General features: G+C 62.3%; 47 protein-coding genes and 3 pseudogenes (1 of these 50 running past the window's edge). 20 read left to right on the top strand and 30 right to left on the bottom strand.

Annotated elements, in window-relative coordinates:
• Positions 1-120 precede the first annotated feature (120 nt).
• Positions 121-1284 (top strand): GGDEF domain-containing protein, encoded by a 1164-nt coding sequence (locus J8I87_RS02400; protein ID WP_209929844.1) that lies wholly within the window; start codon positions 121-123, stop codon positions 1282-1284.
• On the opposite strand, the gene J8I87_RS02395 is transcribed toward J8I87_RS02400, so the two are convergent.
• Entirely contained in the window at positions 1259-2560 is a 1302-nt protein-coding gene (locus J8I87_RS02395) for an MFS transporter (protein WP_209929843.1), read from the bottom strand. The two genes, J8I87_RS02400 and J8I87_RS02395, sit on opposite strands and share 26 nt — an antisense overlap.
• A 304-nt stretch (positions 2561-2864) precedes the next feature.
• Here J8I87_RS02395 and J8I87_RS02390 point away from each other — a divergent pair, with 304 nt between their 5' ends.
• Positions 2865-3986, top strand: a complete 1122-nt coding sequence (locus J8I87_RS02390; protein WP_209929842.1) for a Gfo/Idh/MocA family protein — start codon at positions 2865-2867, stop codon at positions 3984-3986.
• 21 nt (positions 3987-4007) lie between these two features.
• Here the strand turns inward: J8I87_RS02390 and J8I87_RS02385 are convergent, their stop codons facing one another.
• Positions 4008-4919 carry a LysR family transcriptional regulator gene (locus J8I87_RS02385; protein WP_209929841.1) on the bottom strand — a complete coding sequence of 304 codons (912 nt, stop codon included), beginning with the start codon at positions 4917-4919 and terminating at the stop codon, positions 4008-4010.
• A 183-nt stretch (positions 4920-5102) separates the two neighbouring features.
• Between J8I87_RS02385 and J8I87_RS02380 the strand changes: the two genes are divergently transcribed.
• Positions 5103-5681 (top strand): NnrU family protein, encoded by a 579-nt coding sequence (locus J8I87_RS02380; RefSeq protein ID WP_209929840.1) that lies wholly within the window; start codon positions 5103-5105, stop codon positions 5679-5681.
• Positions 5682-5716: 35 nt separating this feature from the next.
• On the opposite strand, the gene J8I87_RS02375 is transcribed toward J8I87_RS02380, so the two are convergent.
• The 3 genes and pseudogenes from J8I87_RS02375 to J8I87_RS44425 form a co-directional block, all read right to left on the bottom strand.
• The gene (locus J8I87_RS02375; RefSeq protein WP_209929839.1) at positions 5717-6037 is read right to left on the bottom strand and encodes a hypothetical protein; all 321 of its coding nucleotides are present in this window, start codon (positions 6035-6037) and stop codon (positions 5717-5719) included.
• Between the two features lie 136 nt (positions 6038-6173).
• A complete protein-coding gene (gene corA / locus J8I87_RS02370) occupies positions 6174-7151 on the bottom strand; it encodes a magnesium/cobalt transporter CorA (protein ID WP_209929838.1) in 978 nt (325 codons plus the stop codon).
• Between the two features lie 156 nt (positions 7152-7307).
• Positions 7308-7641: pseudogene (locus tag J8I87_RS44425) on the bottom strand (LysR substrate-binding domain-containing protein); the annotation flags it as partial.
• On the opposite strand from J8I87_RS44425, the gene J8I87_RS02365 reads away from it, so the two are divergent.
• On the top strand, positions 7594-7809 hold the full coding sequence (locus J8I87_RS02365; RefSeq protein ID WP_209929970.1) for a hypothetical protein: 216 nt from the start codon (positions 7594-7596) through the stop codon (positions 7807-7809). The pseudogene J8I87_RS44425 and the gene J8I87_RS02365 sit on opposite strands and share 48 nt — an antisense overlap.
• Before the next feature lie 28 nt (positions 7810-7837).
• Here the strand turns inward: J8I87_RS02365 and J8I87_RS02360 are convergent, their stop codons facing one another.
• The gene (locus tag J8I87_RS02360; RefSeq protein ID WP_209929837.1) at positions 7838-9169 is read right to left on the bottom strand and encodes a PLP-dependent aminotransferase family protein; all 1332 of its coding nucleotides are present in this window, start codon (positions 9167-9169) and stop codon (positions 7838-7840) included.
• A gap of 90 nt (positions 9170-9259) precedes the next feature.
• On the opposite strand from J8I87_RS02360, the gene J8I87_RS02355 reads away from it, so the two are divergent.
• Complete coding sequence (locus tag J8I87_RS02355; protein ID WP_209929836.1) at positions 9260-9874, top strand: DJ-1/PfpI family protein; 615 nt, start codon at positions 9260-9262, stop codon at positions 9872-9874.
• Positions 9875-9967: 93 nt separating this feature from the next.
• On the opposite strand, the gene J8I87_RS02350 is transcribed toward J8I87_RS02355, so the two are convergent.
• The 5 genes from J8I87_RS02350 to J8I87_RS02330 all read right to left on the bottom strand — a co-directional run bounded on the left by J8I87_RS02350 (position 9968) and on the right by J8I87_RS02330 (position 15234).
• Positions 9968-10474, bottom strand: coding sequence for a GNAT family N-acetyltransferase (locus J8I87_RS02350; protein WP_209929835.1), 507 nt, complete (start codon positions 10472-10474; stop codon positions 9968-9970).
• A gap of 57 nt (positions 10475-10531) precedes the next feature.
• Positions 10532-11392 (bottom strand): AraC family transcriptional regulator, encoded by an 861-nt coding sequence (locus J8I87_RS02345; RefSeq protein ID WP_209929834.1) that lies wholly within the window; start codon positions 11390-11392, stop codon positions 10532-10534.
• A 60-nt stretch (positions 11393-11452) separates the two neighbouring features.
• A complete protein-coding gene (locus tag J8I87_RS02340) occupies positions 11453-12358 on the bottom strand; it encodes a LysR family transcriptional regulator (RefSeq protein ID WP_209929959.1) in 906 nt (301 codons plus the stop codon).
• Between the two features lie 123 nt (positions 12359-12481).
• Positions 12482-14554, bottom strand: coding sequence for a pyridoxamine 5'-phosphate oxidase family protein (locus J8I87_RS02335; protein ID WP_209929833.1), 2073 nt, complete (start codon positions 14552-14554; stop codon positions 12482-12484).
• 62 nt (positions 14555-14616) lie between these two features.
• Positions 14617-15234, bottom strand: coding sequence for a glutathione S-transferase family protein (locus tag J8I87_RS02330; protein ID WP_209929832.1), 618 nt, complete (start codon positions 15232-15234; stop codon positions 14617-14619).
• Positions 15235-16361: 1127 nt separating this feature from the next.
• Between J8I87_RS02330 and J8I87_RS02325 the strand changes: the two genes are divergently transcribed.
• A complete protein-coding gene (locus J8I87_RS02325; protein WP_209929831.1) occupies positions 16362-18647 on the top strand; it encodes a hypothetical protein in 2286 nt (761 codons plus the stop codon).
• 172 nt (positions 18648-18819) lie between these two features.
• Here J8I87_RS02325 and J8I87_RS02320 read toward each other — a convergent pair whose 3' ends face one another.
• From J8I87_RS02320 to J8I87_RS02305, 4 genes are all read right to left on the bottom strand, one after another.
• Positions 18820-19572: an Asp/Glu racemase gene (locus J8I87_RS02320; protein ID WP_280923046.1), complete on the bottom strand. Its 753-nt coding sequence runs from the start codon at positions 19570-19572 to the stop codon at positions 18820-18822.
• A gap of 26 nt (positions 19573-19598) precedes the next feature.
• Positions 19599-20918, bottom strand: a complete 1320-nt coding sequence (locus tag J8I87_RS02315; protein WP_245253650.1) for an MFS transporter — start codon at positions 20916-20918, stop codon at positions 19599-19601.
• A 284-nt stretch (positions 20919-21202) separates the two neighbouring features.
• Positions 21203-22087 carry a LysR family transcriptional regulator gene (locus J8I87_RS02310; protein WP_209929830.1) on the bottom strand — a complete coding sequence of 295 codons (885 nt, stop codon included), beginning with the start codon at positions 22085-22087 and terminating at the stop codon, positions 21203-21205.
• Between the two features lie 42 nt (positions 22088-22129).
• The gene (locus tag J8I87_RS02305; RefSeq protein WP_209929829.1) at positions 22130-23095 is read right to left on the bottom strand and encodes a D-2-hydroxyacid dehydrogenase family protein; all 966 of its coding nucleotides are present in this window, start codon (positions 23093-23095) and stop codon (positions 22130-22132) included.
• A 246-nt stretch (positions 23096-23341) separates the two neighbouring features.
• On the opposite strand from J8I87_RS02305, the gene J8I87_RS02300 reads away from it, so the two are divergent.
• Positions 23342-24301, top strand: coding sequence for an isopenicillin N synthase family oxygenase (locus J8I87_RS02300; RefSeq protein ID WP_209929828.1), 960 nt, complete (start codon positions 23342-23344; stop codon positions 24299-24301).
• 77 nt (positions 24302-24378) lie between these two features.
• Here J8I87_RS02300 and J8I87_RS02295 read toward each other — a convergent pair whose 3' ends face one another.
• From J8I87_RS02295 to J8I87_RS02285, 3 genes are all read right to left on the bottom strand, one after another.
• Positions 24379-24912, bottom strand: a complete 534-nt coding sequence (locus J8I87_RS02295; RefSeq protein ID WP_209929827.1) for a cytochrome b — start codon at positions 24910-24912, stop codon at positions 24379-24381.
• Positions 24909-25970 carry a catalase family peroxidase gene (locus tag J8I87_RS02290; protein ID WP_209929826.1) on the bottom strand — a complete coding sequence of 354 codons (1062 nt, stop codon included), beginning with the start codon at positions 25968-25970 and terminating at the stop codon, positions 24909-24911. The genes J8I87_RS02295 and J8I87_RS02290 overlap by 4 nt, the downstream gene beginning before the upstream one ends.
• A 190-nt stretch (positions 25971-26160) precedes the next feature.
• Complete coding sequence (locus tag J8I87_RS02285; RefSeq protein WP_209929825.1) at positions 26161-26481, bottom strand: hypothetical protein; 321 nt, start codon at positions 26479-26481, stop codon at positions 26161-26163.
• 295 nt (positions 26482-26776) lie between these two features.
• Here J8I87_RS02285 and J8I87_RS02280 point away from each other — a divergent pair.
• Positions 26777-27051, top strand: a pseudogene (locus J8I87_RS02280) (carbohydrate ABC transporter permease); the annotation flags it as partial.
• A 176-nt stretch (positions 27052-27227) separates the two neighbouring features.
• Here the strand turns inward: J8I87_RS02280 and J8I87_RS02275 are convergent.
• Entirely contained in the window at positions 27228-28184 is a 957-nt protein-coding gene (locus tag J8I87_RS02275; protein ID WP_209929824.1) for a serine hydrolase, read from the bottom strand.
• Positions 28185-28366: 182 nt separating this feature from the next.
• On the opposite strand from J8I87_RS02275, the gene J8I87_RS02270 reads away from it, so the two are divergent.
• Both J8I87_RS02270 and J8I87_RS02265 read left to right on the top strand, forming a co-directional pair.
• The gene (locus tag J8I87_RS02270; RefSeq protein WP_209929823.1) at positions 28367-29164 is read left to right on the top strand and encodes a substrate-binding domain-containing protein; all 798 of its coding nucleotides are present in this window, start codon (positions 28367-28369) and stop codon (positions 29162-29164) included.
• 407 nt (positions 29165-29571) lie between these two features.
• On the top strand, positions 29572-29955 hold the full coding sequence (locus J8I87_RS02265) for a nuclear transport factor 2 family protein (RefSeq protein ID WP_209929822.1): 384 nt from the start codon (positions 29572-29574) through the stop codon (positions 29953-29955).
• A 385-nt stretch (positions 29956-30340) separates the two neighbouring features.
• On the opposite strand, the gene J8I87_RS02260 is transcribed toward J8I87_RS02265, so the two are convergent.
• A complete protein-coding gene (locus J8I87_RS02260) occupies positions 30341-34060 on the bottom strand; it encodes an AAA family ATPase (protein ID WP_313063659.1) in 3720 nt (1239 codons plus the stop codon).
• 503 nt (positions 34061-34563) lie between these two features.
• On the opposite strand from J8I87_RS02260, the gene J8I87_RS02255 reads away from it, so the two are divergent.
• On the top strand, positions 34564-35505 hold the full coding sequence (locus J8I87_RS02255; protein ID WP_209929821.1) for a hypothetical protein: 942 nt from the start codon (positions 34564-34566) through the stop codon (positions 35503-35505).
• 142 nt (positions 35506-35647) lie between these two features.
• On the opposite strand, the gene J8I87_RS02250 is transcribed toward J8I87_RS02255, so the two are convergent.
• Positions 35648-36820, bottom strand: a complete 1173-nt coding sequence (locus tag J8I87_RS02250; protein WP_209929820.1) for an MFS transporter — start codon at positions 36818-36820, stop codon at positions 35648-35650.
• Between the two features lie 362 nt (positions 36821-37182).
• Between J8I87_RS02250 and J8I87_RS02245 the strand changes: the two genes are divergently transcribed.
• Entirely contained in the window at positions 37183-37476 is a 294-nt protein-coding gene (locus J8I87_RS02245) for a hypothetical protein (RefSeq protein ID WP_209929819.1), read from the top strand.
• Between the two features lie 1365 nt (positions 37477-38841).
• The gene (locus J8I87_RS02240) at positions 38842-39186 is read left to right on the top strand and encodes a hypothetical protein (RefSeq protein ID WP_209929818.1); all 345 of its coding nucleotides are present in this window, start codon (positions 38842-38844) and stop codon (positions 39184-39186) included.
• Between the two features lie 242 nt (positions 39187-39428).
• Here the strand turns inward: J8I87_RS02240 and J8I87_RS02235 are convergent, their stop codons facing one another.
• Positions 39429-42038 carry a PAS domain-containing protein gene (locus J8I87_RS02235; protein WP_209929817.1) on the bottom strand — a complete coding sequence of 870 codons (2610 nt, stop codon included), beginning with the start codon at positions 42036-42038 and terminating at the stop codon, positions 39429-39431.
• Between the two features lie 392 nt (positions 42039-42430).
• On the opposite strand from J8I87_RS02235, the gene J8I87_RS02230 reads away from it, so the two are divergent.
• The gene (locus J8I87_RS02230; RefSeq protein ID WP_209929816.1) at positions 42431-43414 is read left to right on the top strand and encodes a response regulator receiver protein; all 984 of its coding nucleotides are present in this window, start codon (positions 42431-42433) and stop codon (positions 43412-43414) included.
• A gap of 33 nt (positions 43415-43447) precedes the next feature.
• On the opposite strand, the gene J8I87_RS02225 is transcribed toward J8I87_RS02230, so the two are convergent.
• Positions 43448-45094 (bottom strand): 3-(methylthio)propionyl-CoA ligase, encoded by a 1647-nt coding sequence (locus tag J8I87_RS02225; protein WP_209929815.1) that lies wholly within the window; start codon positions 45092-45094, stop codon positions 43448-43450.
• A gap of 482 nt (positions 45095-45576) precedes the next feature.
• On the opposite strand from J8I87_RS02225, the pseudogene J8I87_RS44415 reads away from it, so the two are divergent.
• A pseudogene (locus J8I87_RS44415) lies at positions 45577-45784 on the top strand (diguanylate cyclase domain-containing protein); the annotation flags it as partial.
• Between the two features lie 68 nt (positions 45785-45852).
• On the opposite strand, the gene J8I87_RS02220 reads toward J8I87_RS44415, so the two are convergent.
• A complete protein-coding gene (locus J8I87_RS02220) occupies positions 45853-46290 on the bottom strand; it encodes an ester cyclase (RefSeq protein ID WP_209929814.1) in 438 nt (145 codons plus the stop codon).
• A 331-nt stretch (positions 46291-46621) separates the two neighbouring features.
• Here J8I87_RS02220 and J8I87_RS02215 point away from each other — a divergent pair, with 331 nt between their 5' ends.
• Positions 46622-46975: a BON domain-containing protein gene (locus tag J8I87_RS02215; protein ID WP_209929813.1), complete on the top strand. Its 354-nt coding sequence runs from the start codon at positions 46622-46624 to the stop codon at positions 46973-46975.
• A 116-nt stretch (positions 46976-47091) separates the two neighbouring features.
• Here J8I87_RS02215 and J8I87_RS02210 read toward each other — a convergent pair whose 3' ends face one another.
• Positions 47092-47625 (bottom strand): hypothetical protein, encoded by a 534-nt coding sequence (locus J8I87_RS02210; protein ID WP_245253662.1) that lies wholly within the window; start codon positions 47623-47625, stop codon positions 47092-47094.
• A gap of 78 nt (positions 47626-47703) precedes the next feature.
• Here J8I87_RS02210 and J8I87_RS02205 point away from each other — a divergent pair, with 78 nt between their 5' ends.
• Complete coding sequence (locus J8I87_RS02205) at positions 47704-48111, top strand: ester cyclase (protein ID WP_209929812.1); 408 nt, start codon at positions 47704-47706, stop codon at positions 48109-48111.
• A gap of 461 nt (positions 48112-48572) precedes the next feature.
• Here the strand turns inward: J8I87_RS02205 and J8I87_RS02200 are convergent, their stop codons facing one another.
• Both J8I87_RS02200 and J8I87_RS02195 read right to left on the bottom strand, forming a co-directional pair.
• The gene (locus tag J8I87_RS02200; RefSeq protein ID WP_209929811.1) at positions 48573-49067 is read right to left on the bottom strand and encodes a DUF421 domain-containing protein; all 495 of its coding nucleotides are present in this window, start codon (positions 49065-49067) and stop codon (positions 48573-48575) included.
• Positions 49068-49089: 22 nt separating this feature from the next.
• Positions 49090-49734 carry a ParB-like protein gene (locus J8I87_RS02195; RefSeq protein ID WP_209929810.1) on the bottom strand — a complete coding sequence of 215 codons (645 nt, stop codon included), beginning with the start codon at positions 49732-49734 and terminating at the stop codon, positions 49090-49092.
• Positions 49735-50194: 460 nt separating this feature from the next.
• Between J8I87_RS02195 and J8I87_RS02190 the strand changes: the two genes are divergently transcribed.
• A complete protein-coding gene (locus tag J8I87_RS02190) occupies positions 50195-51970 on the top strand; it encodes a SulP family inorganic anion transporter (protein ID WP_209929809.1) in 1776 nt (591 codons plus the stop codon).
• 342 nt (positions 51971-52312) lie between these two features.
• On the opposite strand, the gene J8I87_RS02185 is transcribed toward J8I87_RS02190, so the two are convergent.
• Entirely contained in the window at positions 52313-52546 is a 234-nt protein-coding gene (locus J8I87_RS02185; RefSeq protein ID WP_209929808.1) for a DUF2795 domain-containing protein, read from the bottom strand.
• A gap of 203 nt (positions 52547-52749) precedes the next feature.
• Between J8I87_RS02185 and J8I87_RS02180 the strand changes: the two genes are divergently transcribed.
• Both J8I87_RS02180 and J8I87_RS02175 read left to right on the top strand, forming a co-directional pair.
• Entirely contained in the window at positions 52750-53319 is a 570-nt protein-coding gene (locus J8I87_RS02180; protein ID WP_209929807.1) for a hemerythrin domain-containing protein, read from the top strand.
• A gap of 3 nt (positions 53320-53322) precedes the next feature.
• Positions 53323-55251 carry a potassium transporter Kup gene (locus tag J8I87_RS02175; RefSeq protein ID WP_209929806.1) on the top strand — a complete coding sequence of 643 codons (1929 nt, stop codon included), beginning with the start codon at positions 53323-53325 and terminating at the stop codon, positions 55249-55251.
• A gap of 3 nt (positions 55252-55254) precedes the next feature.
• On the opposite strand, the gene J8I87_RS02170 is transcribed toward J8I87_RS02175, so the two are convergent.
• Both J8I87_RS02170 and J8I87_RS02165 read right to left on the bottom strand, forming a co-directional pair.
• Positions 55255-55851: a hypothetical protein gene (locus tag J8I87_RS02170; protein ID WP_209929805.1), complete on the bottom strand. Its 597-nt coding sequence runs from the start codon at positions 55849-55851 to the stop codon at positions 55255-55257.
• A gap of 284 nt (positions 55852-56135) precedes the next feature.
• A protein-coding gene (locus J8I87_RS02165) for a CheR family methyltransferase (RefSeq protein ID WP_209929804.1) crosses the window boundary here: on the bottom strand, positions 56136-57538 show its end. The gene runs 2680 nt beyond the window's last position; only the last 1403 of its 4083 coding nucleotides appear in the window; its start codon lies off the right edge, out of view — the gene reads right to left on this strand; its stop codon occupies positions 56136-56138.

Here is a 57538-nt window from a genome sequence, read left to right as displayed (position 1 = left end):
GCCGCGCGCCGTGCGGTATATTGCGAGCCTGATCTGCACGCGCACCTGAGACGGGCAAGGCCGTCGCCGTCGGCGAGACTGGCGATGACACTCACGTCGCGAGCCCGTTTTGGGAGCACTATGCCAGCCTTCGATCTTCGCACTGTCATTCTGATGTCGTCAGTCATGCCCGGACTGATGGCGCTCGTGATGTTTTCGCTGGGGCGCGGATTTCCCGCCAATATTCGCGGCGTCGGGCATTGGGCGTCGGGCGCGCTGGTCGTGTCGGCGTCGGCGATCCTGCTTGCGCTGCGCGGCGGCGTCCCCGACTGGCTTTCCATCGTGGCGGCCAATCTCGGCATGATCCTGGGCACGGGGCTGTGGCTTATCGGCAGCCAGTTGTTCTTTGCACAGCGCCCGTCGCGGCGCTTCGTTTCGCTGCTGCTCGGCGCGGGCGTGATCGCGATGAGCTGGATGACATGGGCGCAGCCGACCGTGGGCGGACGTACGGTGTGCATGTCCGCGATCCTGGCGTTGACGTACGGCGCCGACGGTATCGTGATGCTGCGCTTCGGCAGGGAAAGCAACACGGCCATCTTCGTCGGTGCGATGCTGCTGGCGCAGGCGCTCGTGACGGCGGCCCGCGGCGTCTCGATGTTCGTTCCCGCCTGGGCGAGCACCGGGCTGTTCTCCGCGGACCTCGTGCAAAAGGTCTATTTGACGACGGGCGCGCTGATGTCACTGACGGTGACGGTCGGCTTGCTGTTCGTCGCGATGGACCGGCTTCGCAACCAGCTCGAACAGCAGTCGTTCATGGACCCGCTGACGGGCCTGCTGAATCGCCGCGCGTTTCTCAGCGCGCATCATCAGGAACGCGAGAAGGCGATGCGCACGGGCGGGCTGCTTTCTTTACTGCTGATCGATCTCGACCACTTCAAGCAGGTGAACGACACATACGGCCATGCGACAGGCGACCGTATCCTGATCGACTTCGCGCGGCGCGTGGCCGACATGTTGCCCGCGCAGGGTCATTTCGCCCGTTGGGGCGGCGAGGAGTTTGCCGTGCTGCTGCCCCGCCTGCGCCCCGATGAGGCGAGGGAGCAGGCCGATCGCATCCGGCAGCGGCTCGCGCAGAAGGAGGACGCGTCGCTGCCTGCGTACACGTGCAGTATCGGCGTCGCCTGCATGGCGGGCGCCGATGCAACCATCGAGCAACTGGCGAGAGACGCCGACGAAGCGCTCTACGGCGCGAAGCGCGCCGGCCGCAATTGCGTGCTGGTCAGCGATCACGTAATCCTTCTCTAGCCGGATAGGTGTGACCTCGCGGACCTTCGCATGTCGGCGCACGCCGCGTGCGTTGACCCCGCCAGGCCGCGCTGCCGGAAGCTTGCAGTCTGCCGCGCGCCAGCACGGCCAGCGTGAGCGCGACGGATGCGAACTCGAACAGCGCGGCGACGACGCCAAGATCGGCGATGGTTCGATGCGCGATCGTCAGCCCGCCGATCCCCGCGCCGACCGAAAAGCCGATATACATGAACGACGCATTCAACGACAAAACGATCGACGCGACGTTGACGCCCGCGAGTTGAATCAGCCGCGCCTGTTGCGCGGGATAGAAACCCCAGTGGCAGAACGCCCAGACCATCAGCGCGACCAGTGTGGGCCAGAATGCCTGCACTGGCGAAAGATGCGCATAGAACGAGAGACTGACGAAGGCGAGTCCGATGATCGCGACACTCGGCACGATGACGAGGGGCGGGCCCAGCCGGTCGCTCAAACCGCCGCCAAAGAACACGCCGATTCCCGCCGAGATGCCCCAGACGAACATGACCACGCTGATCCGTGCTTCGTGCAGTCCCGTCAGATGCGTGACGAGGGCGGACATGTAGGTGTAGACGGTATAGGCGCCCGTCGCCCACAGCGTCGTGGCGGCGAGCGTCGCGAGCACGGCCGGGCGCGCGGCGACGGCGAGGCGCTCGCGCAGCGTGGCCGTGGGAATGCCGTCGCCGATGGCGCGCGGCACGCCCGCAAGGATGCCTGCCGCCGCTATCGCGGCAAGCACGGCGACACCCGCGAAGGTCATGCGCCAGCCGGCGTGTTGGCCGATCATCGATCCGAGCGGCACACCCAACGCAAGCGCAATCGTAATGCCGGAGTTGACGACGGCGATCGCCCGCCCGCGCCGCGCAGGCTCGACGATCGCGCCTGCAAGCGCGTTCGCTCCCGGGACGAACACGCCCGCCGACAACGCGAGCAGCACACGCGCCGCCATCAGCCACCCGTAGTTGGGCGCGACAAACGCGAGCAGATTCGACAGCGCGAAGATGCCGACGCTCGAAAGCAGCAATGTGCGGCGATTCAGGCCACCCGTCGCCGCCGTGAGCAACGGCGAGCTCACGCCATAGGCGAGTGCGAAAGCGGTCACGAGTTGTCCCGCCTGTTCGATCGTGACGCCGAGATCGGACGCGAGGCCGGGCAGCAGCGGGGAGATCATGAAGCCTTCTGTGCCGATTGCAAAAGCGCCCACGGCAAGCAGATAAATGGGCGTGGGTATGCCACCCACGTAACGGAGGGTTTTCATTCCTGATTCCTTCGGATGAAGACAACGGACAGATTCAGCGGACAGACTCAGCGGACAGATTCAGCGGACATCTCGCGATGCATGCATCCTGATGCAAAGCGGCACGCCTGGTTCATCGGCTTTGTCGTGGCATTTCCGACCAGACTGTCCGCATTCGCGGGACACGGCGACCGTACGCCGCGTAGCGGTCGCGGTTGGCATTGCGGAACGGGAGTCTCAGGTGCGCGGACGGCAAGCGCACAAGTCGCGGCCTTCGCGCTGCTTATAGTTCGTCTATCTCGTCACTTGCCGAAGAGGGTGAATCATGTCCGCAGTTCAATCAAACCAGTCAGTAGAGCCGATTCGCGTCGGTCTTGTCGGCATCGGCAACTGGGCTCTCCATGGCCATGTCCGCGTGCTGAAGATGCTGCCGCAATACCGGCTGCGCGCGCTCTGGAGCACACGAGCCGACGCCGCGCACGCGGCTGCCGATGCGCACGGAATCGAAGAAGTCGTCGGCAGTCTGGATGATCTCGTCGATCATCCCGAGGTCGATCTCGTCGTCGTGCTGAACACGGCACCGCAACATGCGCAGACGGTGCGCAAGGCGATTGCGGCAGGCAAGCATGTGTACTGCGAGTGGCCGCTGAGTGTATCGACGCAAACGTCGCAGGAACTCGTCGAAATGGCGCAGCGCGCGGGTGTGCGTCATATCGTCGGACTGCAGCGCAGGCTCGCGCCGCACAACCGTTATCTGCGCGATCTCGTGCAAAGCGGCTTTGTCGGCAAGCTCCGTTCGGTGCGCATCCACGTCAGCATGGATGCGTTCGGCGCGCAGCGCTCGCAGGCGCTGCGCTGGACCGTGCCCGCCGAAAACTTCTCCAGCGCCATTGCGATCTACGCTGGACACTTTCTCGACATGCTGTTTGCGTCCGTCGGCTGGCCGCAGCGCATTTCGGCGTTGGCGCTGAACCAGATCAAGACCGTGACGATACGCGAGACGGGTGAAGTCCTGCCTTCGGCGGCCCCCGACCAGCTCATGTTCATCGGGCGCATGGCCGGCGACGCCGCGCTTTGCGTCCATGTCGAAGCGGGCAAACTCAACGGACGCGGCGTGCGGATCGACATCACGGGCGATGCGGGCGATCTGCGTATCACGAACGCGTCGGCGTTCGGCGATGTCGGCGACGACTATGTGATCGAAGGCGCGTGCGGTCAGGATATGCCGATGCAAAAACTCGCTATCCCGCTGCAATACGACCGGTTGCCTGCATCGAATCTGCCGTCCGCCGTTCTCGAACTCGCTGAGCTGTACGTCGCGTACGCCGGCGATTTGCGCACGGGTTCATCCGATGCGCCGACTTTCGCGGACGCCGTGCGTCTGCACCGGCTGATCGATGCGGCAATGCGTTCGACAGAGGAAGGCCGCGAAATCGCGCTGAACTGAGCGACGGGTTCTTGTTTTGTTTCAGCCGGCCGTCGTGCGCTCTTCGCTTGCTTCGGGGAACAGGTGTTTTGCCATGTAGTCGACGAACACGCGAATCTTCGGCGAAAGATGCCGCCCCGACGGCCACACTGCGCGAAACACCTTGCGATCGGTTGCGTAGGCGGGCAGCACCGCGACCAGCCGGCCATCGGCGAGCTGGCGTCTGACGAGGAAGTTCGGCAAGTAGGCCAGTCCTTGCCCGTCCACCGCGAGTTCGATCAGCGGCTCGACCGTATTGACGGTCAGGCGGGGCGGCAAGTCCATTTCGAGCACGCTGTCGCCGTCGCGCAGCAGCCACCGGTCGACCTTGCCCGTCGACGGATAGCGGTGCAAGAGGCACGCGTGCTGATGCAGGTCGTCCGGCACGCGCGGCACGCCGCGACGCGACAGATACGTCGGCGAGGCGACGATGAGCGGCGTGTAGTGCCCGAGCGCGCGCGTCACCAGCCGCGAATCGGTGGCCTCGCCCGTGCGCAGCACGACATCGAAGCCTTCGTCGATCACATTGACGATGCGGTCCGAGAAGTCAAGTTCGAGCCGGATATCCGGGTACTCGCGAATGAACGACCCGAGCACGGGCAGCAGCAGGCTCTCCACGAGCGGCAGGCTCACGCGCAATTGCCCCTTTGGCGACGATGCGGCGGACAGTTCGGCTTCCGCCGCTTCGAGCTCCTCGACGACGCGCAGGCAACGGCTGAGAAACAGTTGCCCCTCGGGCGTGAGCGTGACGCTGCGCGTGCTGCGATGAAAGAGGCGCACGCCCAGACGTTGCTCGAGCCGCGATATGGCCTTGCCGACCGCCGATGACGAGATTCCCATCTGCCTTCCGACTTCGCTGAAATTGCGAAGCTCCGCGGCTTTGACGAAAGCATCGACGGAACCGAGTCTGTCCATGTTGCGCGCGCTCTTGCAGGGGGTATCGCGCGGACTATAGCATGCGCTGTCACGGCGGCGCGCCTTGTGCGCCGCTGCTTTGCTGCGATGGCACGACTATCGCAGTCGAACCGGGTTGGTGCATCCGGCGTAATGCGCGACAATCGCGGCTACTCTGTCGACGTCTGCCGCGAGGAGCACGCCATGTCGGTATTGATACTGGGTTTACTGCTATTCCTTGGTCAACATTCGATCCGCATCTTCGCAGAAGACTGGCGCAAGGCGCGGATCGAAAAGATGGGCGAGAAGGGCTGGAAATCGGCGTATTCAGTCGTGTCGATAATCGGGTTGGTGCTGGTCATCTGGGGCTATGGAATCGCGCGGCGCGAGCCCGTCGTCCTATGGTCGCCGCCTGCATGGGCGCCGCATCTCGCCGCCGTCCTCACGCTCGTTGCTTTCATCCTCTTTCCTGCTGCGCATGCGCCGGGCAATCACTTCAAGGCGCTCGTCAAGCATCCGATGGTGATCGGCGTCGCGTTATGGGCATTCGCCCACCTGCTGGCGAACGGGACGCTGAACGCGGTCGTGCTGTTCGGCGCATTCCTCGTTTGGGCGCTGGTTGATTTCGCTGCTGCGCGGCGGCGGGATCGTGCCGAGGGCGTTGTCTATCCCAGCGGAACCCTGTCACGCGATGTGATGCCCGTGGTTGCGGGCGTCATCGCGTGGATCGTGTTCGCATTCTTCCTGCACGGATGGCTGATCGGCGTGAAGCCGATGGGTTGAAGGCTGAAGGCTGAAGGCTCGCTGAAGGCGCAGTGTCAGGCGAAGCGATGGCTGAGCGCGTCGGCTTGCGCGTCGCCCGAGGTTCGGGACTGGCCCGCATTGACGGCGGGAACGGAAGACCGCGTTCGTTGATGAACGACCGAAACGGGATCGAGGATATTGGCCGCCTGATACAGGCAGATCCACTCTGCATGCTCGGGTTCCAGCGGGTCTTGTTCCAGCAGCCAGTTCGTGTCGCAGACGCGGCAACAGTACTGCTGCAGGATGACGGGCCGACGCCCGAGCGGGCGCAACTTCGTTGGACTGCGTGTTGCCAGCAGCCCCGCGTGAGGCTGGGCGGCATCGCCGAGTTGCATTCTTTCGCACGCTTCACAGGACATGGCGAGTCGGTGGGGGCGCTGCAGAATGACTGACTATAACACCGCATCGGACGACGTGCGGCGCACGGGGCGCGAAAGACAAAATGCCGCTGGCGCGCGCCGTGCAATGCCGTCAGATCCACTTCGCCTTTCGAAACCAGCGCAACAGAAACAGGTCGATCACGACGATCACCGACATGACGATCGGGTACCCATATTGCGAGTGCAGTTCCGGCATGTGCTCGAAGTTCATGCCGTAAATGCCCGCGATCAACGTGGGCACGGCGAACAGCGCGGCGAACGAACCGAGGCGCTTGGTGACCTCGCTCTCGGCCAGCGCGATCATGCCCAGGTTGACCTGGATGGCCGTGATGACCATTTCGCGGCGCCCTTCGATCGCGCCGACGATCCGTTCCAGATGGAAATAGACGTCCTTGAAGTACGCCGACATGCCTTCGCAGATTCTCGGGACGCGGCTGCCCGTGAGCTTGCTGACGCCTTCCAGCAGCGGCCCGATATGATGCAGGAGCACGACGAGGCGCCGCTTGAAGCGGTACAGCTCCTCGATGGTCGCCCGCGATTCGTTGACCTGCTGGCGGCTGAAGATGCGGTCTTCGAGTTCTTCGAGCTCGGCGGTGAGCGTTTCGAGAATCAGAAAATAGCCGTCGACGATCTCGTCCATCAATGCATACAGGACGAACGCGGCCCCTTGTTTGAGGAGTTCCGGTTCGTGCTCGCAGCGCTTGCGCACGCTCTGGAAGCCGCGCATCGTGCGCATGCGCACGGAAAGCACATAGTTCGCGGCGACGAAAACATCGACTTCGCCAAACAGCAGGCTGCCGTCTTCCTGAAATTCGACGGTATGCATGACGGCGAAAAGGGAGTCGCCGTATTCCTCGATTTTCGGCCATTGATGATGCGCGCGCACATCTTCGACAGCGAGTTCGTGCAGGCCGAATTCCTCCTTCATCGCTTCCAGCTCGGCCGGCTCCGGGTCCTTGATCGCGACCCACACGAAGCATTCCGGCTTCTGCACGTAGTCACTGATCTGCTCGATGGTGATGTCGCCGAGCTTTCGGCCGTCCTGATAGGCGACGCAATTGATCAACATGTTCGTATTTACCAGGCATGAGGGCGACGGGCGACGCGGGATTGGCGGGTGCCGCTGGCGCGAGGCGGGCATGCGGCTGTCGGCGTGCGAAGCGTGGCGCCGACGTTTTGATGATAGTACCGATGGTAACTGCGTCAGGCCGGCGCATGCAGCGCACCTCCGATCCCCGAGCATTTGCTCTGCCAGAAAGTCGCACGGCGGCCGGGCCGAACGGGCGCTGCGCGCGAGGACGACTTCGAGGGACGGCATCGGCGGCAAACTTTCCGTCTCGCCCAGTTGCGCAAGGTGCCCGGGAACGCTGCATCGACGCGAGCGGCGCAACAGCGAGGCCTGCGTCGACCATGCTGGTCCGGCCCAGAAGATTGGGGCTTTCATATGAGATCCGATACCGGATATTGGCCTGCTGCAATGCATTGATCGCGTGCGCGCGAGCGGTGCTGCCGTGAGTGAAGACAGCGATGGGCAGCGGGCGTTCTCGCCATATCTGCCGGTCGCCGCGATCGGCCGCATTCGCGAGCGCTGTTTTCCGTCGACGACCGACCACGTCTGGGCCGACGACGTGCGTCGGGCCGCTCAGCCGGCGTGGCTCCATCGGGGAGGCGCTGGCGGCGCGCGGGTCCGCAATTTCGGCGAAGTGGCGCAAGAGTTAGCCGCGTGAAAGTGCGGTGTCGCAAGGTGATGGCCCATCAGTAGGTCAGATCGGCGATCACACGGGCCACGGTTTCCAGCGACCGCTTCAGCGTGGCCAGATCGACCGAGCCGAGCGCCAGCCGGATCGCGTGAGGCACCTGTGCCGTCGTCGAAAACGGCAGAGCTGTGGTGACGGAAATCCGCTCGCGCAACAACGCCATCGCGACGGCGTCCGCGCGCACCTCCTGCGCAAGCGGAAGCCAGACGAAGTACGACGCGGGATGGCTGATCCGTTTGATCCCGTTCAGAACCTCGGCGGCAAGGCTCTGACGTCTCGTGGCATCCCGTCGCTTGTCCGCTTCGAGCCGCGTCACCGTGCCGTCCTCGATCCAGCCGCAAGCGATCGCCGTCATCGTCGCCGATGTATTCCAGGTGGTCGCCCGAATCGCACGTTCGATCTTTGGAACCCATTCGCGCGGCGCGCAGACGAACCCGACGCGCAGACCCGTCGCGACACTCTTCGACAGGCTCGACACGTAGACCGTCGTCTCCGGCGCAAGCGCTGCCAGCGGAGGAGGAGCGCCTTTCGCGAGGAACGCGTAGGCGGCATCTTCGATCAGGATCAGTCCATGCCGGCGGGCGAGGGCGACGAGCTCCCGGCGGCGCGTCGCGCTCATCACCCAGCCGAGCGGGTTGTGCAGTGTCGGCATCGCGTAGACGGCGCGCACGCGGCGCCGTTTGCACAGGGCCGCCAGTGCGTCCAGATCGGGGCCCTGCGCGGCGGATGGGATCGACGCGAGCTCCAGCCGGCTGGCCTCGGCGGCCAGCTTGAAGCCCGGGTAGGTCAGCGCGTCCACAGCCACCACATCGCCGGGTTCGAGCAGCGCCATCGCGGCCGTCGTCAGCCCGTGCTGGGCGCCGCTCACGAGCATGGCCGTGTCGGGCTTCGCTGGTACACCCCTGCTCGCCAGGTGGCGCGCCACCGTCGCCCGCTCGTGCTCGCGCCCGCCATGCGGCTGGTAACGCAGCAGGGATTCCAGATCGCCTGCCGTCGCAAGCTGGCGCAGCGCCGCCCTGAGCAGATCGGCCTGGCCCGGCGAAGACGGATAGTTGAAGCTCAGGTCCACCGTGTCCGCGCTCCACGCATGCAGGTCGACGCCCTGGCCGCGCGGAAGCGGCTCCTTGACGAACGTGCCGCGGCCGGTTTCGCCGCTCACCAGACCCATCGCCTGCAGCTCCGCGTAGACACGCGTGGCCGTGACGAGCGCAAGGCCTTCGCGCGTGGCGAGTTCGCGGTGCGTCGGCAGACGCGTGCCGGGACGCAGGCGGCCCGCACGAATGTCGGCCGCGAGCCGGTCGACCAGTTGCTTGTAGCGTGGCTCAGCCATGCCGGAATGTATCCATGACAATTATTTGATTGTATTGATTATCGGCCCTACGATGGAACCACACAACGTCTCCATCCACACGAGCACGCCATGCACATCGCCATCCTGACGTTTGAAGGCTTCAACGAACTCGACTCGCTGATTGCACTGAACATTCTCAACCGCGTCAGGAAACCGGGCTGGCGGGTTTCGATCGCCTGTCCGTCGGCGACGGTGCGTTCGATGAATGGGGTGGTGCTGGAGGCGCAAGCGTCGCTGAAGGACGCATGCGACGCCGACGCGGTGCTGGTCGGCAGCGGGATCAAGACGCGGGACGTCGCGGCCGATCCCGAACTGATGTCGCAACTGAAGCTCGACCCGGCGCGCCAGTTGCTGGGCGCCCAATGCTCGGGCACGCTGATACTCGCGAAGCTCGGCCTGCTGGATGGCGTGCCCGCCTGCACGGACGTGACCACGAAGCCCTGGGTCGAAGAGGCCGGCGTAGCCGTGCTCAACCAGCCGTTCGTGGCGAGGGGGAACGTCGCGACGGCAGGCGGGTGCATGTCGTCGCAGTATCTGGCGGCCTGGCTCATTGCGCGTCTCGCGGACGTCGAGGCGGCGCGCAGCGCGATTCACTATGTCGCTCCCGTGGGCGAGAAGGAGGATTACGTGACGCGCGCAATGGCGAACATTTCGCCATTCCTTCAAGGGGAGCATGTCGGCTAGCGACGCTCGCGCACGGTGCTTGACGAGGTTGCCGGAGCGAAAGACCGGTCAGTCGGATACACCGGTTCCGATACGCCGGTTCCGAGACACGCGCTACGCAAGATCGAGACGAAAGAGCAGCGAGTTGCGATCCGGGTAAGCGTACGTGACGGGCAACTCGCTTGCGTCGATTTGCCGGAACCCCTGGCGTACATAAAACCGATGCGAGCGTGTCGAAACGGATGGGGTATCCAGCACGATAGTCGCGATTCCCGTTAGTCTCGCGTGCTCGATCAGGGTCTCGTAGAGTTGCGACGCGCACCCCATGCCCGCACCCCTCCATGCAGCGGATACGAAGAACTTCTTCAGCACCGCCACCTTCGACGTCTCGATCTGCAGCGCTATCGTGCCGACGACATGTCCTTCATGGTCCAGCGCGACCCAGAATCCGCCGCCATTCGCGATGTAGTGCCGTTCGATATCGAGGAGGTCGGATTGCTCGTCGATCGATATGCCGACGTTGTGTTCGACGTTCTGGATATGCAGGATCATCCCGACGACTTCGGCGGCGTGAGATGCCTGATACATGGTGATGTGAGGCGACGTGGTGCCGGTGTGCATGTGTGAGTGCTCATAGGTGTGCGAGACACGAAATCTATGCGTTGAGCGCAATGCGATCTAGAACGTTCTTGCGCTGTTTCGCGGCGAGACCGCGCCCGGCGTCACACCGAACACAGCCTTGAAATGCCGTCCCAGATGACTTTGATCCGCGAACCCCGTCGCGGCAGCAACGTCGGACGGCGTCATGCCGCCCAGCAACAGGCGTTTCGCGGTCTTCAGACGCAGCACCAGCTGGTAGCGGTGCGGGCTCAGCCCAAACGCAGCAGTGAAGCGGCGGCACAATTCGGAAACGGAAAGCGACGCTTCGAGTGCGAGTTCGTCGAGCGAAACGTTGCGGCCGGAATAGGCGTGCAAGTAGGCGCGCGCGTCGCGCAGGCGCTTGTCGGCGACTATGGCAGCGGGCGGGACGGCAGAGCTCCGATGACGCACCGCGCCCAGGACTGCCTCGCAGAAAAGCGCCCATTCGCCGGACCAGGCGGACAGCATCCAGGGACTTTGCATCGACAGAGCGGCGAACTGGATGAACGGGGCGATCGCGCTGCGCATCGTGGCAGGCTGCACGAGAGCGTGCGGAGAAACGCGATGGATCGCACACTGCAACCGCCATTGTGCATCGGGTACATAGAGCATCAGATACTCGCATCCGTTGTCGCTGATCGACTTCCCCGCGTGCGCAACGTGCGGCGGGATCGCATAGACTTCGCCCGCATTGACGACGACGGGTTGCCGAAGACTCGCCATTGTGTCCTTCGCGCCGCGTATCACCGCGCCGATTGCCCACGTGTCGTGCGCGTGCGCGGCGAACCGGTGACGGTCGAAGCGCGCATGGAGCACTTCTACGCCAGCGTTGGCGAGATAGCCGTATTGCGCAGACTCTTTCGACTCGGATCGCGTGTTTTCTACAGTTGTTCGTGACATCGCGTATGACCGTGAATCGAGCGGGCGAGGGCGGGTGGTGCGATGGATCGCGACGCGCCGCTACGCGCACCAGAGGGGAGCTTTCGCCCGCAGCGTTTCGATGGCGAGATCGAGGAACGCACGCACTTTCCGGTTCGCGTGCTTGCCTTCCCGATGCACCACATGCACGGGCAGCGTCGCGAGTTCGTAATCGGGCAGCACGATCCGAAGCGTGCCCTCCGCCAGATCCTGCGCGATCTGATAAGAGAGCAGGCGCGCGATGCCGAGCCCTGCGCGTGCCGCCTCGATGGCCGAGTCGTTGGTGGTGGTGACGAGACGCGGCTGGATGGGGACGGCAAGCGGTTTTCCGTTTACGCGAAAGCGCCATTCAGGCGAAGGCGTGAGCCCCGTCGCCTGAATGGCGACGTGAGATTCGAGTTCCTCGGGGCGCTGCGGAACGCCGTGCGCGTCGAGATAAGCGGGAGAAGCGCACAGCACCCGCCGCACCTTGCCGACGGCAATCGCCTGAAGTGAAGAACTCGGCAGTTCACCGATGCGGACCGCGACGTCGGCGCCTTCATCGACGAGATTCACGATGCGGTCCAGAAACCAGCAATTCAGGTTCACGGCCGGATAGCGTGTCAGATACTCGAGAGCGACAGGCGTCACATACATCCTTCCGAACAGCACGGGCGCGGTGACTGTCAAATGGCCGCGCGGCGTCGTGTTTGCACCGGCTGCTGAAAGCTCGGCGGCCTCGACTTCGGACAGGATGCGGCGGCAGTCCTCGAAGAAGGTTGCGCCCGCATCCGTCGTCCGGACGACGCGCGTCGTGCGCGTCAGCAGGCGCACGCCGAGGTGTTCTTCGAGTTCGGTCATCACCCGGCTGATGACGGATGGCGACACGTTGAGCTTACGCGCCGCGGAAGCGAGGCCTTCTGTTTCGACCACGGTCACGAAGGTGTGCATTGCCTGGAGCCTGTCCATGTCGGAGGAAACGAACGGGGACGTGACGAGAGACGCCTGTCGGCGGGCCGCGAGGCAGGCATCGACAGGCAACGTAGCGTCAAGCATAGCAGCGTTTCGCAGCCGCGATCAGCAACGGCGACATCAGAGGTCGAGCAGCAGACGATCGCCGCCGCCCGTCTCCGCGTTCGCGGGGACGGCGCAGCAGATCAGCGCCTCGTCGTCCGGCACCTTGAATTCCGGGGCAACGGGATACGCGACCGCGCCCGCGACGACGCGTGTGCGGCAGGTTCCGCAACTGCCGCCACGGCAACCGAACTCGGGATTCAGTCCGCGCGCTTCTGCAAGCTCCAGCAAGGAGCCGCTGTCCGGCTGCCAGCGCGCTTCCTTTCCCGACTTCACAAATGCGACGGGTGTCGGCTGATCCGCCGCGACGCGAACCGGGCCTGGCTGCGCGGGCGGCTCCTTTCTGCGTTGCAACCCGGACGGCCCGAAAGCCTCGGCGTGGATGCGATCGTCGGCCACGTTGAGATCGCGCAACCCGTCGTAGAGGGATTGCATGAACCCCGATGGCCCGCAGAGGTAAAAGTCGTAGTCGTTGAACGGCAGTGTTTCGGACAGCAGCGCGACATCGATACGGCCAGTCACGTCGAAGTCCTTGCCGTCGCGCGCGCCGTCGGTATGTGTGAGCGCGCGCACCACGTGGACTGCGCCGTTCGCCGAAGCAGCAAGCCGTTCGATTTCGCGGCTGAACGCACGCTCTTTCAACGAACGCGCCGAATGAAAGAACCACGTCGGACGCACGCGACGCTTGCGCAGGCCCTCGTAGACGATATGGCGCAACATCGCGAGCATCGGCGTCACGCCGACGCCAGCCGCGAGCAGCACGGCGGGACGGCGCAGCGCGGCATCGACGGTGAACTGGCCGGCGGGCGCTCGCGCTTCGATGATGCTGCCCACATGCAGCGTGTCATGAAGATAAGACGACACGAGTCCTTCGCGCTTCACGCTGATCCGGTAGAGACTGTCGGCGGGTGCCGTCGAGAGCGTGTATGTCCTGATGACAGGCTTGTTGCAGGTGGGCGGCGTGACGCGAATGGGCAGATGCTGGCCGGCGGCGTGCGCAATGAGTCCTGCGCCGTCGAGCGGTTCGAGGTGGAACGAACGGATCACCGCGCTTTCATCGACGATCTTCGTCACCTTGAATGGCCGCCACGCTTCGGCCAGCGCGGCGGCTTTCAGGCGGCTCGCCACTTCGTCCCAGCTGCCCGTCATCAGCGAGTTAGGCGACCAGCCATTGGCCTGGAACTTCCACCGCAGCGGCAGCGCGGCCGCTCGATAGACGATGCGCCTCGGCGTGAAATGCCAGAGCCGCTCCGCGCCCTGGAACGCGGCGATCTCGGCGGAATCCAGATCGACGGTGGCGTCTCCCGTCAATTGCAGGATGTCGCCCGTTTCGAAGTCAGCGAACACGAGCCCAGCGCGCGAGTTGACGACGAAGTTGCCGAGCGTCGCGAAGAAGAGGTTGCCCGCAAAGTCGGGGATGGTGAGCCGGCCGTCGTCGCCGATGCGCACGAACCCCGCCTTGCCGCCGCGATGCGACACGTCGACCTGGCGGCGGTCGCCATCACCGACATACGACGCGACGAAAAACGTATCCGCCGATTCAACCATCGCGCGTGCGCGCCCCGTCAAGCCGCCGAACTCCGTCGGCTCGATGCCGGAGAACACGGACGGATCGCGAACGAACTCGAAATCGCGCGCCTGAATGTATTGCGGGCAATTGCCGAAGCTCTGCGTCACATCGACATCGAAGCGCTGCGCCGTCACGTCGCGCACAGTGCCGTTCAGCCGGTTGCGGCGGCGCGTATGCAACTCGATGCCGAGCAAGCCCAGCGCCGCGCCGTCGTAAAGGCCCGGCGACGCGGGATCATGAGGATCGGCGGCGGCGTCGATGCGCAGAAGCTTGTCAGTCGGTGTCTGCATGAAACCCGGCTGACGGGCGACAAACGTCGCCCATGCATCGCCGTCTGCGTCGACTGCGCCCAGCACGATAAACGGCAGTTGGCTGAAGAACGTTCGATGCTGGTCGGGCATATGGTTGCGGATAATCCGGCGTCCGACATCGTTCATCTTCGCGACCACGCCGACTTTTTCCTGTAGTGCCAGTTCGCCCGCGTGCCACGGTGATTCGCCGTTCGTCGATGCTGTGCTCATGACTTGCCTCCTGAGCGGATGGAACGGGAGCCTTGCTTCAGGCTTCCCGATGAATTGCGTGCCTAGTTGCTCACGGCGAGGCCAACGGGCGTCTTCTGGAACTCGACGAAGCCGGGCAGCGCCTCGATGCGTCGCAGCCACGCGTTGACGTTCGGGTAGAACGACAGATCGACGTTGCCTTCCGGTGCGCGCGCGATGTAGCTGTACAGCGCGACGTCGGCGATCGTCGGGTCGGGCTGCACGATGAATGCGCGGGCTGCCAGTTCTTCGTCGATCAGCTTGAGGATGTGATGCGCGCGGCCGATCGTTTCGTCAGCGTTGTACTTTGCGCCAAAAACGGTGATCAGTCGCGCGGCGGCCGGTCCGAACGCGATCTCGCCAGCGGCGACGGACAGCCAGCGCTGGACGGCCGCCTCGAGCGCGGGCGTTTGGGGCAGCCAGGCCGTCTTGCCGGACTTGCGGGCGAGGTACACGAGGATCGCATTCGAATCGGAAATCGTAATGTCGCCGTCAACCAGAACGGGCACCTGGCCAAACCGGTTCAGCTTCAGAAAATCGGCGGACTTGTGCGCGGCCGCGGCAAGATCGACTTCTATCAACTGATGCTCGATGCCGAGCAGCGACAGAAACAGGCGGGCGCGGTGCGAGTGGCCGGACAGCGGGTGGTAATAGAGCTTCATGGCGTTTTCCTTCCGTCAGAGGTGTGACTGGGGACATCCAGATCACTTGAGACGGAAGTCTAAGGAGGCATCAGGCTCGGCAGAATCCCTCGCGAGGTCAATTCATTCTTCTCGCAACGAGAATGGTGGAGGCGTGCGTGACGCGATCGATTGCTGAGCTATAGGCCGGCTTAACCTCCACCGAATTGGGAAATTGACTTATTGTATTAATATTATAAAAAGGCAGAAAAAATAACCACATCAATTATGAATGTACTTTTTATCCCGGTTTATGGGTGGAAATTTCTTGGCTGGGAGCGCTTCCCGGAAGCATATGTCGAATTTTGCCCGACATAATCAGAGACATCGCCTTTTCCGTTTTCTCCCGGCAACGTTACACGAATGAAACGTTTATAATTCGTCTGCCTTGAAATTCTCCGTAATTAATACTTAATCGGGGAAGCAACCCGGGTAATAAGTACCGAGGACGCCTTTTACGCGTCAGGGCGTCGTTTTGTCTAGTCCAGGCATGTGGCTGCACTTTTCGCGCAGTTTGTCGACCGCGGAAATGTGACGTCAGGAGTTGCCTGTTCAATGTGGGTCCGCATTTGTCTCCACGAACCGGGAAGGTTTGCGGCGGCTTGGCATTGCCTGATTCGCGCAGTGAAATTTGATAATCGATAAGGCTTCCTAATTTCACGCATGCGACATTTGTGTGTCACAAAATCGTAGCGCTTTGGGTGCCGTCCACGATGCTCCCGTGGGTCGATCGAAGCTGACTAGATGCCAGTTGTTTTGAACGCATCAGATGCGTTCAAGGAAAGTACGGCATACGAGAGCTGCAGCTCCCTGAGCGAATCGGCCCACTGCATGCCTGCTGGAAGAATCAATGCACCATAGGCATTGTTAACATAATAGTAAGTATTCCGTAATAAAAACGGATGAATAAAAGCTTATGGCTTTGACTGTGCTGCGCATTCGTGAAAACGGATGAGGCGGGGGTTGGCTGTAAGTGGCGTGGGCTCCGGGGCACGTACGTGCTTCCTTCGATGCCCGCGTTTCGGGATTCGATAACGCCAAAGCGGGACGACACTGCTCGATCTTGCTGGACCTTCGGGGAAAACTGATTTCGGCGAGATATACGGACAATGATGAGATATTGGAAAGTACTGGGAGTTGCGTCGGCAACCGTGTTGGCATCGTTTGGCGCGGATCAGGTGTACGCGCAGGCATCGACGATTACAGTCGCGGGCCAGCAATACACGCTTTGCGGTAAGGAAAACGGCAATTGCTCGTTCCTCGGAACGGCCGCTGTGGTGTTCGGCGCCGTTCCGCCCAATGCGCCTTCCGTGATGCTGACTGCTCCTCGTACCTTCACCAACGGCGTCGGCTGTTACGTCGGCGCAGTTTCGCAAACGGATCCTGCATTCGGCTATGGAAAGGCATGCTGGGTGCGTGCCGTTGCGGCTACCCCGTCGCCTTCGCCGACTCCGTCTCCGTCTCCGTCTCCGTCTCCGACACCGACGCCGACGCCGACGCCGACGCCGACGCCCACCCCGACGCCGACGCCGACGCCCACACCGACGCCGACGCCCACCCCGACGCCCACCCCGACGCCGACGCCGACCCCCGCGCCTACGCCTTCGCCGTCGGGCAGCTCGACGCTTTCATGCGGCCCGGCAACGCAACAGGCGGGCGGCACGCCGAACGGCCTGATCACGGCCGACACGCCGACCACGGATGGCCTGCGTGTGTTCCAGAACAACACGCCGTTCAAGGTGACCGTTACGACCAACTCGCCGAATGCGGATACGGTGGTCTGGTCGATTGCTGATTCGAATGGCGCGATCAAAACGCAGGGCAGCTTCCCGGTGAACGCCGGCGTGCAGACCAACACGATTTCGTGTACCTCGACCTGGTCAGGCTATGGCGCAATCACGGCCACGCTGCGCGCGAACGGCGGCACGCTGCCGCACAGCGGCACGCGTCCGATGGGCATTGCGACGTTCGGCGTGCTGCCGAATCTCACGTCGGCACTGGGCACCGTCACGTACGCTCATCAAGACCAGCATCGTTTCGGCATGCAGGGCTTCAACGGCAACATCGCGGCTCTGCACGCGTTGGGCATCACGTGGACGATCGACGACCGCCAGCAATCGACGATGGAGCCGAATGGGCCGAACACCTATACGCCCAACGCGAACGATCTCGATCCGTTCTACAAGGCTCATCCTGACCAGATGCGCATCGTGCGTCTCGATGGTATCCCGGGCTGGAATTCGAAGACGGGCCAGTACACGGACAGCTACTACGCGCCCGTGAACATGCAGGAGTTCCAGAGCTTCATGGCGAAGGTCGGCACGGACACGAGTCTCATCCGCGCCGCGACCTACCCGAACCAGCAGAAGAACTACTATCAGGTGACGTGGGAGCCGAGCCTCGGCTGGGCCGATAGCGACGCGAACTTCGTCGCGATGTACAAGGCCGCCTACCAAGGCATTCACTCGACCGATCCGAACGCTGTCGTGATGGGTACGGGCAATCCGTTCGCGGCGAACTGCGATACCTGTACCACCGGCTATCTGAAGAAGTTCGGTGCGCTCGGCCTGTGGAACTACATCGACGCAGTGTCGACGCATGGTTACTGGAATGCGGGTACCTATCCGGCGCACCCGCCGGAACTGCAGGACTCGGACCCGGATCCCGCGAACCAGGCCAACGCGCTCGACAACCAGATGGCACAGTTGCGCTCGGTGATGCAAGCGGGCAAGCCGAACATGAAGCTGTTCTTCACGGAAGCGGGTACGAGCTACGATCCGGGCCTGAACTATGGTCCCACCGTGCCGTCGCAAAACCAGCTGTTCGCCCATGCTGCTGTCGGCGTGCGGTCGCACATCATCGTGCTGGGCGGCGGCGCGCAGCTCACGACGTTCTTCTATGGCGCCGACTACCCGGGTGAGCCTGGCTATGGCACGTTCTTCGACCTGAACAACGCACAGGGCGCATTCGGTGCATCGAACCTTTCGCCGAAGCCTGAAGCGATGGCGTTTGCGACGATGACGCGCGTACTCGACGGCACCAACACGTTGGGTCGCATCAAGGGCACGCCGCAAGGCACGTTTGCATACGCGTTCCAGCAACTGGGCAACGGCAAGGTCGTGACGGCGGCATGGACTCACAACAACAGTCAGTGGCCGACCAGCAACGGCACGTATAGCCAGACGTATTCCACGAGCTATTCGCTGCAGGTCGACAACCCGGGCACGTCGGGCAACGTCGCGAAAATCGACGGGTACGGCAACGTCACCACGGTTCCGTATTCGAACGGCCAGGTGTCGCTGACATTGACGGAAGTGCCGCAGTACATCGTGTCGAACAACGCGACGGTCGCGAAGAACAATTCGACCGTGCCGGTTGGTTACACGGGTCAATAATCGTCGGTCGAAAACGCGCGCAACGCAGCGCGGTGTCGCAACACCGCCAGGACGGGCTCGCTGCCCGTCCGTTGCGATTGACGCGCGCCACGTTCCAAAAGGTGAGGGGATCCAGGAAGTCAGCTTCCTGGATCCCCTTTCTTATGCGGCTGGCGGCGCAGAGTCGCTTTGCCTAGTAACGGCCCGACAGCAGATAACCCGCGTTCGGCACTTGCGCCTTCAGTCCGAGCGTCTTGAGAATGCGATAAACGGTCGACGTCGCGGCGGATAGGACGGGCTTGCCGAGGCGGTCCTCGACGGCCTGGATCGCGGGCAGCGAGGGCATTTGCACGCATGCGGAGAGCACGACGGCGTCAGCGTTGCCGATATCGAGGCGATCCGCGTGACCGATCAGGTTCAGCGGATCGAGGCGGCCCACAGCGAGGTTGTCCGACACTTCCAGACTGATCGAGTCGGTCACTTCGATGTCTTCGCTCTGGATGTAATCGACCACCTGTTGTGTCAGCGGCTTCATGTACGGCGTGATGATCGCGACACGCTTGAATCCCATCGTCTTCACGCCTTCGACCAATGCGCCTGCCGAGCTGATGATCGGCGTCGGCGCGCCGTTGCTTTCGACAGCCTTTTTAAGGCGCGATTCCGACGTGCGGTGATAACCCACGCCCTGGCACATGATCGCGACGAGGCACGCATAGGCGAGCACATCGCAGCGCGCGTCGCTGAGTTCGAGCGCGCAGCGGTCGCTGTCCACGTCCATCTTCTTCAGTTCTTCCGGCGTGACATGCATCATCCGCATGCGTGCCGAGTGGAACGTGAAGCGCTCTTCGGGGAAGAGCTCATAGCGCGAGGTCAGCATCGCGGGAATTTCCGTTTCCATCGTCGTATTCGAGCTGGGAACGATCTGGCCGATTCGATAGGTCTTCATGGTTTCTGGCTGGCGAGAGTTGAAAATCAGTTTCCGCTTGTGAGTTGAACGCCCTGCGTTTCCCGAAGCGTGAAGACGAGAAGCGCGGCGGTGACGTACGCAATGGACGCGATGCAATAGGTCGTCGTGAAGCCGATGAGCGGAATCAGCGCGGGCACGAGTTTGATCCCTGCAATTGCGCCGACGCGTCCAAAGTTGAAGCAAAAGCCTGCGGCCGTCGAACGGATGCTGGTCGGAAAGAGTTCCGCGTACCACGCGCCGAAGCCGCTGAAATAGCCGGTGAAGAATCCGAGCAACGCCGACAGCGCGCCGATGATCGCGATGTTGTGCGCGTTGAATTCGAGCTTGCCGTTGGCCAGCGGAATCATCGTCGCGCCATAGGCGAACATGGGTACTGCGATCGCGATGCCGATAAAGAAGCCCGCAAATGCCGCGCGCCGCCCGAAGCGCTCCGCCAGCGAGCCGTACGCGAGATAGCCGAGCGTCGCGCCGATGCCCGTCCACACCAGAAACACGGGAGCCTGATCGATGCGCACATGCAGGATGCTCTGCAGATAGGTCGGCGTGAACGTGGTGATGATCCAGTACCCATACATGCCGAGAATGGAAATCGTGAGTGCGAGCAGCGTCGTGCGTCGGTACTCGGGCTGGAAGATCTGCAACAGGTTCGCCTTGCCGGCGTTGTTCTTCAGGAACTCGCGATTGGCGAGCCACACGGGCGATTCCTTAACGAAGAAGAAAATGAAAACGGCGATGACGTAAGCAGGCACAGCGGACAGAACGAACAGCCTGCGCCACGAATCGGGGTTCGACGCGTCGAGCAGCGTCCACGCGAAGATCGCGGCCAGCAGGCTGCCGCCCGACCAGCCCGTCTGCATCACGGCGATCGCCTTCGCGCGGCCCGACGCCGGCCAGATTTCGCTGACGAGGGCAACGGCCGCCGACCACAATCCGCCTACGCCGATCCCCACCGCGAAGCGGTACACGTTCAGTTCCGCGATGCTATGGGCGAATCCGCACAGCAGCGTGCCTGTGCCGTAAGTCAGAACCGAAATGAGCAAGGTGCGCTTGCGGCCGATCTTGTCGGAGATATTGCCGAGGAAGAAGCCGCCGATGCCCGTTGCGAGCAGGAACCAGGCGACGGTCGACACCACATCGGCAAGCGACGCCGAAAACGTATGCGAGACGGCGAGAATGACGAAACCGAACACGGTCGCGTCGAGTGCGTCGAACAGCCACGCGCCCCACGAACCGCCGAGCGTCACGTAACGCCGCAGGCGCGGCATCTGCTCGGAAGAGGCGGCGTGAGCCGTCCGTGCTGTCTCCAGTGCTCCAGTACTGTTCATTTTGTAGTCCGTTGACGGCCGGGCGGCCGTGTTGATCCGATTACCCGGATGCGCACGCCCGTCGGTGCAGCCAACGTCTGTCAAATGCCCGGTGTGGGTGGAGGGTTCGCTAGAGGCGCCAGCTCATGGCGGGACGCCTCGTAGCGCGGGGCGGTCAGACGGCGGGTGGCACTACGCGTGCGCGTCGAGTGACTTGATGCTAAGGAGATGGCCCCGCGCTGTACACCAGCGAATGGCTATCCTGCCATCGCGAACCGTTATGGCAGGACCGGAAGTGTCGAGGTTCAGTTGCTCGCGCGAAGATGCTCGAAAAAGAGCCGGGCAACGGGCGAGAGCGCATCGGCACGGCGCACGCACACAACCAGCTCGCGCGTGGCCCATGTCTCATCGAGCTTCACGGTGCGCGTGCCGGGCAGGCGGTATAGCTCCGCATTGCCCGCGGGCAGGATGCCGACGCCCATGCCGACCTGCACCATCTTGCACAGCGCGTCGTACGACGACACTTCGACCTTCGCGCGCAGCGTCTTTCCCGCCTGGCTCGCCTCCGTGGCCATCTGGAAGCGCAGATGCGTGCCCGCCCGGAGCACCACATGCTCGTAGTCGAGCGTCTGCGCAAACTTGACGTGACGTCGATTCGCGAGCGGATGACGGGACGGGACGAGCACCTTCAGTTCGTCGGTGCGAAACGGATGAACCTCGATGTCGGCGCTATGCGGCAACCGTGTAAAGACGCCGATTTCCGCGACGTTTTCCGCGATGCTCTCGGTAATCGCGAGGCTGTCGCGCTCGATCAGCGAGATATTGATGTCCGGATAGCGGTCGCTGAACGACTTGACGATGGGCGGCATGAAGGTCGAGATCGCCGAGATGTTGACGAGCACGCGCACCGATCCACGCAGGCCGTCCGAGTACGCCTTCATCTGCAGGACGATATTGCGCATGTCGTCCAGCACATCGCGCGCGAGTATCGACAGATTGACGCCCGCCGCTGTCGGCGTAATGCCTTTGTTCGTGCGCGACAGCAGCGGCGTGCCGAACAGTTCTTCGAGTTCGCGCAGGCGCTTGCTGACAGCGGGCGCGGCGATGTGTTCGAGCTCTGCCGCGCCCGCGATCGTGCCTTCTTCGACCACGCGAACGAACAGCTTGAGAGAAACGGGATCGAGCTTCAACGCACGCTCCAGGTCGTTTCGCGTGCAAGGATTCGCCTCGGTTTATGCATGCGCGGGCCGCTGCGTCTGATCGAGCCACTCGACGATGTTGCGCACGGTATCGCCGTAGAACGTTTCGTATAGCTCATGCGTCACATAGCCGATATGCGGCGTGGCGAGCACGTTGTCGAGCGAACGCAGCGGGTGTGCCGCTTCGAGCGGCTCGGTGTCGTACACGTCGATGGCAGCGCCCGCGATCTGCCCGCTCTCCAGCGCGGCGAGCAGCGCCGCCGTATCGACGATCGGGCCGCGTGACGTATTGACGATGCGGCTCGTCGGCTTCATTCTGCCTAACTCGGCAGCGCCGACCAGGCCGAGCGTGCGTTCGCTCAGTCGGACGTGGATCGACAGAATGTCGGACGTGGAGAACAGCGTATCCTTGTCGACCAGTTGCACGCCTTTCGATTCCGCGCGCTCCGCCGTCAGGTTCTGGCTCCACGCAATCACATTCATCCTGAACGCGCGGCCTATCACGCCGACGGCCGAGCCGATATGACCCAGCCCGAGCAGGCCGAGCGTCTTGCCCGCCAGTTGCGTTCCGAGTGCGACTTGCCAACCGCCTTCGCGCAACGACTGATTCTCGACGGAGATATTGCGGGCCATCGCAAGAATCATTGCCCACGTGAATTCGATGGTCGGCGTCGATGAATAGCCCGTGTGGACGACCTTGACGCCGCGCTCGGCCGCCGCGTCCGTGTCGATCGACGCGTTGCCCGAACCCGTCGACGCAATCAGCTTGAGATTGGGCAGCGCCTCGATGATTTCACGCGTGAGCGGTGTGCGCTCACGCATCACGCACAGCACGTCGAAGGGCTTCAGCCGTTCGATGATTTGCGCGGTCTGCGCGACGTGGTCGTTGAAAACCGTGATCTCCGCACGGCCTTTCAATGCAGACCAGTCGGCGATTTCGAGTGCGATGTTCTGGTAGTCGTCGAGAATGGCGACTCGGACAACGGACGGGCTAGACATGTGTTACCTCCGGGATTTGCGAATGAGAGCCTCCATAAAATCATATCCAAAAGCGATCGAATTCGCCGATACAGTGCAGACGGCCATCCCGCTGCGTGTGCGCCGTCGCGCGTGGGCCACGAGCCCGTGGCGCTAATTGTCGGCTAATTCGGCACGCCGACAATCCTCTCTACGGTGTGCGGCGGCGCGGATCGCAATCAGCGATGAGCGTGACCGTCGTCCGTGCGTTTCCAAGGAGAAGCCAACATGAACATCCCTCTTATCGACGTTGCGCCGCTTTTCAGCGACGATCCACGCGGCTGGTCCGAAGTGGAGCGCGCCTTGTATGATGCGCATTCCACGATCGGGTTTTCGGTTCTCGTCAATCATCGCGTGCCCCGCAGTGTGACTGACGATCTGTTCTGCGCATCGAGGCGCTTTCATGCGCTGCCTGACGAGCGCAAGATGCCGTTGCGGTACGGAGCGAATCTGCGCGGCTTCCTGCCACTGAATACATCGACGCTGCGCCGCTCGCCGCTCGGCTCGGCGAAAAAGCCGAATCACAGCGACTCGTTCATCGTGATCGATGAACTCGACGAATCGTTGCGCGAAAGATGGTCGCACTGCGCGTTAAGCGGGCATCAGATCTGGCCGCGGGAGGTCGATGGCTTCGAGGCGGCGGCGCGACGCTATCGCGACGCGGTGGCTCGTCTCGGGATGAAGGTGCTGCCGTGCTTTTCAGAAATGATGGGGCTGCCCCGCGACGGCCTGAACGGATACTACACGCCGAACAACCCGATATTGCGTCTGCTTCACTATCCCGCGTTGCCGATGCGCGAGCCGGACGTGTTCGGCTCGGCACCGCATACGGACTACGGCTGTCTCACCTTCGTCGCGCAGGACGAGGTTGGCGGATTGCAGGTCCAGGCTGCTGATGGGGATTGGCTGGACGTGCCGTTCATCGACAACTCGCTGGTCCTCAACACAGGACAGATCATCGCGACGTGGAGTCGCGGCCGTATCAAGGCCACGCCGCACCGTGTCGTGAATCATCCGTGCAAGGCGCGTTACTCGATTGCGTTTTTCTTCGATTGCGGACTGAATGCTCCCGTCGCGCCGCTCGTGCCGCCGCAAGACTCGACCGCTGCGCGCGAAGCTCAACCCACGAAGTTATATGGCGAACATCTGGAAGCATTGTTGCGCGCCAACTATTCGTTCTCGGCTTGATATGCGGTCTTGTTTGCATCGCGTCGCAATTGACCGCGTCGCGAGCGGGCACGGCCGTGTCCGTCGCGACATGGGCGTTAGCGCCAGGGCGCCATCGCATGAAAAACACCGTCGCGCCTGACCAGCGCATGAAACAGCGCGGCAGCCAGATGAACGACGATCAACGCAAAGAAGCACAACGCGAGAAATCTGTGCGCGTTCCAGAGCAGCGTGTGCAGTTCGTTGCTGTGCGGCAGTATCGACGGCAGGCGTACGCCGGCCGCGACGACGGGGTAGTCGGCTGCCGACAGCATGCCCCAGCCGAGAAGCGGAAGCGCGATCATCAGCCCGTAGAAAGCCAGGTGCGAAAGATACGCCGCGAGCTTCATCGGCTCGGGCATGTCCGGCGGCAAGCGCGGTGCGCCGCGCACGAGTCTCACCACGAGCCGGACCAGCGCGAGCACGAGAATCGCGAGGCCCAGCGGCTTGTGAATCGAAACGAGCGTGAGGTAGTCGGGCCGAATGGTCGATACCATGCCAACGCCGATAAACAGCATCGACAGGATGCATATCGCCATGATCCAGTGCAGCGCGCGCTGCAGCGCAGTGAATCGATCGTGGGTCGGTGTCATGGCTTCGCTCCTTCGGCAGGAGTGTGCGGATAGTATTTGTCCTCGGCGGTTCGACGGTTGAACGATACCGAATAGGCGGCCGAGCGCGCGGCCGGAAATGGATCGTCCGAGACGCGAATGCCCGGAGGAAGGACGGTGGGATCGAAGTTGAGATCGCGGCACGGTCCATCGGGCTCCCGTTCGATCGCATTGACCACCAGCGTGCCCGCTTCCACCTTGCGGCGGTCATCCGGCCACGCCTTGCTTGGGTCGGCCGTCTGGTCGCCCGGATTGGCGGCGATGACTATCATCGTCCAGCGTTGCGGCCCGCCGTGTACCCGCTGCGTGATATCCGTGGCAAGGAAGTCGGGCCCGCGCTGCTTGAGTGCGTCGTCGGGGACGGGCTCCGGCTTCGCGGCAGGCAGGAAGGACCAGCGCACGGCCTGATCCTGTCCCGCGGCGTTCGTGAAGATAAAGCTGTTGAGGCTGTTATACCGGTCCTGCGCGTAGGACGCGGTCCAGGGCGCGCTCGTCGCCCATGCGCCGAACGCGGCGAACTCGGGGTGTGCCGCGACGAAGTTCTTCATTGCGTCGGGGTCGTCCTTGTGCGCCGAGGCTTGCAACAGGTCATAGAAGGCTTGTGGCGTGGCGACGGGAAAGAAGGGCGCGTCGATCATCGCCGAGCGCCATTCGCTGCCATCGGGCGCGACGATCCGCAGGCTCAGGCCGCGGACGCGAACGGTTGCATCGGCCGCTTTCGGATCTGCGGTGGCGAGATTGAAGCGCCCCGTGACGGGATACGAGCCCGGTGCAAACATCGCCGCCTTCGATAGCGCGGCGGCCGCTCCATTCGATTCGAATGTGCCCGTGAAGCAGATGCCCTTCGCGTGGTTGCGCCGGAAGCCCAACGCAGGTCCATCCGGCGGCGCAAGGCCATTGACGATTTTTGCTGGCGTCAGGCGTTGAGGCGAAAGCCAGCCGGCCGTATAGGCGAAGGCCAGCACCACGACGGCGACGGCGATTGCGATCAGCGCCAGCGAACGCGCTGACGACGCATTGGAACCTGGTCTATCTGGCATCTGGCTCTCGACGAAGAGTTCTGATGGCGAAAATCTAGCAGCATGCCGGGATCTTTGCAGTGATGGGGAGGCGCGGGTGCCGTGACGCGATCAGCCATCTTCATGGCGGGCGCGTGCCTTTGCGCGGCCAGGCGCTCTGGCAGCCGAACATGGCGATTGCCGCGCCGTCCCGCCCATCGCATGTCGCCCGCTACTGGCCTGTATAGCCAATGGGCGCCGTGTACTTGCCGGAAAAGACATTTGCATTTCTCGACACGACGTAAATTGGCGATTCGGTGAGCGTCAGATTCACGACTCCATTCGCATAGGCAACCGACACAGGATTGCCCATCATGTCGATCAGCGCGACATGGCCGCTCGTGCCGGGCGAATCGACGGTCAGCGCGTAGCGCGTGCTGTAGGCCGGGCTACAGGTTCCCGACGCCGTCGGCCAGACGGCGTTGTTGTGCGTCCAGAGCGCGGTGATGATGGGACCGTTGTTCAGTTGCTGGAACGCATAGCCATATACCATCGACGGCAAGCCGTTCAGACGTCCCAGTGTCTGCGTGCCGTCGAGTACGCGGGTCAGCGCGGCGAACGCGAGCGCCTCGGGCTATGTCCCGCCGACATGCGCGGCGCGTGGGCGTCAGACGTCGCGCCCGCAGCCTCATGATTTAGCATCAGGCGGGCCAGGGCGGGCTTGCAAGCACGTGGGCGCTGAGAGGCTTGGCGTGCATGCGACGTGGGCGCGTTTTGCTCAGCCGTATCTGCCCAGGGAAATTGCAAGCGCGTGGAAGTTTTTCAATCGGCGAGGTGTGGCGGTGGGGATCGTGCTGCCCGTTTCGCTGCCGATCCTGATGGTGTGGTGATCTGGCAGTTCACGCGAATAGGGAACGACTTCCTGTCCGGTGTGATCTTTGCGGGCGCGGATTCAAGGCCGATCACGATCGCGTTGAACAACCCGGTCGACACATCGGAACGCACGAAGGAATACAACGTCAATATGGCTGCCGCGATTATCGCCGCACTGCGGACTTTGGTCTTTTACATCATGACGGGACGCTATTTCGTTCGCGGCCTCACGGCGGGCGCGGTGAAAGGCGACACGCTGGTATTCACGCAATTGAACGGCAACGGGAGCATCAGCCGGATTCATCCCGACGCAAACCCTGCGCCGATGTCGACGATGGACCTGTTATTCGATGTTTCGAAGTCGCTTCTGTTCGATCACCACGTCGGAGGCGCGCATCGCTTGACGCGTCAGACGCCGTGTCCCGGCTAGCTGGCGCGACGCCTGATGTTTTGCCGATGCACGCCGGCGCCCGCTCCCGGCCGATATGAGACGAACCTCATCTTGACGCGATGCGATTGCGCGAGCACGGCGTAATGTCGATGCGGCCGTGCGCTCGCATAGTACCTGCGCGGCGCGACGATGGGCGTTTCATCGCCGTTGAGCCAACGGCGAATCGTGACGAGATCGGTCAGTCGCGCACGCGATGAGCGCGCGCCAAGCAGCGCGATGATCAACTCGCCGTTCGGCATGTTGACATCGACCACGATGCACCGACCCGCCTCGCGGGTGTAGCCGGTTTTCGCCAGTTGAACGTCCCAGTCCTGCCAGAGCACGACGGGATCGGTGTTGCGATACAACCTCATCCGGCTGCCGACCACCTCTTCGTAATCCGGAAGCGTCGTGAAAGAACCGATCAACGGATAACGCGACGCAGCAGCCGCCAGTTTCACGACGTCGCGTGCCGTTGAGAGATTGTCCGGCGAAAGACCGCTTGGATCGTCGAAGTGGGTGTCCATCATGTGCAGCGCGCGTGCCTTGTTGTTCATCGTCAAGATGAACGCGGCCTGGCCCCCTGGAAATGCACGGGACAGCGCGGAAGCCGCGCGATTTTCGGACGACATCAGCGCGAGGCGCAGCATCGCCTCCCGTTCGAGCGACGCGCCGACGGGGATGCGCGATCCGGAATGCTTGAGGCGGTCGATGTCGGCGTCGTCGATGGTAAGCGTTTCGTACATTGACTGGGCGCTGTCGAGCACGACCATCGCGGACATCAGCTTGGTCAGCGACGCGATGGCCTGAACGTCGTCAGGATTCTTCTGGAGCAGGACTTCGCCGCGCGCGATGTCGTAGACGATTGCGCTATGGGAATAGAGGAAGGGCGCGTCGGCGCGGGCCGGCAACGTCGTCGCAGCGAAAAGCAGCGCGCAGATGACTTTCTTCATGATATTCGCACCTTTGGGCCGCGATCGAAATGCGACGGGTTCGTCGCGCACGACGGTCTCCAACAACTAAACTTTAGTTGCTCGGTGCTGGAATGAGTGTGTGAAAAAAGACAGAATTTATCTGTCGAGGAATCAGCGGCGAGGTTGCTGATCGATTGCACGTTGCGACATGAGGCCAGGCCGTGACTATCCGCAAGCTGAGGGTTTGTGCATTCGCGTTTTGCCTGGCTGGCGTTCTGCTGGCTAGCGGGGCGGCATGGGCCGACGACGTCAAGGTGATGATCGCGGGCGGGTTTGCGTCTGCCTACCGGGAACTGGGACCGCAATTCCAGGAGGCGACGGGGCGAACGCTCGTCACCGTCTGGGGGCCCGCGGCGGGCACCGCCGCCAACGCCATTCCGATGCGGCTTGCACGCGGCGAGTGGGCCGACGTGCTGATCGTGGTCGGCTATGCGCTCGATGACGAAATCAATGCCGGCAAGGTCGTGGCTGCCAGCAAGGTCGACTTCGCGCGCTCGCCGATCGGCATGGCGGTGCGCGACGGAACACCCAAGCCGGATATCAGCACCATTGACGCGCTGCGGCGCACGCTGCTTACCGCAAAGTCGATCGTTTATCCGGACAGCGCCTGCGGAGTGTATATCGGGGGCGAACTGTTCTCGCGTCTCGGGCTCGCCGGGCGCGTGGAAAGCCGAAGCCGCATGATCCCGACGGGCCAGGTCGCGAATCTCGTCGCGGACGGCGAGGCGGAGATCGGCTTTCAGCAGGTCGTCGAACTCTTGCCGGTGAAAGGGGTGACGGTGGTCGGTACTTTGCCCGCGGAAGTGCAAAGCTACATCGTGTTCTCCGGAGGCATCGCCACGAGTGCGAGAAATCCCGCCGGCGCAGCGGAGTTGATCCGCTTTCTGTCGTCGCCGGACGCGGCTCCCGCCATCGCGAGGACGGGGCTGGAGCCGCTTGCGATCACGCCTGCGAAATGAGTGACGCTTGAAGGATGCGTCGCGTCGGCGGTGAAAGCCGGGCGGCGGGCGTCCCGCAGCGCTTATGCGTATGCGTCGCCCTTTCAGCGCTCCGGCCCGTGTGAAGGCGTGATCGTCAGTCAGATCGTCGAAGACGAAACGGATGCTCTTTTGCTAAGGTTCTATTGTCTGAGCGGCTTGAGAAATCACGCGCCGGGTAGCAAGGAGAACACGAAAAACAGACGCAAATGGACAGCGCAGATCATGCCTATAAGGCAGCGCTGCAGAGCACGTTGGCACGCACCCGGCAACGCGTCCGTGACGGCACGATCGAATCACGGTAGTGCATGAACTCCATGCCGCCCGCGAGGCTGCGCTCGATTTTTTGCGGACGCGGGGTAACCATCGAACAGATCCGGAGGCACTCCATGGACGAAGCAAGAATACGCGAGGCCATCGATGCCCACTGGCGCGCGTCGGCAGCCGGCGATCTTGATGCTGAGCACGACATCTATGACGACAATGCGATCTGTGAATATCCCCAATCAGGCGAGCGAATCGTCGGAAGGGCAAACCTGCAGGCGCTGCGGAGCCATCACCCAGACAAGCCATCGGGTTTTAACGTAAGGAGAATTCAGGGAACAGGTACTCTTTGGGTGACTGAGTACATCATTTCGTACAAGGGAAGAGCGACCTGCACGGTAAGCATCATGGAGTTCCGGAACATCAAGGTCGTCCATGAGACCCAGTATTTCGCGGAACCCTTTGAAGCGCCGGAATGGCGGAGCCAATGGGTCGAGCGGATCACGTGAGAGCTCGTCGCGGTCTGCCAGTCCCACAGCTTCGATAAATGACCGCATGCCGCGAGTCGCGTCAAGCAGGGCGCCGTTCTGCGTGAGCGCACATCGATGTGCGGATCACCATCGCCCATCGAGCGGCCGTCGTCGCGACACAACCGCGAACAGCTATCCCGCGTCGAAAAAAACACTTCACGAAACGCACGAGCCGATCTTGGGGTGGCCAGCGATCTTTAAATGGCACGCAACTAACCGTCTGCCGCAAGTTCCCCTCTACCCGGCTTCGCCACAAAGCGGCTCGCAGAAGAGGGGTGCGCGCTTGTTCACGCTTGCCTTCGGCGAATGAGTTGAGCGCATAGCTGCTTCTCGCGAGAGCCGCAAGCTTGCGGCGGTAGCGCGTTCAGCAGCGGGACCGATCGTTCAATTCGGCGAGGAGCGCCTGGGCCGTGCGCATGTCCGCAAGTTCGCTTCGTTCCCTGATGCTTTCGCACGCAGGCTGCAGCGCCGCATAGGCATCTTTAATGTCACCTGTTTCCGCCAACTGGCGCGCAAGGCTGATCGCCGCCCGAAGACGCGGAAACCCCGCGCCTTGCCTTTGCGCAACCGAGATCGCCTCGCGTAGGGAGGCGATCGCTTCTTCCCGCCGCGTACGGGACAGCGCGACGAGCAATTCCGCTTTTATGCGCAGCATTTCCGATAACTGGAAGCGTCCGCCATGCTGATCGACAGCGGCAAGCGCCCGCTCGATCTCGATGAGCCCGGCGGCTGGTTTGCCCGCGCGGCCAAGGACTTCGCCAAGCAATGCGTTGAAGTATGGCAGTCCCATTTCCGCACCCGTTGCGCTGATTGCCGCAATGCCTTCGCGCATTCGTTCCATGCCTTCGTCGAGATCGCCGAGTTGCGCCAGCGACCAGCCTAGCTGGAATATCCCCTGCGACAACAATAAAGGCAGCACGTACTCCTCGCATACCGCGATTTCCCGCGCTGCCCACTGTCTCGCCAATTCCGGCTCGCCGCGCAGGATGTGGGCAAAGCTGCATGTCCAGTACGCAAGCGCGTTCGTGAGCGGATGATCGAGGTCTTGCGCGAGTTCGAGCGCATCGTCACAAGTCGAAAGCGACTTGTCGGGATACCCGTGCAGGCACTGCACCAGCGCGGTGAAGCACCGGCAGCACACACCCGGATCGTGTCCCGAGTATTTGAATGTCAGCGCGTGATCCCGCTGCCGGTCGTAGAGTGCGATCCCTCGTGAACTGTGAAGCTCCGCAGCGGCGTATTCGCCCATGAAAAAGCTGTTCGTCCAGAACAGATGATGCGTTTCAAGCTGCATTCCGTGGTCATGTGAGCCCGCCGTCAACGCCGCGCAGCGATTGCCGAGCTGGCGTGCGATTTCAGACTCGCCGCGGATCATTCGATACTGACCTTCGCCTCGCAGCACCGTGAAGAGTTCACCCTCGTCGCCAAGCTCCTCGCAGAGCGCTCTTGCTTGCGTGTACGCGTCCAGTACCTCTTTGGCCGCCCAGCCCTTCGCCGCCATCATGGTTACGCCGAGGACCTTTTGATAATCGAGTTCGTGTCTGAGCAGCGCCGGCGTGCGAGGCAACGTCCTGATGATGTCGAGCCCTCTGTGCAGGTACTCGGACGCCGCCTGATACGCCGACCGCTGCAGCGCTTTGTCCGCCGACCGGTAGAGATAGTGAAGCGCCTTGTCCCATAGTTCGCCAGCAAGCGCGTGGTGCGCGAGTTGCTCGACATGCTCGTCAAGACGCTGCGCGTGAAGCCGCTCGATGACGTCCACCAGCTGTACATGCATCGAACGGCGTCGCTCCTTGAGCACGCTTGCATATGCGACGCGATGTGTGAGCGCATGCTTGAACGTGTATTGCTGATGCGGCAACAAGCGCGTCTGATAGACGAATTCGGCCGCCTGCAAATCGCCCAGCAGATCGTGCAGATGTTCGCGGTCGAGATCGGCGACCTGCTGAAGAAGATCGACGGGAAACTCGTGACCGATCACGGCCGCCGTCTGCAACAGGGTTTTCTGCTGCGCGGACAGCCGGTCGATCCGCGACGCGAGGACGGCATGCACGGTCGAAGGGATCTCGAACGTCTCGATGGTTTGAACGATCCGGTAGGCGCCCGTGCGGCCAATCAGTGCACCCGCATCGGCCAGCGCACGGACAGACTCTTCGAGGAACAGCGGTGTGCGTCCCGTGCGTTCGATCAGGCGCAGCCGAAGCGCTGACAGCGGGGCGGCGTCGCCGAGCAGCGATCGCAGGAGCAGTTCCGCGCTCTCGGCGTCGAGACTTTCGAGGCGCAGTTGGGAAAAATAGCTCTTGCCGAACCATGCGTGCCGATATTCGGGTCGATGGGTCACGATCAGCAACACACGCGACGCACCGATAAAGTCGACGAGATGATCGAGCACCGCCTGGGTGCCGTCATCGCTCCAGTGCAGATCCTCGACAACGAGTATCAACGGATGGTTCTCACTCGCACGGATCACAAGGGAGACGATCGCTTCGAGCGTGCGCTTGCGCTTTTGCGGCGGACTCGCCATTTCCCATTGCGGATCTTCCGGCGGCAGATCCAGAAGGGCAGTCAGCGCGGGGCGCATCGATGCGAGTGCCGGGTCGATGGCGTCGACGCCGCGATGAAGCCTGTCGGCTACCTCCGCCAGCGTGTCGCGCTCGCCAATGCCGAACCATGTCCGCAGCAGATTGGCGAGCGGCAGATAAATCGCGCTTGTGTCGAGCGAGGACGTGCCCGTCTCGAGTCTCGTCCAGTTGGCCGCGTGTTCCGAGTTGACAAACTCATGCACGAGACGGGACTTGCCCACGCCCGGCTCGCCAACGATCGCGCACACCTGGCCAGCGCCACGTCCGGCGCGTTCGAGCATGCCCTGCAATCTGGCCAGTTCCTCATCGCGGCCGACAAAACGTGTCAGTTCGCGAACCGTGCGCGCGTTCCAGCGAAGGCGAAGCGCAGACTTTGTACGCAGTATGAAAATCTCGACGGGAGCGGAGGTCGCCACGGAAAGCAGCCTCCCCTGACGATCCGACAGTTCGATAAAGCCTTCGGCACAGCGCACGGTATCGGCGCTCACGCCGATTTCTCCCGCCGACAGTGTGGTATCGATCTGATTGGCCAGCTGCGGTACGGCACCAAGCGCGTCATAGTGCTGCGAACGGTCGTCGCCGATCGTGCGAACGACGGCCTCGCCCGAATGGACGCCGATCCGCACATCAAGATGCCGGCCAGTGAGCGCGGGAATGCCTTCGCGCATCGCGAACGCGGCATAGCAAGCCCGCACTGCGTGGTCCTCTTGTGCGACAGGGGCGCCGAACAGGGCCGTCACGCCGTCGCTTCTGAACTGTGTCACCCGGCCGCCAAAACGTTGAACCGCATCGACCATCGCCTTCAGAACAGGGTCGAACTGCTCGAGCGCCGTCTCGGGATCCGTATCGCTGACAGGCTCGCGCACGCGCGCGCAGAGCACGCTCACCTGCTTGCGCTCCGCCGGCAAGACGGTCGAGATGTCCGCTGCGTACTCAGCGCGCGATGCGTTCCCGTCCTGCGCGGCTTTCTGTCCTGCAAACGCCGCGCGCGCGGCGGGTTCGCTGTGCCTGCCCGTATCCTGGTGGATTTGACTAGCAAGACGTTGCGTTTCCTCGGCAGGCGCAATGCCGAGTTCCGTGTTGAGCACACGGACGCACTCCTGATATTGCCGAACGGCGGCGTCGCGGCGTCCCGTGCGTAAATACAGCCTGATGAGCGCCGCGTGAGCCCATTCGAGCAGAGGGTCCAAAGCGAGTGCCTTACTGGCCACCGAAATCGCGCGATCGAATTCGCCGGATTGTTCCCAGTGGGAGACAAGTTCGGCGAATACCGCCTCAGCGCGCTCATGAAACCAGCGGCGCTCGACGGTCATCCATTGCTCGAAAGGCTCTTCACGAAGGCCAAAGCCATCGAGAAGCGCGCCTCGATAAAGCGCGACGGCCTTTACCAGCGAATCGTGAGACTGCTCATTCGCGAGCTGCGCGAATTGCAGCGCGTCGACATCCACGAGATGTGCGTCGAGCCATATCGCGTCCGCTTCCGCATTCAGCAGCGGGGGCACATCCGATAGCATCCTGCGCAAGCTCGACAGCGTTTGCCGCAAACTGGCTCTTGCCTGTTCTTCCGCACTGCGCTCCCAGAAAACGCTGGCCAGTTGATCCCGGGAGCGCAGCATGCCCGGCGAGAGGGCAAGGTAAGCCAGGATGGCTTTGCATTTCCTCGTGGGAAAGTCCAAAGGCTCAGGCTTCCCGGCAAGTCGGATGTGCAAGCCACCGAAAACTTCGATCATGAGCCGGGTCATGTCGTGCGTGAGCTGAAGTTTCACCCTGCAAATAGTTTACTCTCCGGTGCGCGACATTCAGGCAATCCACGCGGACTTCTCGCCCCCGTCCATTGCGAGTCTCTTTTTTCACGGTGTTTTTACGCGGCCCGGCGCGCTCTTCACGGTCCAATGACGTCCGGCGACGATAGTTGAATCGTGGCGATGCCGTACGCCCGACGCGGCGAGGGTAGCCACTGGACGTGTGAGTTATCCGTGAATCGCGATTGAAGGAGATGTTTCAAATGGAAACCATGACTAACGGGCATCAGCTCGAGGCCGACCGCTACGCCAAATGCATTGCCGCGTCGAAGCGCGTTCGCTGGGATATCGACCGCGACGTGATTCGCGGCCGAAACTTTGATTTCACGAAAAAATTCTTGCCGGACGCCCTGTCGAAAGTCGATTCACTCGGCTTTCTCGACTCCGACGAGCGGCGCATGCTGAGCCAGATTCAGGGCCGCACGTACGCGAACATGTTTGGTCTCGTCGAACGCTTCATTGCCGCAAAGGTACTCGATATGAGCGGCCCATACCGTCTGGGCGACCAAAGCGCGCTCGAAGCGCTCGTGCGGTTCGGCGACGAGGAAATCAAGCATCAGGAACTGTTTCGTCGCATCGAACAGATGTGCGCTGAAGGCATGCCGTCCGGCTACATGTTCTTGCCGGAGGCAAACAGCGTTGCGTCGTTCGTGCTCGGGAAGTCCACATGGGCAGTGCTCGCGCTGACGTGTCATATCGAACTGTTCGTGCTTGCGCACTACCGTGGCAGCATCGATTCGGACTCTAATTCGTCTGAATTATGGAAGGACGTATTTCTCTACCACTGGCGTGAGGAATCGCAGCATGCAATCCTCGACGAACTCGAATGGCGACGTGAAGACGCAAGACTTTCGCCTGAAGAGCGCGACGAGGCGGTCGACGAACTGATCGAACTGGTCGCCGCCGTCGACGGCATCCTGCAGACGCAGGCTGACGCGGACGCCGACTACTTTGCAATGGTCTGCGGACGATCGCTGCCAATGGCTGACAAGGAATCCGTACGCGTTAGTCTGCTAGCAGCATACAGGTGGCAATACATCATTTCGGGGGTGCAGGAACCCCGCTTCGGTCAGATCCTCAGCGGCCTGATCACCGCAAACCAGATGTCTCGAATCGGAACTGCGCTGGCACCCATCACGGCTTAGTGCGCACCACTATGCGGGCTGCAAGCTGCAACGCTTGCGGCCGGCAAAAGCCTGTGACGCGGCTGTAACGCGGCGAAGCTATCTGGACTCGTTCGCGCCAGCGCTGCGCGCGCCCCTTAGCCGGCACTGGCGTCTGCTTGAATTACACCTTCGCCGACATCGCTTCCATACGCCGCCTGTCTCGCACGAACGCCAGCATCAGCGCAGCCACGCCGCACGCGGCGATGAGCGTCAGCAATGCGCCCTTGCCAATGTGAACCAGCACCCAGCCACCCACCGACGGAAATCCAAACGCGCCGACGAAGTACGACGCGACGAACCATGTCAGCGCGGCCTGGTGGTGCGCCGCCTCCGAATCGTTGACGGCCTGCGTCTGGATGACGGGATAGACGAGCCCATATCCCGCGCCGAGCAACAGGGCCGCGGCCAATTGAAAAAACACATGGTAGGGCACGGCGAACATCGCCACTATCCCGAGCACCATCACGACGAGCAACACCTTGGTGGCCATTTCCGGACGCATGGCGGTGACGAGTCGGGAAAGCAGCCAGCGCGTCGCGACGACAGTGATCGCGTAGAGGCTGAAAAATGAGCTTGCTTGCGCGCCCGTGCCTTGCACGAGTGACATCTGGAATGTCATCAGCCCGGAGAAGACGCAGGCACCGAGCGCGATCATGACAATGGGATAAACGGCGAGTGTGCGGGCAATGGCGCCAATGTTGCCGAGCCATCGTTGCTGCACAGGCAAAAAGCGCGGATGCGGAGCGAGCCGGCCAAATGTTTCCAGCATCAGCGACGCAATCACGCACAAGCCGCCGACGACACACAGCACGCTGTTGACCGACCAGTGAAAATAACGAATGGCAAATGCCGCGAGTGCAGGGCAGCCGCCAATTCCCGTCATCTGAAAGGTGCCGTATCGAAGGAACCAGCGGCCGCGCTCCTCATCGCCTGTACGCTCGGCCAGCGACATCGGCGCGGCAAGGTAGAAGGCGCCCCAGCCGAGACCCAGGATAAATCCGGGAATCACATACAGCGGGCTCACACGCTCGACGAAGGCGAAACCTGTGATGCCGATGCCGACGCACAGTGCGGCGAGCGCGCTCATCCGCGCAGTGCCGACATAACGCGCGAACAAGCCGACAAGCGATACGCCGGCAAAGGTTCCAACCATCGCGCCGCCGAGCGCTATGCCCGTGTCGAAGTCATTGCCGCCTATAGATCTGAAGCGCATCGAAAAGAGAAAGGTGGCTCCATATCCTCCTGCGGTAAGCAGCGTACCGACGAGCAGCAACAGGGCAGTGAAAGGGCGCATGGAGAAGTCCCGATTGCAGACGACAATCAGTGGGGCACGACGTGTCCGGCTAGTATGCACTACGGTATTGACGGATACTTTATGCGGTCAGCCGTGCGAGCCGCACGACGGCAACCGGGACCTTTCCCGAACGCTAAAATAAGGTCATTCGGCGTTTTCTCTCTTACCGCCTCGCTGCGGCCCGTCGTCGAGAGCAGCATTATGTCCCGGACTTCAACAGCGGAAAAATCGATCCCCATCGGCGCGCTCAGTTCGCTGCCGTCAGTCATGCATGAGCATGGGGCCGATCCTTTTATTCCGGCGTTATAGGCTGGCGCATACTGTTCTTCATTGGCGCGCTTCGCGCTTTGCTGGTATTTGTCGTGCGTCGCTATGTCGAAGAGCCGGAAATCTATCTGGCCACGCGCAAGGCGATCTCCGCGGGTGCCGCTCCCGCACGTGCAACGAAATTGAACTCAAAGGATCATTTGAAAACGACGATTCTCGCGTCGCTTCTAGCCACAGGTGTATTGGGCGGCAATCACATGATGCTGACGTGGGTGCCGACTTATCTCAAGTTGAGACGCGGGACTTCGGTTACGTTGATCAATATTTGCGGATCGTTTTTGGGCTATCTGGTCAGCTTGAATCTTAGCGACACGGCGATCGAGCGCTAGTGCCGTCTGAAAAGCTCCTTGTTCAGGGCAGACAGAAGCGTGGCTTCGGTTTGTGCACTGGCCTGTGCTGGCGGCGGTGTCATCGGTCGAGCAGGCGCCGGCAATACGCCTGCTGACGGATCTCTCAAGACGGCTGTCGTCGCTGTGACCTTTGACATGGGCGGCGGACTGACTGGCTCACGCAACGCACGTTCTGCCAGTGCATCGATCTCGTCACAAGGCTTAAGCGGGCCGCAGGCCGCTTTCGGCGCTTTTGCGCCAGGCCGTCGATCTTTCGGCGTGGTCGACGTAAGGCTAGTCCGCGTCGATGCGGTACCCGTGTCCTGAGGCGCGCTTTTCGCCGCCTGGCGCACGGATGGGGGAACGGCATTTGCGCCCGCAGGCTTGTTTGCTGTTTTCGCAATCGACGGCACCGGGACTGCCGGGGACGCTGCGGGCTGGGCTGGTGTGCCGGCAACGATTTGGCTCGGGACGCTCGCAGCTTGATTGGGTGTGGTGTCGGACGTCATGGGCTGGATAGACGTGTTGCGGGCAACGGTAACGCCTGGCGAGCTAGCGGCCTGACTGGCTGTGGTGTCGTGCATCGCAGGCGGCGGTGCTGCGCTGTGGGCAACGCTGATGCCTGGCGAGCTAGCGGCCTGACTGGTTGTCGCGTCGTGCATCGCGGGCGGCCTTGCTGCGCTGTGGGCAACGCTAACGGCTGGCGAGCTTGCGGCCTGACCGGTTGTCGCGCCGTGCATCGCAGGCGGCGGTGCTGCGCTGCGAGCAACGGTAACGGCTGGCGAGCTTGCGGCGTGAGTAGTTGTGGTGTCGAGCATCGCGGGCGGCGGTGCTGCGCTGCGGGCAACGGTAACGGCTGGCGAGCTTGTGGCGTGAGTAGTTGCGGTGTCGAGCATCGCAGGCGGCGGTGCTGCGCTGCCGGCAACGGTAACGCCTGGCGAGCTTGTGGCCTGGCCGGTTGTCGGGTCGCGCATCGCAGGCTGGGGTACGGCGCTGTGGGCAACGGTAGTGCCAGGCGAACTTGCGGGATGACTGACCGTGGCGTCCTGGATCATGGGCTGAGACGGTGCGCTACGGGCAACGGTAGTGCCTGTGGTGCTCGCAGCATGACTGGGTGTGGTCCCGGACAGCACGCGCTGGCGCGGCGCGTCCCGGGCAACGGTCCTGCCCGCTGCGCTCGCCGCTGCGCTGGCGGCCGGGTCCAACATCGCGACGGCGTCAGCCGCGCGTGGCTTTTCTACCTTTGAGGCCTGCTTGACATCCTGAGCGGGTGCAGTCGACGGGACAGGCTCATGTCGCATTGCAGTACGCGGCTTCTCGTCACCGGCGACTTGCCGCAACCGGCTTTGCACCGCTTCCCGCTGCGTGAGCGTCACATATGTACCGAACGCCGCGGCGAAGCCGAGCAGCACGACCGCCACGCCCGCACTGAGACTCCAGTCGGGTGCGCTCGCTGAACTGGCGGCGGCGAGCTTTTTTGGCCTCGCTCGAATGCGCATGATGAGCAGTGGGCGAGTGACGTCAGGCGCCCGTCTGGAGCGCCGCGAGGGCTTCCTGACTACATCACGCGAAGGGGCAGAGGAAGAAGAGGAAGAAGAGGAAGAAGAGGAAGAAGGCAGCTCGCCGGGCGCTTGCGCGGAATCGCCTTTTTCCGGCACATCGTCCGGCGCCGCATCGTGTGGCTCGCGCGACGTCACAGGACGTTCGTGATTGATGTCCATATTCCGTCTCCCCAAACTGCGGCAAGTGACGCATCTGTGCTTCTTCTCGTTGGCAACCGGGTGATGGACGTCACCTTGGCGCATCGCGCAATCTGGCTTGTTCGCAATGTTTGATCGCGCGCTTAATCCGTCATTGTCCAGAATGGAGATAACTTCGTATGTTAGTCGCAACACAAACAGGAGGCGTCGTCAGCGAGCGGACGGCAGCGCGGCGACAGCCGTTGGACGGCCTTACTCGGAGTCCGTCAGGGACGAGAGCAGTTTGAGCAGGCTATCGATATTGACGGGTTTGACGAAGTGATAGTCGAAACCGGCCGACTGGGCCCGGAGCCGGTCTTCCGTCTGGCCGTATCCCGTGATTGCGATCAATAGCGGCCTGGACTCGCCTTTGGGCCGCAGCCGGCGCGCGAGCTCGTAGCCGTCGATATCGGGCAAACCGATATCGAGCAGTGCGACATCCGGGCGGAACGTCGCGGCGGCGTCCAGCGCTTCGGCGGACGAGTACGCCGCGCGTGTCAGATGGCCCTCGGATTCGCACAGCATGGTGAGTGAATCCGCGGCGTCGCGGTTGTCATCGACAATCAGGATACGCAACGCACTCGATGCAGCGCCGGGCGCAGGGTCGGAGAGAACCTGCGCCGAGTGCCGTTCGTGATGGTGCAGACGCGGCAGGCGCAACGTCACCGTCGTGCCGCGGCCCGGCCCCTCGCTTTGCACGGTGATCGTGCCATCGTGCAGTTCGACCAGCTTTTTCACCAGCGACAGCCCGATGCCCAGGCCGCCATTCGAGCGATCGAGCGTGCGCTCGCCCTGAGAAAACAGTTCGAATACCTTGGGCAAGAGATCGGCCGAAATGCCCGTGCCCGTATCGGCCGTGACGATCGTTACCCAATCGTCGTCCGCGTGTGCGCTGATCGTGATGTGGCCGTGTTCTGGCGTGTATTTGCTCGCGTTGTTCAGGATGTTGACGAGTATCTGCGAGATCCGCGTGACATCGCCGCGCACCCACGCTGTCGCATCCGATACGTCGACATGCATGTGCTGCCCTCGCGTTTCCACCGAACCTGCGATGGCCTCGACTGCGTGATAGACGGCGGTTCCGACCAGTATCGGTTCAAGCTGGAGCGCAATTCGTCCCTGGGTGATGCGCGATACCTCCAGCAGATCATCGACGATGCGCGTCATGTGTTCCGTCTGTCTGCGCATCAGTTCGACCAGATCCGCTGAACGCGGGTCCATCTCATTCTGCTTTTCCAGAAGCGCAATGGCCGTGCGAATCGGCGCAAGCGGATTGCGCAGTTCGTGCGCGAGCATGGCGAGGAACTCGTCCTTGCGGCGATCCGCTTCACGCAGCATCAACTCCATGCGCTTGCGATCGGTGATGTCGATCACGCTCGCAATGAGACGCAGCGGCTTGCCGTCCGGGCCGCGCTGAAGCAATGCGCTGCCTTCCATCCATTGCTCGCCGCGCGGGTCCTGCACGCGGAATTCGAAGTGCGCGCCGGGGTTGCAGCCGCCCGCGAGCCGGTGGATGTAACGGTCGAGCGCCGGACGGTCATCGGGGTGAACGCGCGACAGCGCGGCGTCATAGGTAAGGATTTCACCTACGCGCGGCTCGTCGCCGGCTTCGAACGAAAGAGTCCAGGAGGCGAGATCCAGCGAGACGATATGGAGTTCCGCCGCCTGCATCGCCACCATGAGCCGCAGATTGCGGGCTTCGATCGCAGCTTGGGCGTCATGTTGGGCGGTCACGTCGGTGGTGGTTCCGAACCATTCCTGAAGCTTGCCGTGCGTGTCATAGAGCGGCGCGGCGTGCGCCTGAACCATGCGCCACATGCCGTCGTAACGCCGCATGCGAAACGTGAGCGATCCCCCCGTCCCTTTGCGCAATACGTCCAGCCACGCCTCGCGCGTCATCTCGCGATCGTCGGGGTGCACATAGTCGAGCCAGCCCCGGTTCACGAGGCGCGCAGGCTCGGCGCCGGTAAATTTTCCCCACGGTTCGTCGGCGGGGCGAATGTTGCCGTTGGCGTCCGCGGACCAGACGATTGCGCCCGTCGATTCGACCAGCGCCCGATAGCGCCGCTCGCTCAGGATGAGGCGCTCTTCGGCGGCGCGCTGCCGGGTGATATCGAAGGTGACCCCGTGCACGCGGGCGAGGGCGCCTTCATCGTCAAACTCCGCATGGCCGCGCATGCGCAGCCAGCGGGGCTGCGCGGCCAAATCGTCCAGCACGAAGTCGAACTCGAAGGGCGCGCCGCGCTGCAGCGCTTCCTCCACTTTTTGATGCAGTGGCGCGCGAAATTCCGGCGCGATGCGGTTCCACAAATCGGATAGCGCGACGGCCTCGGTGCCCGGTGCAAACGAATAGAGCTCGGCGAGTTGCGCATTCATGCGCACTTCGCCGTTCTTCATGTCCCATTCCCACGCACCCATGCGGGCGCCCTGGAACGCAGCTTGTAGCCGGCGCTCGCTCGCTTCGTACATCGCCCATGCGTGACGGCACTGGTGAACGTCCGTCGCGACGCCGACGGTATCGCCGATGCGGCCCGTCTCGTCGCGTTGCACCTGCAGATGCAGCGTGTGCCAGTGAAAGGCACCATCGGCGCGCAGCAGACGCACATCGACATTGCGCAGCAGGTTTCCATCGCGCATCTGCCGCAGAGCGTCGAGGACAGGTGCAATATCGTCGGGATGCACAAAATCTTTCCAGTGACGCCCGACTATTTCGGGCGCGGAAATGCCGAGGTAGCGCGATGCCCATGGATTCGCATATCGAATCACCCCGTCGCGGTCCGCGCGCCAGACGAACGACGGAAGGAAGTGAGCAGGATCGTGCATGTGTGCCCTTTGTGCTGGCGGCAACCACCCGTATCAGGCTAGCATAGCCTGAACGCGCCTATCGAAACAGCGCAGCGTGTCGGCGCGCTGCCGAAATCAGGTGTCGGAGATGCACGAATGGCATCGATGGCACGAGTGGCAGGAGTGGTACGAACGCCGAAAGCGCAAGACACGCGCCCGGGGCGTGGGCGATCGTGAGCGTCGACTCGGCTGCCACATGTGCCACTGCGCCGGCACGCCTCGGAATTTTTTTCAGCGCCGATCGCAAACCGTTCGGTAAAGAAGCATCGCGCGATGTCGTCCGCGCGCAGCACTTTGGCGGAACCTCTCCACGCAGTCGCGACAACATGGACAACTCGTCGAACTGGCGAAGCCATGCCGGGAATGAGCCCATGCGCAACATCCTGTCGCCACGCCCACAGCAACCTGACACGATGGGCTATGCCGCACGCGAGATCGGCATCGTTCCGTGTGCGCTCGTCTTTCTGGCGGACGGCGGCATCGGGAGCCCGAACTTGCGAAAGGGCGACCGGTTCAGCTATGTGGCCCAGGCCGTTACGCTCAATCGGAGTCTGCTGGCCGCCCGGCTGCCGCGGCTGACCATCGCGAGCAACGCGCCCCGTGAAATCAGCGACTATCTGTCCCGCTTCGAGGCCGACCTGTGTCCGACCGTTATCCCACTCGCGTCATCGCTCGAGTTGCCTGAAGGGACGCCGTTCTACGGTGCGCACTTCAAGCTCGACCTGCTGGAGCAAATGGCCCAGACCCTGCCGGAGGGCAAACTGTTGCTGCTGCTCGATACGGACGTCATCGCCCAACATGGACTCGACATGGATCTGCTGCGGCGCTGTCATGCGTCGGGTGTCGGTGCGTTCGACATCTCCGACCAGGAGTTCTTTGCCTACGGTGCAAGCCGCGTTATTGCCGACCTGGAGCGGGTGGCAGGAAGATCGCTTGGCAATCCGCGCTGGTTTGGCGGAGAGTTTCTGCTTGCATCGCGCGAATTCATCGATCGACTCGTTCCTGTCGCACGCGCGTGTTTCGATCGTTATCGCGCGGTGATTGGCGAGCTGCACCATCAGGGCGACGAGGCGTTCGTGTCGGCGGCGCTGAATATCCTTTCGGACGAGGGGCAGCGGATCATCGACGTGGGGGAATATCGTGCAATCGGACGACACTGGTCCGGCAACACACACCGCGATCTACGATGGTTCAGACACTGCGCGTTGCTGCACTTGCCGGACTGCAAGACACTACTCGGCCGCGAGGCGCGTCAGCGGACTTTCAGCGGCGCCCGCGTCTGGCGACGGATCGTCGTCAGGCATCAGATGCACCGGCTCGTCTGGCTTTTCAGAATCTACGTGAGGTCGCGCTAACGATGCGACGCCGCTGCCTCCAGGTAGGCGAAGTCAGTTCCTGCCGTCGCGTGCCGACGGCAACACGTGATCGCGGAACAATTCGCGCAGCTTCAGCTTGTGCAGCTTGCCCGTCGCCGTGTGCGGCAGTTCGTCGACGAAGACGACATCATCGGGAATCCACCACTTCGCGACCTTGCCTTCGTAGAATCGAAGTAACGCTTCGCGGCTCACATCGTTGCCGGGCTGCTTGACGACCACGAGCAGCGGCCGCTGCGCCCACTTCGGATGCGGGCACGCAATGCACGCCGCTTCCGCCACGCCCGGATGCCCGATCGCGATGTTCTCGATGTCGATTGAACTGATCCACTCGCCGCCGGATTTGATCAAGTCCTTGCTGCGGTCGGTGATGCGCATGAAGCCGTCTTGATCGATTGTTGCAACGTCTCCGGTGGGAAACCAGCCGTCGACAAGCGGCGACGCGTCGTTGCGGTAATACCGGTCGATCACCCACGGCCCGCGCACATGCAGGTCGCCGAACGTGGTGCCGTTCCACGGCAGCTCGCGTCCGTCTTCGCCGACGATCTTCATGTCGATGCCATAAAATGCATGCCCCTGCTTCTCGCGCAGCCTGAGCTGCTCGTCCGGCGGGCGCTGTGTCTGCTCGCGGTTGAGCGTCGACAGCGTACCGAGCGGCGACATCTCCGTCATGCCCCAGCCATGAATTGCCTCGACACCATAGCCGTCCCTGAACATCCTGAGCATCGCGGGCGGCAATGCGGACCCTCCGACAACCGTGCGCTTCAGCGACGAGAAGCGAACGCCCGCCTCTTCGACAAAGCGTAAGAGTCCGAGCCATACCGTGGGGACCCCCAATGTACAGGTCACGCGTTCCGTTTCGATCAGCTCATAGAGCGACTTGCCGTCGAGGTCCTTGCCCGGCATCACCAGCTTCGTGCCCGTCAGCGGCGCCGCGTACGGCGTGCCCCACGCGTTCACATGGAACATCGGCACGGCGGGCAGCACGCAATCGCGCGCGGATAGACCCACGGCGTCCGGCAGCGATGCGGCGAGCGCGTGCAGCACCGTCGAGCGATGCGAGTACAGCGCGCCCTTCGGATTGCCGGTGGTTCCCGAGGTGTAGCACAAGCTGGACGCGCTGCGCTCGTCGATGGGCGGCCAGTCGAATGCGCCGTCCTGCTGCGCGAGCAGCGCTTCGTAGCTCGATGCCGCCGTCGACATGCGCGGCATGTGCACGTCGTCCGTCAGCGCGACCCAGCCGCGCACGTTCGGGCACTGCGGCGCGAGCACGTCGACGAGCGGTGCGAACGTGATGTCGAACAGCACGTAGCGGTCGTCGGCGTGATTGACGATGTAGGCGATCTGATCGGGAAAGAGGCGTGGGTTGATCGTATGGCACACGGCACCGCAACCCGCCGTTCCATAGTACGCTTCCAGATGCCGGTAACCGTTCCATGCGAGCGTGCCGATCCGCTCACCCGTTTCGACGCCCAGTGCGATCAGCGCCTGCGCGAGCTGCTTCGCGCGCTTTTCGCAGTCGCGGTACGTGTAGCGATGCACGTCGCCCTCGATGCGCTTCGACACGATCTCCGTTGTCCCGAAGTGGCGTGACGCATGCGCCAGCAACGAAGGAACCGTCAGCGGCACGTCCATCATTCGCCCGTACAGCGGTGTCGTCATATCCCGTTCTCCTGCCATTGTCGGGAACTTGATAGTTGCGCCCAAGACGCCATCTGCGATCGAACTTGTCAGGATAGAAGCTGCGCTATTGATCTTTTCGTACTGGTCAATCGCGTGCTGAATGGCATTCGGTGATTCAGAAGATAGGTTAGCGCCGGACGTGTTGCAAATCGCTAATAAAGAGTTGCTGGTGCCGTGCCGTTCACCCGTTGAAATTGCGAATGGCGAGAGCAAATAACCGTTCTACGTCTGGAAGCGCTCGTAGTGGTCCCCAGCATCATCTCTGCCAGCAGATGCCGTTAATGAGTTCAGGGGCCGTTGTTGCGTTTATGCAAAAGCAACCCACCGAACCGCAATTTTAGATAGTTGAATTCGCAAACATTTGCACGCTTTCACTACAAATTGAATCCGGCGAGCGAACCGTCTTGCCCGTTCGCTCGATTACCGCGCTGCGATTGAACACGCCCGTCAGCGCGTCGCTAGCGAGTGCGGCGCACCTGGCTGAGGGCATGCGGGACGCGATCAGCCACTACGTTTTTGCTGCGCCCGTCAATCGAAGCATCACGGCCAGCTTTGGCATTAGCGCCAATGCCATCGGCACCGACTTTGACACGGCTTACGGCCTGGCTGATGCGGCTCTGTACCGCGCGAAGCGGGCCGGGCAACCGGGTGGAATTCGCGGATCAGTAAGCGCGCCGATGGCGCAGTTCAGCACACCACGCATGTCGCGACTCAACCACACGGCGCGATCCGCGCTATCAGGAGAGTTCCAGTTTTTTGGGCAATTCACCCAATTGCCGAAACACCGTCAGCCAGTCTTCCAGATGCCATGTTTTGGCCACAAGGTTGCCGCGCAACTGATGGAAGGAATGGATGGCGAAGCGGATCTGCTTCGATGTCGCAGCAATGCCGAGCAGATTGCCGGTTTGTGTGCCCGTTACCTCGGCTCGTACAGCGACACGGTCGTCGTGTATGAGCAGGTCGAGTATGTGGACCTTCATGTCCGGCAGTGCCGAGGCGATATTTTCGAACAGCTTGCTCATCTGTTCGGGGGCAGGAGCTGCGCCCGGAAGCTCCGGAATATATTCCCAGTCAGGCGTGACGACCTGACGTAGTAGCGAAACGTCCTTCGTCGAAAACGCGAGATAAAACCGCTCAATCGTGTCACGTACCGCTTGTTCATTGGCGAGGGGCATGTCTGTGCTCCTTGAAAGCCGTACGCGAGACGTACGGGCAGCATTTCGCCGTATCTTTCCGGCTTGAGAGGACGCGTGCTTCCGCGATAATCGCACACGTTGGGGAATCGGCGCCTGGAGGAAAAAAGTTCCCGATGTCAGGCGCGAGCGAGCCCCGGTCAAGGAAGCCGGGCTGACCTTCGGACGCTGGCGCCAGCAACTGCATGCGATCGTCGCGATCAGAGACGGTTTCGAATCGGTCAGGAGAACAATGACGGTTGAGGCAAAGTTTGCTACTGTAAGTCGGGGGGCGAAAGGGTCTTCCGTCAGATCACTCACACTGGAGCAACCTATGAACGCAATCAGAACACTGAGGCTGGCTGGTGCTGCATTGATTGTTGTCGCTTCCGTCAACGCCTGGGCACAGGGAAGCGAGTCCGCCGCCCCATCGACGACAACGCAGGGCACGTCCAAATCCGCCGTCAGAAAGGCGAATCGGGCATTGAGCAAGAAAGTGGTTCAGGCTCTTTCAAAGGGCGGTGTCGATACCAGTGGGATCAATGTGCTTGCGAAAGGCGGTGCGGTAACGCTCGCTGGAAGCGTGACGGACGGATCCGAGATCGAGAAGGCGGGCTCGATAGCGAAGGGCGTTTCGGGCGTGACGTCCGTCAAGAATGCTCTGACGATTCGCGAAGGCGGGCAATGATACTGGCTCACGGAGCCGGCCTGTACCGGGGCGTCAGAGGCGTCACGGTACACGGCTGAATGAGTACATCGCCGCCAAGTTTGGCGGCTTCTGGTCGTGTGTTTCGCCAGCGCCCGTCAGAACGTTTTGTTGTGGCGGCCGCGGTGGTCGTGGAGCGGGTCGGGACTCTTCATCGTTTCGCGCAGTACACCGGCGCCGTCAAACGAGAAGTTAAAGAGCTGATACCAGACGCCGTCTTCGAAATACCGGTAACTCCATACTTCGCGCTTCTTCAGTGGAAAGTATGCCGTTTCCGCGGGCCGGCCGAACCGGACGAGGACGTCGCTCTTCGTCCACTTGTCAGGCTCCGCGCGATAAAACTCGCTGGGTTGCAGCACCTGCCGGACATTGATCACGTTGCCGGCCGCGTCGATGTCCGCTGCCGTCGTGACCTCGCCCATTGGCTGCGTCGGCCACATCAATCGCCTCGCACCGTCGGGCAGGTCATAGACCTCGCGCGGCGGACCCAACCTCGTGACAACGGCGGATTCCGGTTCGCCGGCATGGAACCCTTCCCACGGCTGCGCGCAGGCACCGAGCGCAATAACGGATGCACAGGCGAACAAAGGGCGCATACGGCAGCGCAGGCGCCAGATAGCGTGGCATGGCATGGAGAACTCCCGGCGGTTCACATCGGCAATTTAACACCGTCGCGTGACAAAGATTTGAGCCAATAGCAGGAGATCATTGTGAGTGAGTGCGGCCTGAGCATCCTTTACCGGGACTACCTGGATTGCCTGAACCGGCGGGACTGGGAGGCGCTCGGGCAGTTCGTCGACGACGAAGTCATTCACAATGGCCGACCGATTGGTTTGCCGGGATATCGTGCGATGCTGGAGCGCGATGTTGGCGACATACCGGACTTGCAATTCGACATCGAGTTGCTGGTGGTCGAGCCTCCTGTGGTCGCGAGCCGCCTGCGGTTCGATTGCGCGCCTCGACATACTTTCCTCGGATTGCACATCGGCGGCAAGCGGATCGTCTTCGCTGAGAACGTGTTCTACGCGTTTCGCGGCGGGAAGATTGCACAAGTGTGGTCGATCATCGACAAGACGGCGATCGAAGCGCAATTGCATCGCGCGGCCGAATCGCACTGAGATGGCAGATGCGGTGACGGAGCGCTGGACAACTCAGCGCGCCTTGTCCGGGCCTCGTCGGGTCTTGCGTTCAAACGTGTGAAAGCACCTGGCCTAGACTTGATGTGCGGGGATTGTCGCTGCGATCCAGATGAGGTGTCTGTTCCTCATTGATTGATGTCTACGTGAAGTTGATCTATTTGGAATCCTATGTTTTAAATAAAGATCCAGTTTGAAAAGAGAAAGTACGCCCTATGCAGATGACAAGGGAGTCTAGAGACGCCAATTTCCACGCGGTAATAAAAACTGATGCCGTGTCTATTCCAACATGGAATATCGGAAGCCCACACGGATGAAGTAAGTCTGGCCGCGATGGATGAATGACGGGGCGCGCACGAGCGCTGCGCTGGATTCGGCGATTCAGCGCAGCGTGGGGAGAAGAGGAATGGAAAAAGGGAACGGGAAACGCCTTTTTTGCACCTTTACGGTTTGCGTTTGCGAATGAGGCTGACCTTTCCGTTGCGCTCCAGAATGGCCGAATGGACTTCGTCCAGATTGGGCGAGTGAAACGTCTGCCGCGCGGCTTCAAGGACATCCGTGCGGGTGATGAGCGCGGCGGACATCTGGCGGGCGTCGAAGCGGCCGTCGCGATAAACTTCCCGCTCGCTTCCGACTGTCAGCGATTCAAGCCATTCCGACCGCACGCAAACCCAGGCCAGTGCCCGATGAATGAGGACAATGACGAGTGCTGCGACAAGCGTTGGAACAGCGGGTGACGCGCCGACGATCACGCGGCTCAAGGTCGCGCCGAGCAGAATGGCCACCACATAGTCGAATGGCGAGCGCTGTCCGAACGATCGCCGGCCGGAAATACGGATAAAGATAAGTGCGGCAAAAAATACAGCAATAGCTCGCATGGCCGCCTGAAGCGAACTCAGGTCCTTGCCCTCCCCAAAAATGGCTGTGAGCACGTCCATTTTCATCTTCCTTTCCGGCGCATTAACCGGACGATGAACCGTCAGAAGGCGTCTGTCCGCAGTCCGCGGCGGCCCACTCCTGCGGCCCGACGTATCCTGGCAAACCCAGCGCTGTTGGACTTCGCGCGAGCTTGACGGCTTTGTCCACCAGCGCCTCGAATTGCTCATCGCTATCGGGCCGCGCAAACGTTGCTCGAAACAGGTTGGCCCACCGGAACTCTTCAAGCGGTACGTCCGTCTTTTCGTAGCCGCCGGCGTCGCGCACTGCTGCCGCGAGGCTGCGGAATTCATCGTCCGCGGCTTCCCATACATGCGTCGGCATTTGCGCGAACGATGCACGCCGTCCGTCCGGGTCATAGGGATAGGTCCACCCGCTGTTTTCCAGGGTCAGCCAGAACTCCGCAAGCGTAAGCGACGACAGGTCGCTGACCAATACGAACGGAACGGTCCGGATTTCAGCGCGCCACAACGCGGTGGCGACATGATGGTGGTCGATCGCGTAAGGCGCGCCGTCTGGCCCGAACACGACGGGTACGGGTTTTTCGGCGATGGCGATCTCCAGATCGTGACCCTTCAGCGTCTTATACATGGCCGACTTCTGCCTGATTTGACGCTCCCCGTGTGTCATCTGCGTCGCGCGCAGGCGGTCAATTTCCAGTTTCTCCATTGCGGTTCCTCCATCTCCGCCAAATGCGCGGAAGCAAGCACGACGGTGTGGAGCGCCGAAGGCCGAAGACTTCGCATTCCGTCGCGCTAATCGTGCTGACAGTCCAGCAGGGAGCGTGCCGCAGGGCCGGATGGGGCGCGCGAGCGGCGCGACCCGCGATGGGAAAAGCGGATGCTTTCTCGGCCCTCGTAGACGAGTGCTTGCATCAGATGCTCCAGTCAGATTGAACGGAAATGGGTTCCCGCAACGCGGAACTGACAACCAATTCTTCAAGCGTCGCCGCGCAGTATCCGTTCCTCGAAGTGCCCGCCGCACTCGCGCATCTACAGCGAGGTCATGTGCAAGGACAAGTCGTCATTCAAGCCTGATTGACGGACGCGCTTCTTTGCACCTGGTCTGGAATCGTTTTTGCTGGTTCAGAACCCAGGAAGCCGATTGGGTGGCGCGGAAATGCACCGCAATGAACAGCAGAATTGACGGCCACGGTCACGCAAAGAATCAGAAGCGCTCGCTCGCCGCTCGGCAGGGTCTGCTGCGCTGGGTCAACGGTCTCGCCGTTGCGCGCAGCTACGAAGCGAAGTGGCTGCCGCATGACCTCGTAGCGGGCGTCACCTTGAGCGCTGTGCTCGTTCCAGCCGGGATGGCGTACGCGGAAGTCGCGGGATTGCCGGCCGTGAACGGACTGTATGCGTCGTTTGCGGCGCTGCTCGCGTATGCGCTATTTGGGCCCAGCCGCATTCTCGTGCTCGGGCCGGATTCCGCGCTTGTCGCACTGATCGCAGCGAGCGTGATGCCGTTCGCTCACGGCGACGGCAATCATGCGCTCGCGGCGGCCGCCGCACTCGCGATTCTCGCGGGCGCGATCTGCATCGTTGTCGGTCTGCTCAAACTGGGGTTCGTGACTGAACTGCTGTCGCTTCCCATCCGCTATGGCTTTCTCGATGGCGTGATCCTGACGATCATCGTCAGCCAAATGCCGAAGCTATTGGGCTTCAAGGGAAAGGGGGAAGCGTTCTTCGAGCAGGTGCGCAATCTGTTCGATGGCATTGTGGGTTCGAAAGTGAATCTCATGTCGTTCGCGCTCGGCGCGGGTGCGCTCGTGTTGATTCTCGTGTTCAAACGCTTCTGGCCAAGGGTTCCTGCCGTGCTGATAGCCGTAGCCGGTGCGACCGTCGTTGTGATGTTGACGGATGCGGCGCAGCGCGCGGGCGTCTCGACCGTCGGGGCGGTTGCTCACGGCTTGCCGGCGCCGCGCATACCGATGCTGCCGCTCGACGAATGGTGGCGTCTTGCGGGCAGTGCCGCCGCGATTGCGCTGGTGTCGTTCACCGACATCAGCGTTCTGTCGCGCACATACGAAGTGCGCAACCAAACGAAGGTCGATCGCAATCAGGAGTGTGTTGCGCTCGGTCTGTCGAATCTTGCCGCAGGTTTTTTTCAAGGGTTCGCAGTGAGCGCGAGCAGTTCGCGCACGCCCGTTGCCGAAGCCGCAGGCGCCAGGACTCAACTGACGGGTGTCGTCGCGGCGGTCGTCGTGGCCGCGCTGCTGGTGTTTGCGCCGCGTTCGCTCGCGAACACGCCGCAGTCCGCGCTGGCCGCTGTCGTGATCGCGGCGTGTCTGAACATGATCGAAGTCCGGGGCATGGTCCGTCTGTACCGGCTGCGCAAGAGCGAATTCCTCCAGGCGATGGTGTGCTTCGCGGGCGTGGCCGTTCTTGGTGTCGTCGACGGAATTGCGCTCGCGCTTCTGCTGAGCGTCATGTCCTTCCTATGGCGTGCGTGGCGGCCGCACGCCGCGGTGCTCGCACGCGTCGATGGGATGAAGGGCTATCACGACGTATCGCGGCATCCCGAAGCGCGGCGTATCCCGGGGCTCGTGCTGTTGCGCTGGGATGCGCCGCTGTTCTTCGCCAACGCAGAGATCTTTCGCGAGCACGTACTGCGTGCTATCGATGAGTCGCGAGACGCGGTACGGTGGATCGTCATTGCCGCCGAGCCCGTCACGGACATCGACCTCACGGCCGCCGAAGTGCTCGAGACCCTGCACGCGGAACTGGCCGAGCGGAAGATCGCGTTGTGTTTCGCGGAGTTGAAAGGCCCCGTCAAGGACAGTCTCAAGCGTTACGGGATGTTCGACATGATCGGCGAAGATCACCTGTTCCCGACGATCGGCGAAGCCGTCAACGGGTATTTGCAAAGGCATCATGTCAAATGGCGTGACTGGGAAGATGCGTAGCACGCATTGCACGGCCCGCGGCAGGTGGATGGAATCAGGGTCGTCAGCTTCGATTCGCCCGAAGGTTGCGTCGCAGGTTATTACCCGGAATGCAATCCGCTCATTCCTCTTTCGCATCACGCGAAATAGAGCAAGGTGCCCGCAGCAAAGTCGATCCCGGTACGGGTCGTGCGCGAGCGGCAAGCGCAGCGCGTTTGAGGAGCCTTTCATGGCAAGTCCAATGGACGACCTCATCTCGCGACAGACCGCATCGCTGGGCGCGAAGCGCATGTAGAACCCAGCGCGCTTGCCGGCACGGCACGTCAGATGACGCGTTGAACGGAGAATGCGCCCGCGCATGCGTCATTGAATACGCGAGATCTGTTTCGACACGGCCGCCGGGCTGTCATAGTTGTGATCGGGCAAGCGGTCGATCAGATCGACGATATCGGTGTTCGCGTGATTCTGACGCGCCTGTTCGACGAGTTTTTCGCGCGTCGTCGGATATTCGATACCGGCAAGCGCCTTCTGGATATCGACCGGGTTCGGTTGTCCTGGATGACGTTGGTCCTGGGCGTTGGCGGGATGCTGTGACATGAGTGTTTCTCCTCGGGGGTGCGGGGCGGGCGCGGGCCCGCTGCCGCGGAGTTCTTCGGGATGCATACGCGATGCCTGCCCTAAAGGGCTTTTCGTGGGGTTTACGCGGGGTTTCCGCGATCGATATGCAGTCGGTCTCGGGCACATCACTTGCGGTTTGTCGGGCGGACTGGCGCTTCGCCGAAACCTGACGGGAGAGACCTATGAGCGAGGATGCAAACAAGGAACTTGCGGCCGAGGCCGCCATTGCGAACACCGCTGCGGATGCGATAGGGCTGTTGAAGGCAGACCACCGCGCAGTCGAAAATCTGTTCGCTGCATTCCAGCAAGCAGGCGATACGGACCTCGAAGTGAAAGGCGCGCTTGCACAGCGCGCATGCGAGGAATTGACCGTTCATACGATGATCGAAGAGGAGATTCTGTATCCCATCGCGCATCATGCGCTGGACAGGCGCGATGAGATCGACGTGGACGAAGCGTATGTCGAGCATTACCTCGTCAAGACGCTGATTGCAAAGTTCGATTCGCTCAAACCAGGCGATCGCGGTTTCGATGCGACGTTCAAGGTGATGTCGGAGATGGTGCGTCATCACATCGAAGAAGAGGAGTCGGCGCTGTTCCCGGAGTTGCGCGAAAGCAAGCTCGATCTGGTGCGGCTCGGTGAACTGATCGCCGCGCAAAAGGCGGAACTGGTCAAAAAGCTCGAAGCGGCGGGAAGCAAGCTGGTCGGTGACGGGAGCCTGACTTTTCGTCCGTCGCGCGAACTGACGTGACCCATGCACGCGCAGACGCTCAAACAGCGAACCGATCGTCGCGAGGCTTCGACGGCGCACAGCGAATCCGCGAGCGGCGCGCTGGTGCTCGGCGCCCTCGGGGTCGTGTTCGGCGACATCGGTACGAGCCCGATCTACGCGCTGCGGCAGGCTGTCGTCGATGCGGGCCGGGTCGATGTGCAAATCGTCATGGGCGTGCTCTCGATGATCGTATGGGCCGTCGTGATCGTCCTGATGCTGAAGTACGCGTTGTACGTGATGCGCGCCGACAATGAAGGCGAGGGCGGCATCATCGCGCTGACGGCGCTGGTGCGCTCGGGATACGAAAGGGCGCAACGGCGCGTGCCGCGCACGTTGCTTCTGGCCGGGCTTTTTGGAGCCGCGATGTTCTATGGCGACTCGATGATTACGCCGGCCGTGTCCGTGCTGTCGGCGGTCGAGGGGTTGTCGGAGATCAGTCCCGCTTTCGGCCCCTGGGTCGTACCCATTGCGGCTGCGATCCTGATTGCGCTGTTCGTCGTGCAGCGGCGCGGCAGCACCGCGGTCGGGCGCATGTTCGGGCCCGTGATGGGCGTCTGGTTCGCCTCGCTGGCAGCCGTCGGCGGGTACCGGATTGCGCAACACCCCGAGGTATTGAAGGCGCTGTCGCCGCAGTGGGCGTTGTCGCTCGCGATCGCTCGTCCTGGTATCGCATTCACCATTCTGGGTGCTGTCATTCTCGCGCTGACGGGCGCGGAAGCGCTGTACGCGGATATCGGGCACTTCGGGCGCAGAGCGATCCGCGTTGCACTTGTCGCTATCGTATTTCCGTCCATCATCATTGGATATTTCGGGCAGGCCGCCACGCTGCTGTTCGAACCCGGATCATTCCAGCAGCCCTTTTTCCACGCGCTGCCTTCGTGGGCGCTCATTCCTGGTGTCGTGATTGCAATGCTGGCGACCATCATCGCGTCGCAAGCAGTCATCTCGGGCGCTTTCTCGATGACGAGCCAGGCGATCGAGCTGGGCTTTCTGCCTCGCATGCGGATCATCGAGACATCGAAACAGCAGCGTGGACAGGTCTATTCTCCCGCCGTCAATGCAATCCTTTTCGCGTCGGTCCTGTTCCTGGTGCTGGGCTTTCAGACATCCGCGAAGCTGACTTCGGCTTATGGCATTGCGGTTGGACTCACGATGTTGATCACCACCATCCAGATGACGAGCGTATCGCGCAACGTCTGGGGCTGGCCCGGCTGGTGCGTCGTCCTCGTCAGCGCGCCTCTGCTGGCCGTCGACCTGACGCTCGTGGCCGCCAACATTCCGAAGATTCCTTCCGGCGGCTGGTTCCCCGTCACGGTGGGCCTCGTGCTCTTTCTGCTGATGTCGACGTGGAATCGCGGGCGCGAGCTTGCAGCGGTTCACGCGGACCGCGCCGAGCCGCTGGACCAGTTTTTGAACCACGTGTTCAACCGCGACGAGCGTCCGGCGCGCGTTCGCGGCACGGCTGTCTATCCGGGAAACAAGGCAGGGATGACGCCGGCGGCACTGAAAAGCAATATCCGGCACAACGGCGTGCTGCACGAAACGGCGATTTTTTTCGCCAACCTGTCGGAGTCGGCGCCGCGCATCGACGAAGCCATGCGCATCGAAACACGCGATCTGGGTAACGGATGCTACGAAATCATTGCTCGCCACGGCTTTGTCGAGCGCATGAATTTGCCAAGGCTGCTTGAATCACTGAGCGCACGACTGGGTGACTGGACCTACGATCCCGCGCATACGACCTTCTTTCTGCCGCGCGATGAAGTCATCAAGGGGTGTTCGCATGGGGAGATGACGCGCTGGCGCGAGGCTTTGTTCGGGCAGATGTCGTTTCACTCGGCTTCGAGCGCTGAATACTACGGGCTTCGGCCGGAAGACGTCGTCGAACTGGGGGTCCAGATCGCGCTCTGAAAGTCATTCGAGTCGCGATTGCGCGCCCGCGTCGAAGACGATGGCCTGAACGATCGTATCGATCGATGCGGGCTTCACGAGTACAGTGTCGAAGCCTTGCCAGTCAGCGTATTCGAGTGACTGTGGAATCATTCCGATGATACGTGCGCGCGAATCGGTCTTGAGGCTTTTGATCGCGTGCACACGCGCCTTGTCGAAGTTGCGTTCTATGTCGACGATAATCGCCGCGATAGGCCCATGTGGCGTCGCATCGTCGAGGCGATGCTTTGAGAGCAAAGTGGTTCTGAATCCGCGCAATCGCAACAGCAGCGCAATCGACTCGCCGACGTGCGCGTTGTTGCCCTGGACGATCACGACGCTCTTGCCTGAGTGCCTCGGCTGTTCTTCGACGATTGCTGCACTGCGTAGCACGGCTTCACTGCTCAACCACAGCAGGCGTGCCTCCTGGTAGGCTTCCAGTGCATTTTGCAGAGTAAGTTCGTCTGTCGACGGATTGGCGGACAGCGCCTGTACACGCGCCTCGGCCGCTTCCAGCCGCCTTAGGGCGTCGTCGAATTCCGCCTTCGTGCCCTTATCCGGCTTGTAAATGCCGCTCATCATCTCTCTCTTTGCTTCTCATCGCCTGGTGCCACACCCACGCGCCGGTAAGTTGCGCCGCCCGGCGAAGGCGGAGCAGGTCGTGTCGCGGCGCGCGCTTCAGTCGTAGTATGTGTCGTTTGCAAAAATCTCGCCTGCGACCGGTCGAAGCCCGGACCTTTGCAATGCAGCATCGACAGGAGCGCAGAAGTGGCACGTAAAAGCGGCGCATTAAAGCGGCGCATAAAAGCGGCCCTGCCGACGTGTCGCCGGCAAGGCGTCGCAGGCGCAACCGCGAGGAAGCGCGATTACTTGCGCAGACGAGAGAAAACAGCGATCAGATCTTCGAGCATCACGGGCTTTTTGAGGTGCGCATCGAAGCCGGCGCGCTGGGCCTGCCTGACATCCGCCTCCTGGCCGTAGCCGCTGAGCGCAATGCAGATCACGGCTTTCATCGCCGGCTCTTCGCGCAGTTTGCCGACGAACTCGAAGCCGTCCATGCCCGGCATGCCGATATCGGACAGCACGATGTCCGGCGCGTCGCCGTTGAGCATCGATAACGCCTCTTCGCCGCTCGTCGCCGTCTGTACGATTGCGCCTTCGCTTTCCAGCAGGAGCTTGAAGGTTTCGACGGTTGCCGCATCGTCGTCGACCATCATCATGCGCAGGCCGCGCAGCGACTCGGCGGCGAGGCCGTTGTCCGCATTCACATGGGCGAGCGTGCGGTGCGTCGGAAGGGTGACCGTGAAGGTCGCGCCGCGGCCGACGCCGTCCGATTCCGCCCGCACCGCGCCGCCGTGCAGGTTCACGAGATCCCTGACCAGCGCGAGACCGATGCCGAGTCCCGCGCGGCGTGCCGTCGGGTCGCGGCTTTGCTTGAACATGTCGAAGATATGCGGCAAAAGCGAAGGCTCGATGCCGATGCCCGTATCGGCCACGCGAAGCACGGCCTCGCCATGTGCGTTGACCTGCAACGACACATCGACGGAACCCCGATGAGTGAACTTCAGCGCGTTGCTGATCAGGTTCCAGACGATCTGTTCGACACGCGTCAGGTCGGCGTGAATGATGACGGGCGTGTCCGTCATCGAGACATTGAGCGTGATGCCGCGCTGGCTTGCGTCGTCCTGAACGGCGTTGCCGACGCGCTGCACGATTTCGCGCATGTCGACGGCCGTGCGCACGACGGACAGCTTGCCCGTGCGCACACGCGAAATATCGAGCAGATCGTCGATGATCTGCGCCTGGCCGATCACGGTGCGCCGGATCGTCTCCGTCGCGCGCGAGATGTTCAGGCTTTGCCGCGTTTCCGGCGCGCGCGCAATCAGCTCGGCGCTTGCGGAAATGAGATTGAGGGGATGCTTGAGCTCGTGCGACACCACGGCGAGAAATTCGTCACGCCGCCGTTGCGCGTCCCGCTCGTTTCCTTCGCGCATCAGTACGGCTTGCGCCCCGGAGCCCGCCGAAGCGGCCTCAGCGGATTGGCCAAGGTCACGGGCGATCTTTGCGAATCCGCTCACGCCGGGCTCGTCCAGCCGCGACAGCACGCCGCTCGCGAAGAAACGCGTTCCATCCTTGCGCACATGCCAGCGTTCCTCGTCGGTCCGACCGTTCAGGCGTGCTTCCGCGAATTCGCGCTGCGCCACGTTATCGGCACGGTCTTCCGGAGTCGAGAGGACATCGGACGATTGACCGACCATTTCCGCTTCGG

Origin of the sequence: Paraburkholderia sp. LEh10 (genome assembly GCF_017814945.1) — a bacterium.
Lineage (GTDB): Bacteria > Pseudomonadota > Gammaproteobacteria > Burkholderiales > Burkholderiaceae > Paraburkholderia.
The sequence above is the reverse complement of the archived record's forward strand: the minus strand, read 5'-3'. Positions and strand labels throughout refer to the sequence as shown.

Excerpts from the sequence above, each read along its gene's own strand:
- J8I87_RS02400 (WP_209929844.1), top strand. The coding sequence starts at position 121 with ATGCCAGCCTTCGATCTTCGCACTGTCATTCTGATGTCGTCAGTCATG.
- J8I87_RS02395 (WP_209929843.1), bottom strand. The coding sequence starts at position 2,560 with ATGAAAACCCTCCGTTACGTGGGTGGCATACCCACGCCCATTTATCTG.
- J8I87_RS02390 (WP_209929842.1), top strand. The coding sequence starts at position 2,865 with ATGTCCGCAGTTCAATCAAACCAGTCAGTAGAGCCGATTCGCGTCGGT.
- J8I87_RS02385 (WP_209929841.1), bottom strand. The coding sequence starts at position 4,919 with ATGGACAGACTCGGTTCCGTCGATGCTTTCGTCAAAGCCGCGGAGCTT.
- J8I87_RS02380 (WP_209929840.1), top strand. The coding sequence starts at position 5,103 with ATGTCGGTATTGATACTGGGTTTACTGCTATTCCTTGGTCAACATTCG.
- J8I87_RS02375 (WP_209929839.1), bottom strand. The coding sequence starts at position 6,037 with ATGCAACTCGGCGATGCCGCCCAGCCTCACGCGGGGCTGCTGGCAACA.
- corA (WP_209929838.1), bottom strand. The coding sequence starts at position 7,151 with ATGTTGATCAATTGCGTCGCCTATCAGGACGGCCGAAAGCTCGGCGAC.
- J8I87_RS02360 (WP_209929837.1), bottom strand. The coding sequence starts at position 9,169 with ATGGCTGAGCCACGCTACAAGCAACTGGTCGACCGGCTCGCGGCCGAC.
- J8I87_RS02355 (WP_209929836.1), top strand. The coding sequence starts at position 9,260 with ATGCACATCGCCATCCTGACGTTTGAAGGCTTCAACGAACTCGACTCG.
- J8I87_RS02350 (WP_209929835.1), bottom strand. The coding sequence starts at position 10,474 with ATGCACACCGGCACCACGTCGCCTCACATCACCATGTATCAGGCATCT.
- J8I87_RS02345 (WP_209929834.1), bottom strand. The coding sequence starts at position 11,392 with ATGTCACGAACAACTGTAGAAAACACGCGATCCGAGTCGAAAGAGTCT.
- J8I87_RS02340 (WP_209929959.1), bottom strand. The coding sequence starts at position 12,358 with ATGGACAGGCTCCAGGCAATGCACACCTTCGTGACCGTGGTCGAAACA.
- J8I87_RS02335 (WP_209929833.1), bottom strand. The coding sequence starts at position 14,554 with ATGAGCACAGCATCGACGAACGGCGAATCACCGTGGCACGCGGGCGAA.
- J8I87_RS02330 (WP_209929832.1), bottom strand. The coding sequence starts at position 15,234 with ATGAAGCTCTATTACCACCCGCTGTCCGGCCACTCGCACCGCGCCCGC.
- J8I87_RS02325 (WP_209929831.1), top strand. The coding sequence starts at position 16,362 with ATGATGAGATATTGGAAAGTACTGGGAGTTGCGTCGGCAACCGTGTTG.
- J8I87_RS02320 (WP_280923046.1), bottom strand. The coding sequence starts at position 19,572 with ATGAAGACCTATCGAATCGGCCAGATCGTTCCCAGCTCGAATACGACG.
- J8I87_RS02315 (WP_245253650.1), bottom strand. The coding sequence starts at position 20,918 with ATGAACAGTACTGGAGCACTGGAGACAGCACGGACGGCTCACGCCGCC.
- J8I87_RS02305 (WP_209929829.1), bottom strand. The coding sequence starts at position 23,095 with ATGTCTAGCCCGTCCGTTGTCCGAGTCGCCATTCTCGACGACTACCAG.
- J8I87_RS02300 (WP_209929828.1), top strand. The coding sequence starts at position 23,342 with ATGAACATCCCTCTTATCGACGTTGCGCCGCTTTTCAGCGACGATCCA.
- J8I87_RS02295 (WP_209929827.1), bottom strand. The coding sequence starts at position 24,912 with ATGACACCGACCCACGATCGATTCACTGCGCTGCAGCGCGCGCTGCAC.
- J8I87_RS02290 (WP_209929826.1), bottom strand. The coding sequence starts at position 25,970 with ATGCCAGATAGACCAGGTTCCAATGCGTCGTCAGCGCGTTCGCTGGCG.
- J8I87_RS02285 (WP_209929825.1), bottom strand. The coding sequence starts at position 26,481 with ATGGTATATGGCTATGCGTTCCAGCAACTGAACAACGGTCCCATCATC.
- J8I87_RS02275 (WP_209929824.1), bottom strand. The coding sequence starts at position 28,184 with ATGAAGAAAGTCATCTGCGCGCTGCTTTTCGCTGCGACGACGTTGCCG.
- J8I87_RS02265 (WP_209929822.1), top strand. The coding sequence starts at position 29,572 with ATGGACGAAGCAAGAATACGCGAGGCCATCGATGCCCACTGGCGCGCG.
- J8I87_RS02255 (WP_209929821.1), top strand. The coding sequence starts at position 34,564 with ATGGAAACCATGACTAACGGGCATCAGCTCGAGGCCGACCGCTACGCC.
- J8I87_RS02250 (WP_209929820.1), bottom strand. The coding sequence starts at position 36,820 with ATGCGCCCTTTCACTGCCCTGTTGCTGCTCGTCGGTACGCTGCTTACC.
- J8I87_RS02235 (WP_209929817.1), bottom strand. The coding sequence starts at position 42,038 with ATGCACGATCCTGCTCACTTCCTTCCGTCGTTCGTCTGGCGCGCGGAC.
- J8I87_RS02230 (WP_209929816.1), top strand. The coding sequence starts at position 42,431 with ATGCGCAACATCCTGTCGCCACGCCCACAGCAACCTGACACGATGGGC.
- J8I87_RS02225 (WP_209929815.1), bottom strand. The coding sequence starts at position 45,094 with ATGACGACACCGCTGTACGGGCGAATGATGGACGTGCCGCTGACGGTT.
- J8I87_RS02220 (WP_209929814.1), bottom strand. The coding sequence starts at position 46,290 with ATGCCCCTCGCCAATGAACAAGCGGTACGTGACACGATTGAGCGGTTT.
- J8I87_RS02215 (WP_209929813.1), top strand. The coding sequence starts at position 46,622 with ATGAACGCAATCAGAACACTGAGGCTGGCTGGTGCTGCATTGATTGTT.
- J8I87_RS02210 (WP_245253662.1), bottom strand. The coding sequence starts at position 47,625 with ATGCCATGCCACGCTATCTGGCGCCTGCGCTGCCGTATGCGCCCTTTG.
- J8I87_RS02200 (WP_209929811.1), bottom strand. The coding sequence starts at position 49,067 with ATGGACGTGCTCACAGCCATTTTTGGGGAGGGCAAGGACCTGAGTTCG.
- J8I87_RS02195 (WP_209929810.1), bottom strand. The coding sequence starts at position 49,734 with ATGGAGAAACTGGAAATTGACCGCCTGCGCGCGACGCAGATGACACAC.
- J8I87_RS02190 (WP_209929809.1), top strand. The coding sequence starts at position 50,195 with ATGAACAGCAGAATTGACGGCCACGGTCACGCAAAGAATCAGAAGCGC.
- J8I87_RS02185 (WP_209929808.1), bottom strand. The coding sequence starts at position 52,546 with ATGTCACAGCATCCCGCCAACGCCCAGGACCAACGTCATCCAGGACAA.
- J8I87_RS02180 (WP_209929807.1), top strand. The coding sequence starts at position 52,750 with ATGAGCGAGGATGCAAACAAGGAACTTGCGGCCGAGGCCGCCATTGCG.
- J8I87_RS02175 (WP_209929806.1), top strand. The coding sequence starts at position 53,323 with ATGCACGCGCAGACGCTCAAACAGCGAACCGATCGTCGCGAGGCTTCG.
- J8I87_RS02170 (WP_209929805.1), bottom strand. The coding sequence starts at position 55,851 with ATGATGAGCGGCATTTACAAGCCGGATAAGGGCACGAAGGCGGAATTC.